Raw genomic sequence first — 56,942 nt, forward strand, 5'->3', positions numbered from 1 at the left:
GCGGACTTCGTCTTCTCCGCGATCAGGGTGGGGGGCCTGGAGGGGCGTGCGGCCGACGAGCGGGTCGCCCTCGCGGAGGGCGTCCTTGGGCAGGAGACCGTCGGCGCGGGCGGCATCGCGTACGGCCTGCGGACCGTGCCCGTGGCCGTCGACATCGCACGACGCGTGCGGCAGTTGGCCCCGGACGCGTGGGTCATCAACTTCACCAACCCCGCGGGCCTGGTCACCGAGGCCATGTCCCGGCACATCGGCGACCGCGTCATCGGCATCTGCGACTCGCCGGTGGGCCTGGGGCGCCGCGTGGCGCGCATGCTGGGCGGCAACCCCGACGAGGCGTTCATCGACTACGTCGGCCTCAACCACCTGGGCTGGCTGCGGGGCCTGCGGATCGCGGGGCGCGATGAGCTGCCGCGGCTGCTCGGCGATGCGCAGATGCTGGGCTCGTTCGAGGAGGGGCGGCTCTTCGGTGCGGAGTGGCTCCAGTCACTGGGAGCCATCCCGAACGAGTACTTGCACTATTACTACTTCAACCGCGAGGCGGTCCGTGCCTACCAGGAGGCGGAGCAGACGCGGGGAGCGTTCCTCCGCGACCAACAGGCACGGTTCTACGATGAGTTGGGGCGGGGGGAGGCGTCGGCCTCGGCGTCGGCGCTGAAGGCCTGGGACGCGACGCGTGCGGAGCGTGAGGCCACGTACATGGCCGAGAACCGGGAGGCCGCGGGTGTCGGGGAGCGTGCGGCCGAGGACCTCGAATCCGGGGGGTACGAGAAGGTCGCCCTCGCCCTGATGCGGGCGATCGCGCGCGACGAGCGGACGACGCTGATCCTCAACGTCCGCAATCGCACGACCCTTTCGGCGCTGGACGCCGACGCGGTGATCGAGGTGCCGTGCTCCGTCGATGCCAACGGAGCGCATCCCATGGCCGTCGACCCGCTGCCCGGTCATGCGACGGGGCTTGTGTGCGCGGTGAAGGCGGTGGAGCGGGAGGTGCTTACCGCCGCGGAGACCGGCTCACGCGCCACGGCGGTGAAGGCGTTCGCACTGCATCCGCTGGTGGATTCCGTGACGGTGGCGCGGCGGTTGGTGGAGGGGTACCGGGCGGTGCATCCGGGGTTGGGGTACTTGGGCTGAACCTGGCCCCTGGGCCTTGAGCGGGGCCTGGCTGCGGGGCTCCGGTGCGGGCCTGTCTGTGGGTGCGGGGCCGTGCCGGTATGTCCGTCCTCGCTATCGTCCGGTGGCCGCCGGGCTACTTCGGCCCCGGAGTGCCGCGAACCGTGCTCCGGGCGGACATACCGGCACGTCCCCTCGCGTCTCGATACCGGCTGCGGGTGCGTGGGGACTGCGGCGCGGTCCGTCTGTGGGTGCGGTGCCGCGCCGGTATGTCCGTCCTCGCTATCGTCCGGTGGCCGCCTTGGTACTTCGGGGCTGGAGTGTTGGGAACCGTGCTCCGGGCGGACATACCGGCACGTCCCCTCGCGTCTCGATGCCGACTGCAAGTGAGTGTGGGCTGGTGTCCTCCCACGAGGTTCCGGCGGCGCCCCCCCCGGAAAAAGGGGAGGACGACTCGACGTGGCGGTTGATAAATTCCGGATCATGGAACCTATCGGCGAGAAAGAGATTCGCGCGGCCTTCGTCAACTGCTCCAAGGGCGAAGCCCGCAGACTCACTCTCCCTGCGGGCTTCCCGGAGACTCCCTGGTCCGACCTGGACTTCCTCGGGTGGCGTGACCCCAAGGCCCCGGACCGCGGCTACATCGTGACCGAACGGGACGGCGAGTACGTGGGCATCGCGCTGCGCGCCTCGACCGGCGCGCGCAGGAGCCTGCTCAAGTCCAGCATCTGCTCGGTCTGCGTGACTCCGCAGTCAGGCTCGGGCATCACCCTGCTCGTGGCGCCCCTCTCCGGCCCGGCGGGCCGCCAGGGCAACTCGGTCGGCATCTACATCTGCGCGGACCTCGCCTGCTCCCTCTACGTACGAGGCAAGAAGACCACGGCACTGGCCCGCCGCTTCGAGGAGAGCCTCACTCTGGAGGAGCAGAACGCGCGCACCGTGGCGAACCTGCACGGTTTCCTCGACAAGGTCCTCGAGGGTTCGAGGTCGGCGGCCTGAACCTCAGGCCTTCCGGGGATCGACCACCTGCAGCGTGAGTGCTGCCGACGGTGCGGCGATCCCCGGCCCGCCCGCCTCGGCCCACGCGATTATCTCGTCGATCGACTCGTCGTCCATGGCGAAGCCGACCCAGACGGCTCGACCACCTCGCCTGCGCCCTTCTCGCGAGGGCTGTACGACGATGATGTTCGCCTGCCCGCAGGGTCCGAGGCACTCACTCGTACGCACCGCGAACCGCCCTGCCGACTCCGCGGCGGCGGCCCGCATCCGCGCGAGGTGCCAGTCGTGGTCCGTGCCGGGATGCTTGCGCGCGTCGCCGCAACAGCAACCCCGGCACACTACGAGTGTGCAGGGGCGGGCGGCGGCGGATCCGATGGAGATGACGGGACTCATCCGGTGATCATCTCAGCCCCGCTGTCAGTCCCACATGGCACGCTCGCTCCATCGCGTCCTGAGGGGGAGCATCCATGTCGACCAAGTGGACCGTGACCATCGACTGCGCGAAGCCGGGCGAGCTGGCCAAGTTCTGGGCGCTGGCGCTGGGTTACGCCCAGAAGCCCCCACCGGCCGGCTTCGCCAGTTGGGAAGCGTGGTTCGCGCACCATGAGGTCCCGGAGGAGGAGTGGGACGACGGCGCCTATCTGTCGGACCCGGACGGCTCGGGCCCCAGCCTCTCCTTTCTCAAGGTCCCGGAGTCGAAGGTGGTCAAGAACCGGCTCCACCTGGATGTGCAGGTGGGCGGCGGCCGTGAGACTCCCTGGGAGGTGCGGTGGCCGCGGGTCGTCGCGGCGGTCAAAAGATTGACCGCTGCCGGGGCGAGGGTCGTTCGCGAGCATGAGATGCAGGGAAAACCGGATCATGTGGAGATGGCTGACCCCGAGGGGAACGAGTTCTGCCTGCTGTGACAGCAGCTCCCGCGCACCCGAGGTCGGCATCGAGACGCGAGGGGACGTGCCGGTATGTCCGCCCGGAGCACGGTTCCCAACACTCCAGCCCCGAAGTACCAAGGCGGCCACCGGACGATAGCGAGGACGGACATACCGGCGCGGCCCCGCCCCCACAGACGGACCGCGCCGCAGGACCCGCGCACCTCCGGTCGGCGTCGAGACGCGAGGGGACGTGCCGGTATGTCCGCCCGGAGCACGGTTCCCAGCACTCCAGCCTCGAAGCACCAAGGCGGCCACCGGACGATAGCGAGGACGGACATACCGGCGCGGCCCCGCACCCACAGACGACCCAGCTCCGCAGCCCGCACAAGCCCCGCAGGGACCCCTCAGCCCCCACCCCCCACCGGCGGCACCCGAGCCGCAAGAAACCGCGTCCTCCGCCGCAGCCGGAAGCCCAGCGACTCGTACAACCGGATGGCCTCGGTGTTTCGCGCCGACGTATGCAGGAACGGAGTCTCCCCGCGGGCGCGGATCCCATCGGCCACCGCCAGGACCAGCCGCGACGCAAGACCCTCCCCCCGGAACCCCGGGTCCGTGCAGACCGCGCTGATCTCCGTCCACCCCGGCGGACGCAACCGCTCCCCGGCCATCGCGACGAGAGCGCCCCCGCGGCGTATGCCGAGGTACGTGCCGAGCTCGACGGTGCGCGGCAGGAAGGGGCCGGGCTGCGTGCGCTCGACCAGGTCCAGCATCTCCGGCACGTCAGCCGCCCCGAGCCGCACGGCCTCCGGATCGGGCGCGGCGGCAACCCCGTCGTCCACCAACTGCACGCCCTCCATGTCGAACGTCACCTCCCACCCCTCCGGCAGCGCCACCCGCACACCCGGCAGCGGCACTTCCACGCCGGCCCCCGCGAGCGCGGCGAGATCCGCCCAGTCGCCCGCCTCCGGAGCCTCGGGAAGACCGAGCCACGGCGACACGTCCAGCTGATACCGCACCACCCGCCCCCGCCGCTCGGCGAACCGGGCGTGGGGCCCGTTCAACGCGGCGTAGGCGGGGTTGTCCAAGGGGTGCGGCCCACGCGGGGGCGCCGCACGGTTCGGGGCCTCAAGGCCTGCCCCCGTCACGCGCCCACCTCGATCACGACCTTGCCGCGCGCATGCCCGCCCTCCACCGCACGGAGCGCCTCACCGGCCCGCTCCAGCGGATACGTCGCCGTCACCTGAGGCCGCAGCACCCCGTCGACGGCAAGCCGCGCCACCGCGTCCAGGACCTCACTGGTCCGCGCCCGCGCCACCGCCGCCCCGCCAAGATCGGCGACCGTCTCCTTGGCCGCGGCCGTGATCAGCTTCCCCTTGGGGTCGGGGAGAAGGGACGCCACCGCCACGAGGTCATCGCCGCCCACCAGATCGAAGACCGCGTCGACGTGGCCGCCCGGCGCGACCGCCCGCACCCGGTCCGCAAGGTTGGGCCCCGGGGGCACATGTACCGCTCCCAGGGACTCGACGAAGTCCTTCTTGCCCGCGCTCGCCGTGCCCACGACACGGACGCCGAAGTGCAGCGCCAACTGCGCCGCGGCCACGCCCACCCCACCGCCGACCCCGGTGATCAGCATCGTCGCCCCCGCGGGCAGATCCAGCTGGCGCACCCCGTCGTACGCGGTCGCCACCGCGACCGGCAGCGCGGCGGCCTCCGCGAAGGTCAGGCCCCGGGGCTTGTGCGCGGCGAGTGAGGCGGGAAGGAGGGTGTGCTCGGCGTAGCCGCCGGTGTCCGGATTGCCGAACACCGCGTCGCCGACCGCGAAGCCCTCGACGTCCGCGCCGACCGCTTCGACCACCCCGGCGACCTCGCTCCCCAGCACCTCGGGGAACTCGGCGGGCGGTGCCCCGGGCCTCCGCTTACCGGCCCGCAGCTTCCAGTCGACCGGGTTGACCCCCGCCGCCCGCACCGCGACCAGGAGCTGACCCGGGCCGGGCTCCGGTGGGCCCTGGTCGACGAAGGCCTCCACTTCAGGACCGCCGAACCGGGTGAATACGTACGCCTTGGACATGTGCTCCCTCGCTTCGTGCCATGAACCGTGCCGTGAACCGTGCCGTGAACCGTGCCGTGAACCGTGAACCGACGTGGGTGTCACCTTGGACGACCGCCGTGATCGCCTCGCTATTCCCCGTACGGCACCGCGTTCACGAGGTCGCAATGACACACAGGGACCCGGCCGTCCTCACCCCTCACCACAAAACTGAACGACCCACAAAGTTTTCCCGACGCGAGCCTTGACCTTCACCGTTCAACCAATCAAGACTCATGCCCCGTAACACCGCACTGGCGCGGATGACGTATTCAGCTCTTGGCGTCGTCGACCCAGTTCGGCATGCCCAGAGCCGCGTTCGGAGGCCATTTCGCCATGCCTGCCACCACACGTCGTGAACTTATGAAGCAACTGGGCGGCACCGCAGCCGCCTTCGCCTTCGTGGCCGCCGCCGGCCAGAGCGCCGCGGGCTCGCCCGCCGCCGCTGCCGAATCCGCCGGTACCGGAGGCACCGCCTCCCCGGGCGCGGCCGCCGCCACGCGCCGCGTCCGGGGGCTCATCGCCCGCCTCACCCTCGACGAGAAGATCAGCCTCGTCCACGGCGCCACCGACCCGCGAAGACTGGGACAGGCCGGGTACCTGCCGGGCGTCAAGCGCCTGGGCATACCGGAGCTGCGCCTGAGCGACGGCCCGGCGGGCGTGAACGTCACCAAGTCCGCGACCGGCCTCCCGCCGGTCGCCACGCTCGGCTCCTCCTTCAACCTCGAACTCGCCCGTGAGTACGGCGAAGTCATGGGCCGCGAGGGCCGCACCCTCGACATGGACGTGCTGCTCGCCCCGCAGATCGAGCTCTCCCGCACGCCCTTCTTCAGCCGCAACAAGGACCAGTCCGGCGAGGACCCCTACCTCAACGGCCTGATCGGCGCTGCCCAGGTCGAGGGCGTCCAGGCACAGGGAATGCTCGCCCAGGCCAAGCACTTCCTCGCCAACAACCAACGCCTGCACGAGTTCGACCGCGAGAAGCCGGAGAATTCCTACGACTTCGTGGTCGACGACCGCACGCTGCACGAGCTGTACCTGCCCGCCTTCGAGGCCGTCGTCCGTGCCGGTGTCGCCTCGGTCATGTCGGCGTACAACCACCTCAACGGCCAGTGGAACTCGGAGCAGAGCACCACCCTCACCGACATCCTCCGCGGCGAACTCGGCTTCAAGGGCTTCGTCACATCCGACTGGGGCGCCACCCACTCCACGGCCGCGCTCGAAGCGGGCCAGGACATGCAGATGTGGGACGGCTCCTTCTACGGAGGGCCGCTGAAGAAGGCCATCAAGGACGGCTCCATCCCCGAGGCCGCCCTGGACACCGCCGTCTCCCGCATCCTCGGCCGGTACGACGCCTTCGGCATGCTCGACGGCAGCCGCGTACCCGCCCGCAAGCGGATCGACGTCAGGGCGGGCGCCCGCATCGCCCGCGAAGTCGCCACGCAGGGCGCGGTGTTGCTTGCCAACGACGGCGGTCTTCCGCTGTCGCACGCCGCGTTGCGCGACCTCGCGCTCATCGGCCCGACCGCGGGCCAGGTCGCCACATCGGTCTCGGGCGAGCGCGCGTACGGCTTCGAAGAGCGCATGGTCAGCCCGCTCGACGCACTGCGCCGCAGCACCAAGCGGAAGATCGCGTACGAAGTCGGCGTCGATCTCACGGGTACGGCAGTCCCCGCCTCTGCGTTCCCTGATGGCCTGACCCGCAAGGGCGGCGGCAAGGACGAGGGCAAGGACGAGGGCAAGGACAAGACGGTCGACTTCGTCGGCGACAAGGCACTCCCGGTCGGTACGACGGCCGAGTGGACCGGCACCTTCGTGCCGCCCACCACGGGCGAGTACGCGCTCAAGATCCAGGGCTGGGGCGCGGCGGTCTCGCTGAGCCTCGACGGCTTGGAGCTGACGACCGCCGCGGGCGCCCGCGACAGCTTCGCGCGCAAGTGGTCATCGATCGTCCCGACCACGGACGGCCTCGACAACGGCCAGGCCGACCCCGTCCAGCTCACCGGCGGCAAGTCCTACCAGGTCGTCGTCAAGGCCACCGGCTGGGCCACGACCATCGCCGAACGCGGCCCGGTCCAGGTGCGGTTCGCCTGGGTGACCCTCGAGCAGCGCACCGCGTCCGTCGCCGCGGCGGCGAAGCTTGCCCAGCGCGTCCACACACCGGTCGTCTTCGCCTTCAACGGCTCGGGCGGATCGGTGGGCGGCAGCGGCGACTTCACCACCCTGACGCTCCCCGCCCACCAGGACGAGCTGATCACGGCGGTCGCCAGGGCCAACCCGCGTACGGTCGTCGTCCTCACCACCGGCTGCCCTGCGACGATGCCCTGGCGCCGCGAGGTCGGCACGATCCTGCACACCGGTTACGTCGGCCAGGAGGGCGGCTGGTCCACCGCCGACCTCCTCACCGGCCGCGCGAACCCGGGCGGCAAGGCCACGGTGACCTGGCCGAAGAAGGACACCGACCACCCCACCCTGGACCCGGCGCACCCCGAGCGCTACTACGGCGTCGACGGCGTTGTCACCTACAGCGAGGGCATCTTCACCGGCTACCGCGGTTTCGACAAAGCGGACATCGAGCCCCTCTTCCCCTTCGGACACGGCCTGTCCTACACGGAGTTCGGCTACCGCGATCTGTCCGTGCGCCGGGCGGGCGCGGACTACGAGGTGTCGTTCACGGTGACCAACCGGGGGCGCCGCACGGGCGCGGAGGTCCCGCAGGTGTACGTGGGCGCGCCGCGCGGCGCCGACGTCGAGATGGCCGTGAGGACGCTGGCCGCCTTCGACCGCGTCGAACTCCGCGCGGGGGAGTCACGTCGGGTCAGGGTGCGGGTCGCCGAGCGGCAGCTGTCGTACTGGGACACGGACCGTGGCCGCTGGGTGCGCCCCGAAGGTCGGCGCGCGGTGTACGTCGGGTCGTCGTCGCGCGACATCCGGCTGACGGGGGTGGCGCGCCAGGCGGCGGCAGGGAGACCCACGTCACCTTCGCGCCTGTCATGAAGCGCGGGGCTGATCCGTCAAGGAGGTGTACCCAGCGGCAACCACACAGGAGTGCACCATGGAAGCTCGGTTGAACCTCATGGCAAGCCCGGTCGCGGCCAAGGCCATGAAGCACATCGTCGCCGCGGCGAAGTCGCTCACGGAGTCGACGCTGCCGGCCGCGACGCGCGAACTGGTGATGCTCCGCGCCAGCCAGATCAACGGCTGCGCCGGCTGCATCGACATGCACACCAAGGACGCGGCGCACGCAGGGGAGACGCAGGTGCGCCTCCACCTGGTCGCCGCCTGGCGGGAGGCCAAGGTGTTCACCGAGGCCGAGCGCGCCGCGCTCGAACTGGCGGAGGAGGGCACCCGCATCGCGGACGCGGCAGGTGGTGTCGGCGACGAGGTGTGGGCCAATGCCGCCAAGCACTACGACGAGGACCAGCTCGCCGCCTTGGTGACCCTGATCGCCGTGATCAACGCCTTCAACCGCGGCAACGTCATCACCCGGCAGCCCGCGGGTGACTACGAGGTCGGCCAGTACCACTGAGGAGACGGCCTAGGGGAGCCGCTCCGCCTCGGTCGGCCCGCCCAAGCCCTTCCCGTCCACGGTGAGGGCTTGGGTGAGCCGGTCCAGGTGCGCGCGGTACAACCCGACGAAATCCAGGCGCCCTTCGGCGATGGCCCACTGCACCTGAAGCCCGTCGGAGACGGCGAGAATCTCGCGGGCGATGCTCTCCGGGTCGGTGCCGGACCTCAACTGCCCTGCGTCGAAGGAGCGTTGCAGCACCGACGCGAGGGAGTGCGCGACGCGTTCGTACCGCTCGGCGAAGTAGGCGTGTGCCGGGTGCGAGGGATCACCGGCCTCCGCCGACAGCCTGGTGTGCAGCTCGATGAGCCCCGGCTGGGTCAGGTTGTACGCCGCAAGCGCGAGCACCTCCCGGAACAGCGCGCGCACGTCGTCGCCGCCGGAATCGGGGCCCAGCCGTCCGAACGTACGGACCGTGCGCTCCTCGCGGGCTTCGAGGACCGCCATCAGGAGGCGCTGCTTCGATCCGAAGTGGTGGGTGATGACGGTGGCGGAGGTGCCCGCTTCCGCGGCGATCTTCGCCAGGGAGGAGTTCAGGTAGCCCGCCTTGGCGAAGAGCGCGAGAGCGGCGTCGATGATGGCCGCTCTGCGGGTGTCGGCGGCGGCGTACTGCCCTGACGGGCGATGGCGGGGGGTGTGCTGCTCCATGGGGGCAGATTACGTTCCCCGAGTCCGTCACCTCAGGCTTCGGTACAGCGCCCCCACCAGATGCACGCTCCGCAGATCCTCCCCCGAGGTCCCGCCGCCCATCCGGTTCATCACGTACGCGTACGAGACCCGGTTCTCCGGATCGGCGAACGCGTAGGACCCGCCCGCGCCCCCGTGCCCGAAGGCCCGCGGGTTCGGCCCGGCCTGCCCGTACAGGTTCAGCATGTAGCCGAGCCCCCACTCCCACTTCTCACCCCACGCCGTGCCCGCCGCAAGGACCAGGTCCGGCTCGTCGGGCTCGCTCTGCCGCGTCCGCAGCCGTTCCAGCGCCGCGGGGCTCAGCAACTCCCCGCCTCCCAGCGCCGCGTACACCGTCGCGAGCCCCCGGGCGGACGCGTGCCCGTTGGCCGCGGGGATCTCGGCGGACCGATAGGCCGCGCTGTTCACGTTGCCGACGGGCAGGTACTGCAGGGCGAGCGTCACGACGGCCATCGGGTGGTCGTCGATCGAGCTCACCGGCGGCGCGGGCGGAGGAGCGGAGCCGAGCGCGCCGCGCGGGCCGTCCGAAGCGAGCGGCCTCGCCATGTTCGCGCACCGGCCGTGCTCGCTCTCCGGGGTCCCGACGAAGACGTCCGCTCCCAGCGGCCCCGTGACCTCGCTCCGCAGGAACGTACCGAGCGAGACGCCCGTGATCCGCCGGACGACCTCGCCGACCAGATAGCCGTAGCTCACCGCGTGGTACCCCTGGGCCGAGCCCGGCTTCCACCACGGCGGCGCCGCGGCCAGCGCCCCGCACACCTTCTCCCAGTCGTAGAGGTCGTCCGACGTCATGGGCTCGCGCGGCGCGATCACCCCGGAGCGGTGGCTCAGCAGCCAGCGCACCGGGATGTCCGCCTTGCCCTCCTGGGCGAACTCCGGCCAGTAGCGGGCGACCGGCGCGTCCAGGTCGAGCTCGCCACGGTCGGCGAGCAGATGCGCGCACAGCGCGGTCATGCCCTTGGTCGTGGAGTACACGTTCACCAGCGAATCGCGCTCCCACGCGCGCGTGCCCGTCTTGTCCGCTTCACCGCCCCACAGATCGACGACGAACTCGCCGTCCACGGTGGCCGCGACGGACGCCCCGAGGTCGCCGCGCTCGGTGAAGTTACGCTCGAACTCCTCGCGTACGCCCTCGAATCCGGGGGCGCAGGTGCCATGGATGCGTGCCGTCATGACTCTCCTCAGAAGAGAGAGCAGCAGAAGAACAGGAAGAAGAACAGCAAGAAGAAGAGGATAGAGAAGAGCAAAAAGAAGAGGCAAGGAGGTGTTCCCACTCCTTGCCACTCTTAATTTATAGCGCACAGGGGGGCTTGCGGCAAGGCCCCGGTGATGCCGCACAATCGCAGGCCAAAGCCAGGACCTGCGGAAACGGGAGATTCACCAAGTGCCTGCGTTGCTGTCTGCGTTCGACCTTCCTGCCCACCTCGCCCCCAAGGCCGACCCGACGCTGATCGCCAGGGACGAGAAGCACTTCGCTGCCATCGCACAGAGCCTCGAGCAGACCATCGCCGACGTGTCCGACCGCCTCGACGCCCAGCGCAAGGCGCCCGGCGGCATCGGCCGTGAGGCGATGGACCGGGACCTGGAGATCCACCGCCTGACCGGTCGGCTGCGCGCCCTGAGCCGCTTCGGCCTCGACCTGTGCCTCGGGCACATCGTCACCGCCGATGACCCCGAGCCCGTGTACATCGGGCGGCTCGGCCTCACCGACAGCGAGGGGCGCCGGCTGCTGCTCGACTGGCGAGCCCCCGCCGCCGAGCCGTTCTTCGCGGCGACCCACGCCGACCCGATGGGCCTGGCGAGCCGCCGCAGGTACCGCTGGACCGACGGCCTGATCAGCGACTACTGGGACGAGGTGTTCACCGCCGACGGGCTCGAGGGCCATGCGGCCCTTGACGACCAGTCCGCGTTCATCGCCAGCCTGGGCGGCAACCGCTCGGCCCGGATGCGTGACGTGCTCGCCACCATCCAGTCCGACCAGGACGCCATCATCCGGGCGGGCTCCCGCGGTGCTCTCGTCGTCGACGGCGGCCCGGGCACGGGCAAGACCGTCGTCGCCCTGCACCGCTCCGCCTACCTCCTCTACTCCGACCCCCGCCTGGGGCACAGCCGGGGCGGCGTGCTGTTCGTCGGCCCGCACCGGCCCTACCTGAACTACGTCTCCGACGTCCTGCCCAGCCTCGGGGAGGAGGGCGTGCAGACCTGCATCCTGCAGGACCTCGTCGCCGAGGGTGCCGGGGCGCAGGCCGAGAGCGACCCGGAGGTGGCCCGCCTGAAGTCGTCCGCGGGCATGGTGAAGGCGATCGAGAAGGCCGTCAGGTTCTACGAGGAGCCGCCCACCAAGGGGATGACGGTCTCCACCGACTGGGCCGACGTCTGGCTGAGCGCCGACGACTGGGCCGAGGCGTTCGACGCGGCGGGACACGGCACCCCGCACAACGAGGCACGCGAGCAGGTCTGGGAGGAGCTCGTCGCGATCCTCCTGGACAAGCTCGACGGAGACGTTCCCGGCGAGCTCTTCGAGAGGTCGCTGCGGCACGACGAGGAGCTGGTCACCACCCTGCACCGCGCCTGGCCGCTGCTCGAAGCCGCGGACCTTGTCGGAGACCTCTGGTCGGTGCCCGCCTACCTGCGGATGTGCGCCCCCTGGCTCAGCCCGGACGAGGTGCGCAAGCTGAAGCGCAAGGAAGTCCCCCAGGCCTGGACGGTGTCCGACCTGCCGCTCCTGGACGCGGCACGGCAGCGGCTCGGCGACCCGGAGGCGGCCCGGCGCAAGCGCCGGCAGGAGGCCATCCTCGCCGCCCAGCGGGAGCAGATGGCGCAGGTCGTCGACAACCTCATCGACGCCGCCTCCGCCTCCGGCGCCGACGGTGACGACGGCGAAGGCCTGGTGACGATGTTGCGCGGTCAGGACGCCCAGGTCAGCCTGGTCGACGAGTCCGAACTGCCGCCCGCCGACCCGGACCGGCTCGCGGGACCCTTCGCGCACGTCGTGGTGGACGAGGCCCAGGAGCTGACCGACGCGGAGTGGCAGATGCTGCTCCTTCGCTGCCCGTCCCGGAGCTTCACCATCGTCGGGGACCGCGCGCAGGCCAGGCACGGCTTCACGGAGTCGTGGCAGGAACGCCTTGAGCGGGCCGGGCTCGACCGCGTGAGCGTGGAGTCCCTGAGCGTCAACTACCGGACGCCGGAAGAGGTCATGACGGAGGCCGAGCCGGTCATCCGGGCCGCGCTCCCGGACGCCAACGTGCCGACCTCCATCCGCAGCAGCGGCATCCCCGTCGTGCACGGATCCGTCGCGGACCTGGACTCGGTCCTCGACAGCTGGCTCGCCGCGCACGCCGACGGGATCGCCTGTGTCATCGGCGATCCCGCCTTCCGCGCGACGTCCCGCGTCCGGTCACTGACACCGGAGCTCGCGAAGGGGCTCGAGTTCGACCTGGTCGTCCTCATCGACCCCGAGAACTTCGGCGAGGGGATCGAAGGAGCCGTCGACCGCTATGTCGCGATGACCCGGGCGACCCAGCGACTCGTCGTCCTCACGAGCTGACGGCGTCAGGCCCGGCGGCCTCAGAGCCAGCTGCCGTAGCGCCGGATGTACTAGGCCAGCGGCGAGAACGGCAGCCACAGGCCGAAGGCCATCACCGCGCCCGTCATGAGCAGCACCGGCAGTGACGCGTGGGACTGGATGAACGGGATCTCGGTTCACATATGTCAAATACGGGACTTTAGGCCCCATAAGGTCGGGACTTGTGTCCTGCCCATCAAGGGTTGGACTTCTCTTCACATCCAGGTCACGGCCCCTTCCCTCATCCTTGCTCCCCTTGAAACACTTCACCCGCTCACGTCCCCCACACCCCACAACACGAGGTCGAATCCACTCATGCCAGAACTCAATCGACGCCGGTTCATGCAACTCGCAGGCGGCACCGCAGCCTTCGCGACGCTCTCGCAGAGCATCGCCCGCGCCGCCGCCCTGCCCGCCCAGCGTCGCTCCGGCTCCATCGAGGACGTCGAGCACGTCATCGTCCTGATGCAGGAGAACCGGTCCTTCGACCACTATTTCGGCACGATGAAGGGCGTACGCGGCTTCGGCGACCCGCGCCCCGTGACGTTGCCCAGCGGAAAACCCGTCTGGAACCAGTCGGGCGGCGGCAAGGAAGTGCTGCCTTTCCACCCGGACGCCGAGGACCTCGGCATGCAGTTCATCGCGGGTCTCGACCACGACTGGGCGGGCGGCCACAGCGCCTTCGGCAACGGCAAGTACGACAACTGGATCGCCGCCAAGTCCGAGCGGACGATGGCCTACCTGACGCGCGACGACATCCCGTTCCACTACGCACTCGCCGACGCGTTCACCGTCTGCGACGACTACCACTGTTCGTTCATCGGGGCCACCGACCCCAACCGCTACTACATGCTGACGGGCCACGTCGGCAACGACGGCAAGGGCGGCGGCCCGATCCTGGGCAACCAGGAGGCGGGCTACGACTGGACGACGTACGCCGAGCGCCTGGAGCAGGCCGGGGTCTCCTGGAAGGTCTACCAGGACATCGGCGACGGCCTGGACGCGGCCGGAAAGTGGGGCTGGATAGACGATGCGTACCGCGGGAACTACGGCGACAACTCGCTGCTCTACTTCAACAAGTACCGCAACGCCAAGCCCGGCGACCCCCTCTACGACAAGGCGCGCACCGGCACGAACGTGAAGGCGGGCGACGGCTACTTCGACCTCCTGAAGGCCGACGTGAAGGCCGACAAGCTCCCGCAGGTCTCCTACATCGCCGCGCCCGAGGCCTTCTGCGAGCACCCCAACTGGCCGGTGAACTACGGCGCCTGGTACATCGCCCAGGTCCTGGACGCGCTCACCTCCAACCCCGCCGTGTGGGCCAAGACGGCGCTGTTCATCACGTACGACGAGAACGACGGCTACTTCGACCACATCGTCCCGCCGTACGTCCCCAAGGACGCCAACCAGGGCAAGTCCACCGTCGACACGGCACTGGACTACTTCCCGGGCAACGCGCAGTACGCCGCCGGGCACTACGGCCTCGGCCAGCGCGTCCCGATGGTCGTCGTCTCGCCGTGGAGCACCGGCGGCTATGTGAACTCCGAGGTCTTCGACCACACGTCGATCATCCGGTTCATGGAGACCCGCTTCGGCGTCAAGGAGCCGAACATCTCGCCGTGGCGGCGCGCCATCTGCGGTGACCTCACCTCCGCCTTCGACTTCGGCGGCACGGACACCGACCCCGCGAAGCTGCCGGACACCGGCGCCTACGAGCCGCCGGACAACGAGCGCCACCCCGACTACGTGCCCAAGGCGCCCGCGAAGGCGAACCTGCCCAAGCAGGAGTCCGGCTCCCGGCCCGCGCGCCCGCTGCCGTACGCCCCGCTGGTGGACGGAACGGCAACGCCCGCCGACGGCAAGTTCACGCTGACCTTCAGCGGCGGTGACGCGGCGGGCGTCTGCTTCCACGTCCGTTCCGGCAACCGCACGGACGGCCCCTGGACGTACACCACCGAGGCAGGCAAGAAGATCGCCGACACCTGGAACACGGCGTACTCGAAGGGGGCGTACGACCTGTCGGTGTTCGGACCGAACGGCTTCCTGCGCGTCTTCAAGGGACCCGGCAAGACCGCGGGCCCCGAGGTCACCGCCCGCCACGACAAGGCCACCGGCAACCTCAAGCTGACCCTCACGAACGCGGGCACCGCCGACGTCAACCTCAGCGTCTCCAACGCCTACGGAGGCGCGGCTCAGACGTTCAAGGTGAAGGCGGGCGGCACCGTCGAGCACACCGTCGACCTGCGCACGAGCAAGCGCTGGTACGACGTGACGGTGAAGTCCGACGCGGACGGCACCTTCCTGCGGCGCTTCGCCGGGCACGTGGAGAACGGCCAGGCCGGGGTCAGCGACCCCGCGATCGTCTCCGCCTGACACACCCGGCGACCCCGGTCTGTCAGGGATCCCCGGAAAGGGCCGTCGTCGGACTACAGCTCCGGCGGCGGCCCCCACGCCCCCAGGTCCGGCCGCCCCCAGGGCAGTCCGGTCCGCTCGCAGGCGAGCCGCAGCTCCTCGGGGTCGGGGACGTTCAGGCTCTCCTTGCGGATGACCTGCCCCGTCGGCGACCAGACGAGGAGCGCCTCGACGCTGTCGTCGTGGTCGTCGACGCCCACGCCGCCGATCGACGGCCGTTCGTGCTGCCACTCGGCCTTCCCCTGGCCGCCGTTGGCCGCCATCCGGATGCCGTGCCCGCCCAGGACGAGCGCAGGGCGGCGCCGGTCGTACAGCAAGGCGCCGAGCGCGCCGGCCGCAGCGCCCGCGGGAACGCCCCAGGCCGCCCAGCTCAGGCCGCTGTCGAAGAGATAGCGCAGCTTGAAGGCGAGCACGCCCATCACGATGACGCCGGCGACCATACCGGTGATGTAGTACCACTTGCGGGTGCCGCCGGGCATGCCCACGGTCACTTCTGCGGCAGGGGCGGCAGGTGAGACGGGTGCGGCGGCTGCCGGGGGAGCGGGCGGCGCGTACGCGGGCGCGGCCGTCGGCGCCGAAAGCCCGGCGAACGCCGCCGACTCGTAAGCGTCCCGCTCCGGATCGCTCACCGGGTAGCCCAACGCCCTTGCCTGGTCCCGCAGTTCACTGCGGGAGATCCGCAGCGCGCCCAGCGGAGCGTGAAGAAGTTCCTCGCCCTGCGTGCCACGCAGCCGCAGCCACGGATGGCCGGACCGGGTGTGCAGCTCAAGGCCGGAGATCTCCGTGCGCGGGATGCGGATCGCGCCGCGCTCGCCCTCCCAGCCCACCTGGTCGACGCCGAGCGTGAACCGCGCCTCGGGCAGCAACTGGTGCGGCAGGAAGGCCGGGTCCACGTCGTAGGCGTTGCTGTGCTGCTGGTCCTGGATCACGCGGTAGCCGCGCGAGCGGAGCACGGCGAGCAGCTCGTCCGGCGGGACCTCGCCCGAGTAGGAGGTGCCGATCAGGGACAGGTCGTGGCCGTAGAACTGCAGGATGAGCGAGACGCTGACCTTGCCGTCGCCGGTCTCGCGGGTGAGCTCCGTGGGCACGATCCCGGCGATCGCGGACGCGGGCAGCTCCGTCGTGCCGAACCACGGGTCGCGGGCGGTGACACCCTGCGGGCTCACGGTCCAGTGCGCGGGCGGGGTGCGCAGCAGGCGGTAGAAGGAGCCCGCGGCCCACACCAGGACCACCGTGGCGAGCGAGCCGATCAGGGCCACCCGCCCCTCGACGCTGTCGTCCGACGGCACGACGACCGCGCCGAGACCGACGAGCCCCACGACGCAGAAGCCGATCCGCCGCCCCAGCTTGCGCGAGCGGACCTCCGCTTCGGGCCGGGAGAGCTCGACCGGTCCCGCTGCCCGTGCGGTCAGCGGCCCCTCGGCCGATGCCGAGAGCAGCGCCGCCTCGCGCCGTGCGAAGCCCGCCTCGCGGGCGGCCGCGTTGCCCTCCGGTTCGCCTGGCCCGTCGAAGAGCCGCAGCGGGGCGCCGAGCCGCCGGGTGGTGACCCAGAAGGGGAACATGGCGATGCCCATGTCCTCCAGGCCCATCGCGCAGAGGTTGCCGACCTTGGTCGAGCCGTAGTCGGTGGGCGCGCGCACTTCGAGGGCCATCGCGCTGAGCAGCAGGGGTCGCTCGCGCGAGAAGGAGTACGTCGTCGCCGTGGCCCGGCCCCCGCGCAGCCGCTGGAGCCCCGCGCCGCTCAACCGCCAGACGGTACGCGCCTTCAGGCGCGGCCAGGCGGCGCCGAGCAGCCAGCCGAGCAGGGCGGCGGCGAGCGGCAGCAGCGTACGGACGAGGGTGTCGTCGGCGGTGACGTACGCGAGCACGCCCGCGACGACGCCGGTCAGCGGCGGCATCCACCACGGCGCGAAGACGGACCGCGGCCTGTTCGACTCGATGAACGGCCCCGCGACCCGAGCCGCCACGTCCTGCCGCGCCGCCGACGCGCGTGCTGATTCCATTGTGCTGTCCTCCCCGTGAGTCGCATGAGCCTGCCGCCGAAAACAGGAGGCCGTCAAATCCCGCCCGCACCTAGCATGCGGAGCATGACCCACACCCATCGCATGAGCGCGGACGGCGTCCCCGACAAGCCTGTTCTCGACGGGCTCGAAGAGAAATGGTCGCGGCGATGGGACGAGACGGGCGTATACGCCTTCGACCGGTCGAGGACGCGGGACGAGATCTTCTCCATCGACACCCCGCCGCCCACGGTCAGCGGCTCCTTGCACGTCGGACACGTCTTCTCGTACACGCACACCGACACCGTCGCCCGCTATCAGCGCATGCGCGGCAAGGAAGTCTTCTATCCGATGGGCTGGGACGACAACGGCCTGCCGACCGAACGCCGCGTCCAGATCCACTTCGGTGTGCGGTGCGATCCGGCGCTGCCGTACGACCCGTCGTTCCGGCCGCCGGAGAAGCCGGGAAAGCAACAACTCCCCGTCTCCCGGCGGAACTTCATCGAACTGTGCGAACGCCTCACCATCGAGGACGAGAAGGCATTCGAGGAACTGTGGCGGATGCTCGGCCTGTCCGTCGACTGGTCGCGTACGTACCGGACGATCGGCACGGAGGCGCGCGCCACCGCGCAGCTCGCGTTCCTCAACAACCTGGCGCGCGGCGAGGCGTACGTCGCCGAGGCGCCCACCCTGTGGGACATCACGTACCGCACGGCCGTCGCGCAGGCCGAACTGGAGGACAGGGAGCGCCCAGGCGCCTACCACCGGCTCACCTTCCACGGCCCGGACGACCGGCCCGTCGCGATCGACACGACCCGGCCCGAACTGCTCCCGGCCTGCGTCGCCCTGGTCGTGCACCCCGATGACGAGCGCCACCGGCACCTGATCGGCGCGACGGTCCGCACACCGCTCTTCGGCGTCGACGTGCCCGTCGTGGCCCACCGTGCCGCGGTCCCGGAGAAGGGCACGGGGATCGCGATGATCTGCACGTTCGGTGACACGGCCGACGTCACGTGGTGGCGCGAGCTGCGGCTCGCCACGCGCCCGGTGATCGGCTGGGACGGCCGCTTCCTCACACAGCCGCCGAGTGGTGTCGAATCGCCGGCGGCCGTCGCTGCGTACGCGAAGCTGGCCGGCGCCACGGCGCACACCGCGCGGGAGCGGATCGTCGAGCTGCTGCGGGCGAGCGGTGAACTGGAGGGCGAGCCACGGCCCGTCACACACGCCGTGAAGTTCTACGAGAAGGGCGACCGGCCCCTGGAGATCGTCACCACCCGGCAGTGGTACCTGCGCAACGGCGGCCGCGACGAGCGGCTGCGGGACGAACTCATGGCGCGCGGCGGCGAGTTGGCATGGCATCCGCCGCACATGCGGGTGCGCTACGAGAACTGGGTCGGCGGACTGAACGGCGACTGGCTGGTCAGCCGTCAGCGTTTCTTCGGCGTGCCGATCCCGGTCTGGTACCCGCTGGACGGCCACGGCGAGCCGGACCACGCCCACCCGATCGTCCCGGACGCGTCCGCACTGCCCGTCGACCCGAGCGCGGAGGCGCCGCCAGGATACGAGGACGACCGGCGCGGCGCGCCGCACGGATTCACCGGCGACCCGGACGTCATGGACACCTGGGCCACCTCCTCGCTCACCCCGCAGATCGCGGGCGGGTGGCGCACGGACCCGGATCTGTTCGCGCGGGTCTTCCCCATGGACGTCCGGCCGCAGGCGCACGAGATCATCCGTACCTGGCTGTTCGCCACGGTGGTGCGTGCGCACGCCGAGCAGGGCGAACTGCCGTGGCGTCATGCCGCGATCTCCGGCTGGATCCTCGACCCCCATCGCAAGAAGATGTCGAAGAGCAAGTCGAACGCGGTCACGCCCGGGGACCTGCTCGTGCAGCACGGCTCGGACGCGGTCCGCTACTGGGCGGCGAGCGGGCGGCCCGGCACGGACACGGCGTTCGACGTCGGCCAGATGAAGGTCGGCCGCCGCCTGGCGACAAAGGTCCTGAACGTCGGCAAGTTCGTGCTGAGCCTCGGTGCGGCGGACGGACAGGCCCCGGCTCCGGTCACCGAGCCGCTGGACCTGGCGGTGCTCGCCGAACTCGCCGCGACCGTCGATGAGGCGACCGAGGCCTTCGACGACTTCGACTACGCGCGGGCGTTGGAGCGTACGGAACGGTTCTTCTGGCGCTTCTGCGACGACTACGTGGAGCTGGTCAAGGCGCGGGCGTACGGCGACCAGGGGGAGGGGGAAGGCGAGGGCGCAGGGACGGAGTCGGCGCGGGCGACGCTGCGGGCCGTCCTTGACGCGCTGCTCCGGCTGTTCGCGCCGGTCCTCCCCTTCGTGACGGAGGAAGTGTGGTCCTGGTACGCCCCGGGGTCGGTCCACCGCGCGGCGTGGCCGACCCCGGAGGCCCCCGCGGGAGCGGACGCCTCGGTCCTGGCGACGGCCTCGGAGGTCATCGCGGCGATCCGCAGGGCGAAGTCTCGGGCGCAGCTGTCCATGCGGGCCGAGGTGGCGGGCCTCGTGGTGACGGGCCCTGCCGCGAGCCTGGAGAGCTTCAGGCCCGCGGAGGCGGATGTGCGTGCCGCGGGGCGCGTCGGGGTGGTGGAGCTGAGGGAGAGCGGGGCGCGGCTGGAGGTTGAGGTTCGCTTCCGGTCGGCCGACCCGGGCTGATGGTGCCGTGACGGGGCTCGCTCTCCCCCTCGATGACTCTTAGGACCTCTCGATGACTCTTAGGACCTGGGGAACACGGTGTCGCTGGCCGCGTTGACGAACGGTGCGGCCATGCTGACGAACGCCGATGCGCCTTGCGCGAACGGCTGGAGGGGGTTGGTCGGGGCTGACTTGCCGCTGGGCTTGTGCTCGTCGGCCATGGCGGACGCACCGCCCTGCAGGGCGGCCACAACTACGAGCAGGACAACGGCACGCTGAAAGGTACGAGATCGCATGCCTGCTTAAACGACGGCTGTTGTCCCTGGTCACAGGCCTGCCGGAAGTGTGATCTAAGGGGCAGCCGCGCGGCGCGAAGTCAACGGCCCATCCACCGCCATTCCTTCGGTTGACGCGGCCGGTCCTCGGGCACGTCTCATCGCGTCACCGCACGAGGTCCCAGATGATCGTGGCTCGCCCCCAGTCCTTTCGCCGGAAGGTGAATGCCGCCATGGAATTCCGACTGTCCGAAGTGGAACTGCCGCCGCTCTATTGCCCGCTGGAATCTGCCGTTCACCCCCACGTCCGGCACATCGAAAAACGGGCCGTGGAATGGGTCGAGAGCAGTGGTATGTGCGCGTCGGAAAGGGAGAAGGCGTGGGTCGTGGCGACCCACAGTGCTGACTTCTTCGCCCGGTTCGCTCCCGTGGCCGACGACGACCGATTGCTGGCGGCGGTCCTCTGGGTGTACTGGGGCTTCGGTTTCGACGACGCACGGTGCGACAGCGGACCGCTGAGCGGGCGTCCCGCCCAGTTCAACGCCCTGGCCGGCCAGGTGCAGCGGGCGTGCGAGACCGACTCGGCGGTGGCCGACGACCGGTTCATCGGCGCCTTGCAGGACATCATGCGTCGTTTCCGCTCCTTCGCCCCGCCCACGCAGGTCCACCGGTTCGCGCAGGCGCACCGGGCGTGGCTGTCGGGGGTGTCCTGGCAGATCGGCAACCAGGCAGCGGGCCGTATGCCGGGTCTTGACGAATTCCTGGCGATGCGGCTGTTGTCGGCGGGTGGTCACCCCACGTTCGCGCTGCTGGAACTGGCCACCGGGGCTGAGGTGCCCGACCGGGATCTCCATCACCCGTCGGTGCAGGCGCTGACCGAGATGGCGATCATGGTGGCCTCGCTCGACAACGACCGGCACTCGCTGCACAAGGAACTGAGCCACGGTCAGGCCGACCAGAACATCTACACCGTCCTCATGGCCGAGCGGGGAGTCCCGCTGCAGGAGGCCGTCGACCAGGCCAACGTGCTGCGCGACCGCATCCTGCTGCGTTTCCTCCACTTGCACGACCGCGTCAGGCCGACCGCGGGCACGGACCTCGCGACGTACCTGCAGGGGCTGCGGTACGGGGTGCGCGGCAACAACGAGTGGGGGATGCGCGTCCCCCGGTATCTCAGCCTGGGGCACTGGCCGGAGGAGTTGGAGCACACGTTGCCGGCCTGGGCAGATGAGCCTTCCGATCGCCGGCCCGGCCCGGTGGAGCAAGCGCCCTGCATCGCCTGGTGGTGGGACTCGGACGTCGGCTGACTCACTGGGGTGCGGCCAGATCCACCGTCCACCACGGGCCGTTGGGGCCTGCCGCGACGCCCACGCCCGCGTGGGTGTAACGGCAGCCGAGGATGATGGCCCGGTGCGGGGGGCTTTCCATCCACCTCCTGACGGCGGCACCCGCGGTGGTGGAGCCGGAGGCGAGCGCCTCGCCGCTGAAGGCGGGGCGGTAGCCGGCGGCGCGCATCCGGTCGGCCGGGCGGCTCCCGTCTCCTCCCGTGTGGGTGAGTCGCTGGCGGTCGGCCATGTCGGCGCTGTGCGCCCGGGCGGCCCGGTTGAGGGAGCGTTGCAGCCGGACCCGTGGACATCTCGCTTCGGTGCGGCGCCGGTTGATCTCCGTTGCCACGTCGGCCGCTGGCTCCTTCTCGGCCTCGGGTCGCGGGGCGTGAGGGGAGGCAGGGGCGCGGGGCGGCTGCCGGTGGTCGGAGGCCGGACCAGGCCACTGGGGCACGGGGTAGGGCGGCGGTCCGGGATCGCGGGGACCGGCCCATGCCGACGGCGCGCAGAGAAGCAGCGCAGTGAGGAAATACATCAAGCGGAGTGCCGTCCCGCCCTTTCCGGTCATCATCTTTACTCTTCCCTCTTTCCCTTTTTCGGTGACCTTCAAGGAATACGGCATTGTCTGGCCCGGTGTCAGTCACGCACCTACTAGGTTGAAATCGCGCACTCTCCCGTATTCCCCTTTTCTTTCAGCAGGAGGACTTTCATGTCATTGCGGGTTCGTCGTCTCGCCCTCGTGTCCCTCGCCGCTCTGGCCCTGACGGCGGGTGGCGCGGCAACAGCCACCGCCTCGTCCCTGCCGCCCCAGGCCGTGACCTACCCGGCCTACCCGGGCCCCGACGGCTTCGGCGACCACGAAGACCACGACCACGACCACGAGCGGCCCCTGCACGTCGGGCCGTTCGATGTCCCGCGTGAGGGCACCGTCTCGGGCGGCTTCTCGTGGGACGTCGAGGACTAGGCGCTTCTCGGGCCGCGGCGGCCTCCTCCTGGATGTCCGGGGGGAGGCCGTTCGTCTGCGGTCGGCGGGGTCTCATCGCTTGAGGGTGGCGGCGCTCGCGACGAGCACCATGACCACGCAGGCCAGGATCAGCAGGGCGTCCCGGATGAACAGGCCGGTGACGCCGGAATGTCTGGCGGCCTCGCCGGCGGCTTGGACGGCGTACGTCATGGGCATCACCTGGGCCGCGCCCGACAACGCGCCCTGCATCTGGTCACGCGGCACGAAGAGACCGCACACCAGGAACTGCGGCAGGACTCCCGCCGGCAGGAACTGCACCGCCTGGAACTCGTTGCGGGCGAAGGCGCTCACCAGCAGTCCCAACGCCAGACCCAGCAGGGCGCCGAGCATGGCGATGACCATCAACAGGTAGGCGGGGCCCTTGATGTCCAGACCCAGCGGGCCGACGGACAGGAGAGTGGAGAGCACCGCCTGCGCCAGTGCCAGGAAGGTGAAGGCGAGGCTGTAGCCGAGCACGATGTCGAGCCGCCGTACCGGCATGGTGAGCAGTCGCTCGGCGGTGCCGGTGGTGCGTTCTCGCAGTGTGGATACGGACGCGACCAGGTACATCACGATGACCGGGAAGATGCCGAAGACCTGGGGACCCACCCGTTCGAAGGTGGCCTCCGAGTCGTGGAACATCAGCTTGAGCAGCACCATCAGCATGCAGGGGATGACAAGGAGCAGGGCGGTGCTGCCCTTGTCGCGGGAGATCTGCTGCAGGACGCGGAGGGCTGTCGCGCCGGTGATGGTGGGGGAGAACGGCAGCCGGTCCGCCAGGCGAGTGTGGTTCATGAGCGGGCGTCCGTGGCGAAGAAGGTCCGCTCCGCATCGGGCGCCGACGCCTGATCGAGCAGGCCGGAAAGGTCGGGCAACAGGCTCTGCGCGGCGGCCCGTTGCCGGGCGCGAGCCTCGGCCGCGACAGAGGCCTCCACCAAGTGCATGAACGCCTCTTCCACATCCGCACATCTGGTGTGCCCCAGCAGTGTGGCCCGGTCCGCGCTGGCCAGCAGCCGGCCGGAGCGCATCAACAGCAGCCGGTCGCAGCGGTCGGCCTCGTCCATGACATGACTGGAGATCAGCAGTGCGGTGCCTTCCGCGGCCAGCCGTTGGAACACCACCCACAACTCCCGGCGCACGATGGGGTCGAGTCCGACCGTCGGTTCGTCCATCACCAGCAGGTCGGGCTTGTTCAGGAGCGCCACGGCGAGCGAGACCCGTGAGTACTGTCCGCCCGAGAGGCGGGCGACGAGCTTGTCGGCGTAGTCCGCGAGGTCGACCTCCTTGACCACGCGGACCACCGCGTCCTCTCGACGCCAGCCCCGCATCCCCAGGGCGGCGGCGAAGTACCGCAGGTTCTCGAGGACGGTCAGGTCCGCGTAGACCGAGGGGGCCTGAGTGACGTAGCCGACGCGGGTCTTCAGCTGTTGAGCGCCTGCCGCGTGCCCAAGGACCTGGACATGGCCCGCCGTTGCCTGCTGCACGCCGACCACGGAACGCAGCAGCGTCGTCTTCCCGCAGCCGCTGGGGCCGAGCAGGCCGACGATGCATCCGCGGGGGATGGTGAAGGTGACGTTCGCCAGAACCGTCTGGCTGCCGCGGATCACTTGCAGCCCGTAGGCGGAGACGGCCGGAAGATCACCCGGGAGGCCTGGACTGGGCTCGGTCTGCTGCACAACTTCCCCGCGTTTCTTCACCACGTCCCGTTTCGGGTGCCCAGGCCGAGGCCGGGCAGATGCCACAAAACGGCCACCGCACGGACAACGGCCCGCCCGGACCAAAGTCACGCCCGCGCGTCGCTCCTCTTTCGCGGGCGGCAGGCGGTCAGGTGTCTCGGCGGATCATCGCCCAGGCGATCTCCTGCAACTGCCGGTAGGCGTCCGCCGTCGGCCGGGCGCAGGACAACGCCCGCAGCGCGGCCGACATCTGGCGGCGTGCCTCCTGTTCAGCGGCCTCCCGGCCGCCGGCCTTCTCCACCAGTTCACGCATCAGGGCGATGTCCTGCTCCCCGAGCGGATGCGACGAGCCGTACAGGGACCGCAGTTGCTCCGCGGCAGCGTCGGTTCCGGCCAGGGCCGCCGCCACGGGAAGCGACTTCTTGCGCGCCGCCAGGTCCGCTCCCACCGGCTTGCCGCTCCGCGCGGTGCGACCCCAGATGCCGAGCAGGTCGTCGGCGCACTGGAAGGCGACGCCAAGGCGGCGGCCGAACTCGCGCAGCCCGCTCACCCGTTCGCTGTCGGCGCCCGCGAGCACTCCGCCCAGGGCGCAGGCGCAGCCCATGAGTGATCCGGTCTTGCCCTCGGCCATGGCCAGGTACTGGGCCACCGACACCTTGGGCGCCTCCTCAAAGGTCACGTCGAGGCTCTGGCCCTCGACCAGTTCGAGCAGGGCCCGGACGAGTTCCTGCACCGCTGCGGTCGCGACGGGGGCGGGCGTCTCGGTGACCGCGCGCATCGCGCCGACGAGCAGGGCGTCGCCGGTCAGGACCGCCGACGGGGTGCCGAACACCGACCACGCGGCTCGCCGGTGGCGGCGCAGGGCGTCGCCGTCGATGACATCGTCGTGCAGCAGGGTGAAGTCGTGCACCAGCTCCACGGCCACGGCGCCCGGCAGGGCGCACCGTGCGCTGCCGCCGACCGCCACCGCGGAGAGCAGGGTCAGTGCCGGTCGGACCGCCTTGCCCCGGCTCGACACCGTCGGCACCGGCGCCCCCTCGGCGTCGCACCAACCGCGGTGGTAGCCGGCCACCTTCCTCTCGGCTCCGGGAAGAGCCGCCACCGCCGCCTCAAGTGCCGGAAGAAGCAGGTCGTCGACCCAGCCCAGACGGGGGAACACGGCGGCCGGGGGCGGGTCGGTGATCTGCGACATGCACGGCTCCTCAAGGCATACATGGACATACAGGGGGACGGCGCCGGCACCCACGGCCGCGCCACGTGCCCTCAGTCAATCGGTGCCGCCGAGCCCGAAAAAGGCGCAGCACTTCAGCCTTCGAAATGATCACTGAGGAGGACCAGCCTTCATACGGAACACTCAGCCGACCATCGCAAGACCGCTGTCCCCGCTGGTGAGTCCGTCGTCACAGGGTCCGCCAGGGGCTGGCGGACCGCCCCCGCCCGCGGGGTAGTGTGCCCGGGTGACAACGCATTCGAACACTCCTGCAGGCTGGTATCCGGACCCCCAGGGCGCGCCCCAGCTGCTGCGCTGGTGGGACGGTTCCCAGTGGACCCAGCACACCAGCCCGGACCAGCAGGGCGGCGCCCAGGCGCAGCAGCCCCAGCAGGTCCCGCAGCAGGCTGGGCCGGCCCAACCGGTCCAACCGGCCCAGCCGCAGCAGGCCCAGCAGCCCGCGCAGGCCCCGTACGGAGGTCAGCAGCAGGCTCAATACGGCCAGCAGCAAGGGCAGTTCGGCGGACAGCAGCAGGTCCAGCCACAGGCTCCGGGCCAGTACCAGCAGCAGGCCGACCCGGCCAAGGTGCAGCGTCAGGTCCAGCAGCAGGCAGGTGTCACGCCATCCGCCCAGGGCGGCGGCACGCTCTTCACCGAGCCGGTCCTTGTGGTGAACCAGAAGGCCAAGCTCATCGAGCTGACGAACGAGTACAGCGTGATGGACCAGGCGGGCAACGTGCTCGGCTCGGTCGTCCAGGTCGGTCAGAGCACGCTGAAGAAGGTCGCGCGCTTCGTCTCCAGCATCGACCAGTTCATGACCCACAAGCTCGAGATCCGCGACGCGTACGGCCAGCCGGTGCTCCAGCTGACCCGCCCCCGCAAGTTCATGAAGTCGCGCGTCATCGTCGAGCGCGCCGACGGCCAGCCGATCGGTGAGATCGTCCAGCAGAACATGATCGGGAAGATCAACTTCGCGATCATGGTCAACGGCCAGCAGGCCGGTGCGATCAAGGCCGAGAACTGGCGCGCCTGGAACTTCTCGATCGTCGACCACGCGGACAACGAGGTCGCCCGGATCACGAAGACCTGGGAAGGCCTCGCCAAGACGATGTTCACGACCGCGGACAACTACGTCCTGCAGATCCACTACCAGCTGCCCGAGCCGCTCCTGAGCCTCGTCGTGGCGACGGCCCTGACGGTCGACACGGCACTGAAGCAGGACTCCCGCGGCTTCGGGTGACGGTCCCGCATCTCGTACGCCATCGGCCGCGCCCCGGAATCCTGGGGCGCGGCCGACGCCGTTTCGAGAGCGCCCCAGGTCGAGCCGACCGCGTCCAAGTACCCGTGACAGGGTGGCCGAATGACAACGAACCGCGAGTACTCATCCGATCTCAGGCCGTGGCCGGACACCGCCTCGGCCCACCCGGATCTCCTTGCGGCGAAGGCGCTCGTCTACGACCCCTGCGGGTTCACCTGCTCGCGGCCGGTGCCCGAAGCCGAGGGTGCCGCTTACGCAGCGCACGAGTTCACCCTTGACGGCCTCTCCCTCCGGTTCCGCGCGGCCAGGACGACCCCCACCAAGGTCGGCCAATTCGTCACCGTCTGGAAGAGGTCCCCGGCCGGGCCCATCCAGCCCTTCGATGCCACGGACCCCGTCGACCTCTTTGTCATCAGCACCCGCGACCGTGACCAGTTCGGCCAGTTCGTCTTTCCCGTGGACGCGCTCCGCGACCACGGTGTCGTATCAGCAGACGGTTTTGGTGGGAAACGAGCCTTCCGCGTCTACCCGCCCTGGGTGATCACCACGAACGGTCAGGCCACCGGTGCGCAGGCGTGGCAGGTGGACTTCTTCCTGGACCTGCACCAGGACGGGCCTCTGGACCTGGCCCGCGCCCGAGAGCTCTACCAGCCGTAGGTCAACGGCGGGTCCGGAGACCGGTGCGCGCGCCTCGTCGCGCGGTGACCGGGTGAGGACCACCACGCCGTACGCCGCGATCGCCGCACCCCCGGCCGCCAGGAAAAGACCGGCCACGCCTCCCTGCAGCCGCTCCCCGAGCAACGTCAGGCCGATGGCGGCCGCGGCCACCGGGTTGGCCAGGGTGACGACGGCGAGCGGCGCCCCCAGGCCTCCGCGATACGCGGTCTGGGACAGGAAGAGGCCGCCCACGGCGAACGCGGCGACGAGCAGCGCCACGACGATCACCTGCGGGCTGAGCAGCGGACCCGAGCGGTCCGTGGCGGCGACCGTCACGGTCTGCGTGAGCGCGGACGCGACGCCCGAGGCGAACCCGGAAGCCGTCGCGTGACGCAGCCCCGGCCGCGTACCCGGACGGGAGAGGACACCGATCACGGCCATCGTCGCGCCCGCCACGGCCAGCGCCTCCGTCAGGGTCAGCCTGTCGTCGGGCGCGGGCCCGGAAGCCGTGAGGAGCAGGGCGCCGAGGCCGATGAGCGTGAGGCCCGTGCCGCGCCACTCCAGCGGGGTGACCCGCCGCCCCGCGAGCCGCGCGCCCAGCGGCACGGCGGCGACCAGGGTGAGCGCGCCGAGCGGCTGGACCAGGGTGAGCGGACCGTACTTCAGGGCCGCCACGTGCAGCAGCGCCGCGGACGCGTTGAGCCCGACGGACGACCACCAGGCCCCGCTGCCGAGCAGCCGCAGGAAGCCGTTGCCGGTGCCCGTGATGCGGGAGGCGAGGCGTTCCTGGGCCACGGCGGCGGAGGCGTACGCGGCGGCCGACACGAGCGAGAGCGCGACGGCGAGGAGTGTGGCGTTCACCGTCGGACCCCCGCGGCGGCCGGCTCGGGGGCGGGCGCGTGGCGGCGCACGACGAGCGAGCGCGCGGGATCCGGCAGCTTGATCACGGCGAACGCGATGCCGAGCAGCGCGGTCACCGCGATGGCGTCGAGCCAGTAGTGGTTGGCGGTCCCGACCACCACGAGCAGGGTGATCAGCGGATGCAGCAGCCACAGCCACCGCCACCGCGACGAGGTCGCGGCGATGAGGCCGACGGCGAGCATCAGCGCCCACCCGAAGTGCAGGGACGGCATCGCGGCGAACTGGTTGGCCATCGAGTCGGTCTGCGGGGTGGAGCCATAGACGGTGGGTCCGTACACCTGCCCGGTGTCCACGAGCCCTGTCGCTTCAAGGAGCCGGGGCGGCGCCAGGGGGAAGGTCAGGTGCAGCACGAGAGCCGCCGCGGTCAGGGCGGCGAGCACCCGCCGGCTCCATACGTAGTGCCGGGGCCGGCGCAGGTAGAGCCAGATCAGGAACAGCGCGGTGGCCGGGAAGTGCACGGTCGCGTAGTAGGTGTTCGCGATGTGCACCAGGGTGTCGCTGCTGAGCAGCGCGTCCTGCACGGCGCCCTCGCCCGGCAGGCGCAGGGTGCGTTCGGCGTCCCACACGTGGTGGGCGTTGCGGAAGGCCTCACCGGTGTGGCCGTTGGCCAGCTGCCTGCCGAATTTGTAGACGAGAAAGAGTCCTACGACGAGGAGGAGCTCGCGGACGAGGGGCGGTCGGGCAGATGTGTCCGGCTCCCGGACGGCTATGTCCGGTTCCCTTTCGGCAGGCTCGGTTCGGGATTCCATCCCCCGGCCCCTTTACGTGATGACTGGGTGGTGCGGGTAGTGAGCGAGGAAGCGTTTCGCTCTGTCCGGAGCGCCCCACTCATCGATACGACAGTGTACCGATACGCCAGTGTACCGATACGGACGCGTACCGGTACACTGGCGTATCGATAGGGTCGGTCGAAGCCGCCGCATCGAGGAGAAGAGTCATGACGTCGCCGGACCGGGCAGCAGACGCAGGCACAGCGGACCCCGTGGGCTCGTCGCGCCGCTCCAAGATCACGCCCGAGCGTGAGCAGGAGTTCTACGACGCCGTCCTCGACCAGCTCCGCGAGTGCGGGTACGACGCCGTGACCATGGAAGGCGTGGCCTCCACCACCCGGTGCAGCAAGTCCACGCTCTACCGCCAGTGGAAGACGAAGCCCCAGTTCGTGGCCGCCGCGCTGCGCGCCAACCGCTGTGTGCGCTTCGCGGGCATCGACACCGGCACGCTCGCCGGTGATCTGCGCGAGGCGGCGCGGGCCGCGGGGGAGTGGTCGACCCGGGACAGCATGCTGGTGCAGGCGCTGAGCCACGCGGTGCTGCAGGACGAGGATCTGCGCAGCGCGCTGCGCGAGGCGCTGGTGGAGCCGGAGACCCGGGCGCTCGACGACCTGGTCGAGCGGGGAGTGGCCCGGGGCGAGATCGCCGCGGACCATCCGGCCACGCGGTTCATCACGGCTCAGCTCATGGGCGTGGTCCGGGCCCGCCCGGTCCTCGAGGGCAAGCAAGCGGACGAGGAGTACCTGTCCGAATTTGTGGAGGCGTGCCTGCTGCCCGCACTGGGTCTGACCAGACCCACCTGATCGTGGACCGGGGCCCGGTGGATGACGGACCCCGATCTGCCTGAGCCGCGCCGCACCGTGGGGACGGGGGTGGCGTGGCCGCCCTTGGCCGGGCGGGCCGAAACCTTCGTGGTTCCGCCCGCCCGGCTCTGACGTTCCCGGCCGGGGCCGCGCGACGCCCCGTCAGACTTCCTGGCCGTTGCCGCCCCCGCCGCCCGCCGCGGCCTTGATCCCCTTGGTGATCTCGTCCATGACGGACACCTTCGGCGACTTGTCGTTGACGTCGATGCCGAAGCGGACGATGACGAGCGCCGACTTGTCGGAGGGGGAGGGGAAGGCGAGGGACTGGACGTAGCCGTCGTCGCTCTTCTCGGTGACAGCCTTCCAGCGGACGAGGTAGCCCTTCTGGCCGGCGACGGTGACGGCCTTGGACTCCAGCTCCTTGTGCGAGGTGATCTTGCCGTAGGTCTTGCCGCCGTAGGACTCCTTGGCGTTCACGGCGATGTCGGCCTTGGCAGCGGCCTCCGCCGTCTTGGCGTCGACCTTGAACGCCTCGGCGGGTCCGGAGTACGCGCCGCCGCGGCTGCAGGTCTTGGAGGCTTCGCCGGGACACGGGTAAGGGTCCACGCTCACCGATGCGCCGCCGCGCTGGCCGGTCGCGCCGGTCCAGCCGTCGGGTACGGGGAGGCTGATGCCGCTGAGCATGTCGGTGGCGTAGCCCTCCTCGGTGGGCGGCGCGGAGGGGCCGCCGGGGGGCTGGGACTGCTCGGGGTCCTGCGGGTCCTTGGGCGAGCCGGGCTTCGAGGGGGCGGAGGACGAGGGGGGCTTGGCGGCGCTTTCGCTGTCCCCGTCGTCGTCGGCGGTCAGGAAGTAGACGCCGCCGCCTATCACGGCGAGCACCACGAGGGCCACGCCCACGGCTATGCCTGTGCGAAGGCCGCGCCGAGGGGTGGTGGGCTGTCCCGGGTAGGAGGGATAGGCCAGGGGCGCGCCAGGGGCGGCACCTGTCGGGACACCAGTCGGGGCGGTGGGCGGATAGGCCGGGGGAGCCGCAGGGGCGGAATCGCCCCACCCGGCGGTGGCGGAACCCACCGCGCGGACCTGGTCCGTCCATACGTTCCCGTCCCACCAGCGCTCGGTACGGGGGCCGTCAGTCGTCTGGCCGGGGTCGGGGTACCAGCCGGGAGGGGTTACCTGGGTCATGGGCGTCAGGGTATGAGCATTCGGTGAAAGCGGGATGAGAGGGGGCCTCTAGGGCCTCTACGGAGGTCACCGTTCGGCCCCGTTCGGCCGCCGCACTCAGCACAACTCGCCCAGCTCCACTCGGCGCAACTCGCCCAGCTGCGCTCGGCACAACTCACCCAAGGGCCTCAGCCGTACTCGCCCGAGAGGGAGGCCAGTTCACCCGCCCCGCCCGTCCACCACCAACCGCACCGGCCCGCCGCCCTCGGGCGCGGGCACCCGCACCCCGGCCCGCCCCGGAGTGATCGACCCCAGCACGCTCGCATGCCGGGCCCCCGTGCTTTCCGGCACCGTCCCCGGCAGCCCGTGCGCCGTCAGGAAGCCGAGGACCGCGAAGGCGTACGCCTCCTTCGCGGCGGACGGAAGGCCGAGCTCGTCGGAGGTGCGCACCGGGACCTTGCCCCCCAACTCGGCCCGCAGGAACGCCATCAGCGTCGGATTGCGCGTGCCGCCGCCGGAGGCGATGACCTCGGAGGCGTCGACGGACCTGACGGCGTCGGCGACCGTGCGGGCGGTGAGCCGGGTGAGCGTGGCGACGACGTCCTCCGGGGTGATGGCCTCGTACCCGGAGAGCGCCGCCTGTAGATAGGGCAGGTGGAAGAGCTCCTTGCCGGTGGTCTTCGGGGCGGGCCGCGCGTAGTACGGCTCGGCCAGGAGGACCGCGAGCAGCCCCTCGTCGACCGTGCCGCGCGCGGCCATCTCGCCGTCGAGGTCGTACGTGAGCCGCTCCCGGGTCAGTTCACGCACGGCCGCGTCGATGAGGGCGTTGGCGGGGCCCGTGTCGAAGGCGGTGCCGTCCGGGGCGGTGATGTTGGCGATGCCGCCGAGGTTCAGCGCGGCGGGGGCGCCGGGCCTGCCGCGCAGCCACATCCGGTCGACGATGCTGACCAGGGGCGCGCCCTGGCCTCCCGCGGCGATGTCGCGGGGGCGGAAATCGGCGACCACCGGCAGCCCCGTCCGCTCGGCGATCCACGCGGGCTGCCCGATCTGCAGCGTGCCGTGCACCTGGCCGTCCTCCACCCAGTGGTAGACCGTCTGCCCGTGCGACGCGACCAACTCGGCGCGCCCGTCGCACAGTTCGCGGTCCGCCTCGGCCGCCGCCGCGGCGAAGGCCTGGCCGATGCGGGTGTCGAGGCGGCAGACGTCCGCCAGCGTGGTGGCGGCGGGCGGCAGCGCGGCGCCCAGAGCCGTCCGCAGCGCTTCGTCGTACCCGCGGGTGATGAGACCCAGGGGAGAGAGCAGCAGACGGTCGCCGTCGATCGTCAGGTCGGCCGCCGCGGCGTCGATGGCGTCGTACGAAGTCCCCGACATCAGCCCGATTACGCGCACGTGCTGCCCCTTTCGCTCTCCTCACGGGTGTGTTTGATCATCGCAGCGATGACGGGGCCCGTGCACTCGCACGTACGATCCAGTTCAGGCCATCCCGGCAGGGGGAGGGAGAGAGTTGTCCATGTCCACCACGGGTTCACCCGGTCTGCGTACGCGGACGCGACGCACGAACCTCACCCGAACCGACGGCACCTGGAGCGCCCTGCTCCTCGATGTGCGCGAACGACCACGACCCGGTCTATGCCCGCGAACCGCCGCAAACCGCCTGCTCCTGACCCAGGGAGCCACCGCGGTTCCGCTGCTGCTCGCCCTGGTGGATCCTGACCGCCACGGAGTCGACTTCTACCGGACCGGCCGCTACCGCCCCCTCGTCCCACCCCTGCGCGCACAGATGGCCCGTGCCTTCGGAGGCTCCCGGCAGCGCTGGGCCCACCACTTCGCGGCCCTGCTCGCCGCGTCACCCGACAGCCCTCTGCACGACGGGCGTTGGGTCCTGTCCCCGGACCCGCTGCTCCTCCGGCCGAACCACCGAGGTGTGCCGCAGGGAGAGTACTGGCGCGAGCTGCTCGTAGAGGGTGATCCCGACGGGTACATGGACTGGTTCATCCACAACGGCTCTTGGGAGATCCTTCCGCTGCGCGCCATGCCGGACGCCGACGACTCCCGGGTCAAGGCGTACCGCAAGCAGGCGAGGGACGGCACGCTGCCGCCCGTACTGCTCTGGTGGGTGAGCGGGCTCGACAGCTATCTCGTCCTGGACGGTCATGCCCGGCTGGCCGCTGCCATGGCCGAATCCGTGGAACCGGCCGTCCTGGAACTGCGACGAACCGTCCCGCAGGACGAGGTGGACACCGGCACGGAACGGGCCGTCGCGACGTACGCGGCGGAGCTCGCGAGGTTCACCGAACTGCGCGCCGCGCAGGGTCCGACCGTCCCCGACGGCGCCGAGTTCGCAGGACCGGCCCTCGCCCGCCGCCTCGACGAGCTGCGCACGGCACACCGCCCCACCTGGGCCTGGCCGCTCCCGGGCGGCCTGCGGGAGTGGCGCCGGATCGCTCGCGAGCAGGTGGGTGAGGGGGGATGGGAGCACGTGTGAGGGGGGGGCGGTGCGTGGAACTTGGGGCGACGGTTTCGCGGGCGCTCGAAGCGTAGGCCAGCCGGACCCGCGGCCTCCGGACATGTTTTGCGGGCGGCCGAGCTCGCACGTCAGCCGAGCCCCCGGCTTCCGGACAGCACCAGTCGTCGGCAGTCCCCGGGGCTGCCCCAGGCGGTGCGCAGTGCTCGCGCCTTCGTCAGCCACAGCGACAGGTCGTACTCCGCCGTGTAACCGATCGCCCCGTGGAGTTGCAGCGCCGCTCGTGCGGCGCCGTACGCGGCTTCGCTCGCCGCTGCCTTCGCCGCGGCCACGTCCGCCGTGTCCAGGGTCAACGCCGCCCCGTACAGCAGGGGCCGGGCGAACTCGAGGCCTATCAGGACGTCCGCGAGGCGGTGCTTGACCGCTTGGAAGGCGCCGATCGGCGTGCCGAACTGGGTGCGCTGCTTCACGTACGCGACCGTCTTGTCGAGCAGCGCGAGCCCGACCCCCAAGGCCTGCGCGGCCGTCGCGAGCGAGGCCCAGTCGGCCGCCCACCGGGAGGCCTCCGTCACCGACGGGCCCGAGGCAAGGAGTTCGCCGCCCGGCCTCAGGCGCGCCAGGCGCCGCACCGGGTCCAACGACCGCTCCACGCGCGCGTGCGCGGAGGCCAGGCGCAGCTCACCGTCCGTGGCGGTCAGTCGTAGTGTCGCCGCGTCCGCGTCCAGCGCGTACGGCCCCCCTTGGGGGAGGGTGAGTGTTGTTACGGCCTCCCCGGAGGCCACGGGCGGAAGGAGCCGCTTGGCGGGGGCCGCCTCGCCCAGTTCGGCGAGGCGGGTGAGCAGCGCGCCCGCCGCCACCGTCTCGACCACCGGGCCTGGCACCGCATGCCGCCCCAACTCGACAAAGGCGACGGCGACTTCGACAGGGAGCAGCCCCACCCCCTCGTACTCCACAGGGACGGCGAGCGCGAACACGCCCGCATCCGCGAGGCGTCCCCACACGACGCGCCCCGGCGCGTGGTCCCCTGTGGCCCACGCTCTCGCGGCCGCCGGAGTGTCGGCCGCCGTCAGCATCGCGTCGAGCGAGCGCGCGAACTCGCGCTGCTCGTCGTCGAGGAGGAACCTCATCAGCGGCGTCCCTTCGGCAGTCCGAGCAGCCGCTCGGCGATGATGTCGCGCTGGATCTCGTTCGTGCCCGCGTAGATCGGCCCGGCGAGCGAGAAGACGTACCCCTCCGCCCATGCGTTGCCGTCGTCCGCCAACTCGCCCTCCGCGCCCAGGAGGTCCAGCGCGGTCTCGTGCAGCGCGATGTCGTACTCGGACCAGAAGACCTTGTTCAGGCTCGACTCCGCGCCGATCGTCTCGCCCGCCGCGAAGCGCGATGCGCTGGCCCAGGTGAACAGCTGATAGGCGCGGGCCCCGATCACGGTGTCGGCCACCCGGTCGCGCAGCGCGGTGTCCGCGGGGTCGCCGTCCGCGCGCCACTGCCGCACCAGGCGGTCGGCCGCGGCGACGAAGCGGCCGGGGGAGCGCAGCGTCAGGCCCCGTTCGTTGCCCGTCGTCGACATGGCGATCCGCCAGCCCTGGCCCGGTTCGCCGATCACGTCCTCGTCCGGCACGAAGACGTCGTCCAGGAAGAGTTCGGCGAACGCGGGTTTGCCGTCCAGACGCCCGATGGGCCGGACGGTCACGCCGTCCGCGTCGAGCGGGAACATCAGGTACGTAAGCCCCCGGTGCGGCTTGGCGGGGTCGACGGCTGGCTCGCTGCGGAACAGGCCGAACGCGCGGTCGGCGAACGCGGCCCGGGACGACCAGGTCTTCTGCCCGCTGATCAGCCATCCGCCCTCCGTGCGCCGGGCGGTGGAGCGCAAAGACGCCAGGTCCGAGCCCGACTCCGGCTCGGACCAGGCCTGCGCCCAGATCACCTCGCCGCTCGCCATCGGGGGCAGTACGCGTGCGCGCTGCTCGTCGGTGCCGAAGTCGAAGAGGGTCGGCGCGAGGAGGTTGATGCCGTTCTGCGAGACACGGCCGGGGCCGCCCGCGGCGAAGTACTCCTCCTCGAACACCAGCCACTTGACGATGTCGACGCCCTGCCCGCCGTACTCCTCGGGCCAGGAGACCACCGACCAGCGGTCGACCGCGAGCACGCCCTCCCAGGCGCGGTGGGCCGCGAAACCCTCCCGGGTCTCCAGCGACGGGAGCGGCTCGGCGGGCACGTGCCCGCCGAGCCAGTCGCGCGCCCGCTGCCTGAACTCCCCTTCCCCGGCGGTGAAGTCGAGATCCATCAGTGGCCCACCTCTTCGGTCGGTTCTTCTCCGGTACTTCCCCAGCAGTCTTCCCTAACAAGTGTTTGGTAGATTACCCTGAGGTCGAGCCAGTCGTCGAGAGCGAGTCGAGAGCTAAGGGGGCCGAGCATGGACGCACCCGCGTACGTGCCGGGGCACGGTCTGCTCCTGGGCCGCACCGCCGTCATCACCGCCGCGGCCGGAGCGGGCATCGGCGGCGCCACCGCCCGGCGGTTCCTGGAGGAAGGCGCGCGCATCGTCATCGGCGACGCCCACCCGCGGCGCACGAAGGAGACGGTGGAGGCGCTGGCCGGGGAGTTCGGCGCCGACCGGGTCGACGGGACGCCGTGCGACGTCACGGACGAAGCCCAGGTGCAGGCTCTGTACGACCTGGCCGAGCAGCGCCACGGCGGCCTGGACGTCGTCGTGAACAACGCGGGACTCGGTGGCACCGCCGAGCTCACCGGAATGACCGACGAGCAGTGGGACAGAGTCATCGACGTGACGCTGAACGGCACGTTCCGCTCCACCAGAGCCGCCCTGCGCCGCATGCGGGCCGCCGACCGGGGCGGCGTGATCGTGAACAACGCCTCGGTGCTCGGCTGGCGCGCCCAGGCGGGCCAGGCGCACTACGCCGCGGCGAAGGCGGGCGTCATGGCCCTCACCCGCTGCGCCGCCGTCGAGGCCGCGCCCCACGGCATACGGATCAACGCGGTGTCGCCCAGCCTCGCCATGCACCCGCACCTCGCGAAGGTCACCTCGCCCGAGCTCCTCGAGGAGCTCACCGCCCGCGAGGCGTTCGGGCGCCATGCCGAGCCCTGGGAGATAGCCAACGTCATCGTCTTCCTGGCCAGTGAGTACTCCTCGTACATGACGGGGGAGACGGTCTCGGTCAGCAACCAGCACGCCTAGGCGGAGAATGACCGTGTGTCGAAACCGAAGCAGAGCAGCACCACGACAGAGCAGAGCAGCACCACGAAGAAGCAGGGCAGCACCACGAAGAAGAAGGCCGCTGTGAGCCCCTCGCCCGAGCGACGGCGCGAACTCCTCGCCATCGCGGCGGACGTCTTCGCGGAGCAGGGGTACAACGCGACCACGGTCCGCAAGATCGCGGACGCCGCCGGCATGCTCGCCGGCAGCCTCTACTACCACTTCGACTCCAAGGAGTCGATGCTCGAAGAGATCCTCTCCACCTTCCTCGCCGAGCTGTGGGACGGGTACGACACCGTGCTCCAGTCGCGGCTCGGCCCCCGCGAGACCCTCGAGGCGCTCGTCACCGAGTCCTTCCGGGAGATCGACCGGCACCGCTCCGCCGTCGCCATCTATCAGAAGGAGTCCAAGCACCTGGTCGCGCAGGCGCGCTTCCAGTACCTGACCGATTCGCAGCAGCGCTTCGAGAAGACGTGGCTGACGACGCTGGAGCGCGGAGTCGCGGAGCGCGTCTTCCGCGACGACCTGGACATCCGGCTCGCCTACCGCTTCGTGCGCGACACCGTCTGGGTCGCCGCGTCCTGGTACCGCCCCGGGGGAGGCCACAGCCCCGAGGAGATCGCCCGCCAGTACCTCTCGATGGTCCTGGACGGCATCGCCGTACGCACGTAGAGAGCGCGTCGTCACGCCGGCGACCGCGCACCGCCCGAGGAGCACGAGGAGTACGCAGTCATGGCCGAGGCCTACATCGTCGAAGCGGTCCGCACCCCCGTCGGCAGGCGCAAGGGCGGCCTCTCGGCCGTCCACCCCGCCGACCTGGGAGCCCATGTCCTGAAGGCACTCGTCGAGCGCACCGGAATCGACCCCGCCGCCGTCGAGGACGTCGTCTTCGGCTGCCTGGACACGGTCGGCCCGCAGGCCGGTGACATCGCCCGCACCTCCTGGCTCGCGGCCGGCCTCCCCGAAGAAGTGCCCGGCGTGACGATCGACCGGCAGTGCGGATCCTCGCAGCAGGCCGTGCACTTCGCGGCGCAGGGAGTCCTGTCCGGCACGCAGGACCTCGTCGTCGCGGGCGGCACACAGAACATGTCGATGATCCCCATCGCCTTCGCCTCCCGGCAGGCCGCCGAACCGCTCGGCCTCACCGAAGGCCCGTACGCGGGCAGCGAGGGCTGGCGCGCCCGTTACGGAGACCTGCCGGTCAACCAGTTCCACGGCGCCCAGCTGATCGCGGAGAAGTGGGGCATATCCCGCCGTGACATGGAGGAGTTCGCGCTCCGCTCGCATCAGCGGGCCGTCCGCGCGATCGACGAGGGCCGCTTCGACCGCGAACTCACCGCGTACGCGGACGTGACCACCGACGAGGGCCCGCGCCGCGACACGACCCTGGAGAAGATGGCAGGGCTCAAGCCCGTCCTGGACGAGGGCACCATCACCGCCGCCTGCTCCTCGCAGGTCTCTGACGGCGCGGCCGCCATGCTCGTCGCCAGTGAACGGGCCGTGCGGGAGCACGGGTTGACGCCCCGCGCCCGCATCCACCACCTCTCGGTGCGCGGCGAGGACCCGATCCGCATGCTGTCCGCGCCGATCCCCGCCACTGCGTACGCCCTCAAGAAGACCGGCATGAGCATCGGCGACATCGACCTCGTCGAGATCAACGAAGCGTTCGCGCCGGTCGTCCTCGCCTGGCTGAAGGAGACCGGGGCAGACCCGGAGAGGGTCAACGTCAACGGCGGCGCGATAGCCCTCGGCCACCCGCTGGGGGCGACCGGCGTCAAATTGATGACGACGCTCCTGCACGAACTGGAGCGCACAGGCGGCCGGTTCGGCCTTCAGACCATGTGCGAAGGTGGCGGCCAGGCGAACGTGACCATCATCGAGCGCCTCTGACCGCGTCCAGTTCCTGGCACGTCCCTCACTCCTTGCGGGAGTTGCTGGCCGGACCCCGCACCGCGAGGCCCTCTCCCCAGCTAGTCTCGATGTCTGTACGTCGATTGAGCGACCCCGGGAGGTAGCGCGATGACGCAGGGACGGCCCGGAGGTGGGACCGGGGCCCCGCTGTGGGAGCGTGATGCGGAACTCGCCGCGGCCGCACGGGCCGTTGACGAGCTGTGCTCCGACGCGACGACGGCGGGCGGGCTGCTCGTCTTCCAGGGCGAGGCGGGGATCGGCAAGACGGCGCTGCTGTCCGAGGTGCGCCGCATCGCGGAAGGGCGGGCCGTGGTGTGGTCCGCGCGGGGTGGCGAGACCGTCACCTCCGTCCCCTTCAACGTCGTACGCCAGTTGCTGCAGCCGGCACTCGTCGGCCTCTCTCCCGAAGAGGCACGGGAGTATCTCGGCGACTGGTACGAGATCGCAGGCCCCGCCCTCGGCATAGCCGAACCGGCCGGCCGTCAGGCCGACCCGCAGGGTGTGTGCGACGGCCTGGTCGAGGCGGTCGCGCGCCTCTCGGGGGTGCACTGGCCGCTCGTCCTGCTCATCGACGACGCGCACTGGGCCGACCAGGAGACCTTGCACTGGCTGGCCGCGTTCGCCCAGCGCCTCGACGAACTGCCCGTCCTCGTGGTGGTCGCCCACCGTCCGGACGACGCCATCGGCGAAAGTGCGCGCCACCTCGCGGCGGTCGGCAGGGCGGCCCGCCCCACGCCCCCGCTGCGCGCGCTCACCCCGGACGCGGCGGCCGGACTCACCCGCGCCACCCTCGGCGAGCACGCGGACGCGCCGTTCTGCCGCGAGGTGTGGGCGGTCACCGGCGGCAATCCGTACGAATCCGTGGAACTACTCGCCAAGGTGCAGGACAGTGATCTCGAGCCGGTGGAGGGCTCCGCCGCCGAACTGCGCGCCCTGAACCGCTCGGCCCGCGGCCGCGGACTGGTCGCCCGTCTCGAAGGACTCGGCACGGACGTCACGCGGTTCGCGTGGGCGGCGGCGATCCTCGGCACCGCCATCCCGCTCGACCTCGCCGCCTCGCTCGCCGGGATGACCCGCGAGACGGCCGAGCGGTGCGCGGAGCGGCTGCGGACCGCGCGCATCCTGCTCGGCGCCGACCAGGGCCTGGAGTTCGTCCATCCGCTGATCGCGAGCACCGTCTACCGCTCGATCCCGCCCGCCACCCGCACCGCGATGCACGGCCAGGCCGCCTGGGCCGTCACGCTGTCGGGGCGAGGCGCGGCGGCCGCCTCCCGGCACCTCCTGGAGGTCCACCCCGACGACGACCCCGAACTGGTCAAGCAGTTGCGCCAGGCGGCGGCCGAGCACCTCGCGGTCGGCGCGCCGGACGCGGCCCGCCGCTGCCTCGAACGCGCCCTGCGGGAACCGCCGCTGCCCGAGACCCACGCGCGCGTGCTCTACGAACTCGGCTGCGCCACGCTCCTCACCTCGCCCGCCACGACCATCGGCCACCTGCGCCAGGCGCTCCACACGCCGGGCCTCGACCGCAAGCTGCGTGTGGACGCGGTGTGCCGTCTCTCCCAAGCCCTGGTGCACAACGACCAGTTGGAGGAGGCCTTGCGCGTCGTGGACGCCGAGGCCGCCCGCCTCGAACCCGGCCCCGACCGGCTGCGGCTGCTGGGCGTCCACTACATGTGGGAGGGCATCTATTCGCGCGAGGAGGACGCGACGGGACGTTCGCGCCGGCTCGCCTCGCTCGCGGGACCGCTGCGGGGTCGCGACAACTCCGAACGTGCGCTGCTGATCCTGCGCGCCTTCGACGCCATGACCCGCGGGGAGAACGCAGAGGAGATCGTCGAGCTCTGCGACCGCTCCCTCGTCAACGGCCGCCTCGCGCCCGGGCTCGGCTGGACCGACACGGAGTGGGGCTTCGAGCTCCTGAAGATGCTGGGCGGCGCCTACATCTTCACCGACCGCCTCGACCGCGCCGAGAGTGTCTTCGCCGAGGGGGTCCGTGCCTACGAGGCGGCGGGCTGGAGCGGCGGCCACCTGGCCGTCGCCAAGGCCTGGTTGGGCCTGGTGTACCGCAGGCGCGGCCGTCTCGCCGAGGCGGAGGCCTCGCTGCGGGAGAGCCTTCGTCTCACCGACCGTGTCGGCAGCGGCCTCCCGATGCACTGGGACGCGGCGTGCAAGCTCATCGACACACTGCTCGCCCGGGGCAGGGCCGACGAAGCACAGGAGATCGCCGACCGCTACGGCATCGCGCCGCCCTACCCGTCCACGATCCTCCTGCCCGACATCCACTCCGTGCGGGGCCGCCTGCTGTTCGCCATGGAACAACGGCCCGAGGGCATCAGCGAGTTGGAGGTGGCGGCGAAGACGGCGAACGAACGCGGCCGCTACAACACGGTCGTCAACCCCTGGGCGTATGCCCTCGCCCGCGCACTCGCCGTGGAGGATCCGCGGCGGGCCGCCGAACTGGCCGCGGACGCACGGGTCCAGGCGGAGCTCTTCGGTACGGAGACGGCGATCGGCGAGGCGCTGCTGTGCGCGGCGTCCCTGGAGAGCGGACAGCGGGCGGTCGAGCTGTACGCACGAGCCGTCGCCTGTCTGGAGGCTTCGCCGTGCGCCTATGAGCATGCGGTCGCGCGAGTCGAGTACGGGATCGCGGCGGGGTCCGCGAGCGAGTTGGCGCGGGGCCTTGCCCTGGCCGAGTCCTGCGGGGCCGACGGTTTGGTCGCCCGGGCACGGGCTTCCTTGGAGGTGGCGGGGGTCTGAGCGGGGGCGTCCCCCCGTCGGCGCCCCCCGTCCCCGACCGAGTGCTGCCCAACCGCAAACCGGGCGGGCGCATTTCGGCCCGCCCGGCGATGAAGGACGCAACTCGGCGAAGCCGGTGATCGACGGCGCGCAAGGCCCGGCGCAGCCAGTTTCGGGGAGAGACAGGATCGGGGAAGGGCCACCGGCCTGCTCAGCTCAGCCGCAGCCGACCCACCACCTCGGCCGCCTCCACCATCACCCCCGAAACCAGCTCCTCGCACGACGGCAGATCCTCGATGACGCCCGCCACCTGCCCGGAGGCCATGACCCCCGCCTCCGGCAGCCCGTCCACCATCGCCGCCTTCAACATCATCGGCGTATTCGCGGCCAGCAGGACCTGACTCCGCGTCATCCCCTTGCCGTGCCGCATCGCAAGCCCGTCCCGGACCATCTCCCCCCACCCCATCCCGGACATCTTCCGGAACGCCGCAGCGTGCCGCACGGCCCGCGCGAGGGACGCCGTCCGCCCCGACTTCTCCAGCGAAGCGACAAAATCCGTCCGCAGCATCCGGTGCGGGAGACCGTCCACCCGAGTGGTCACCGTGACGTCCTTGACCGACGCGGCCAGATAGCGCGCCTTGACCGCGTCCGGCACCGTCGAGTCCGAGGTGAGCAGAAAGCGTGTGCCCATCGCGACCCCTGCCGCGCCATAGGCGAGCGCGGCGACGAGCCCCCGCCCGTCGAAGAAGCCGCCTGCCGCGATCACCGGAATGTCCACCGCGTCCACGACCTGCGGCAACAGCACGGTCGTGGCGACCTCGCCCGTGTGCCCGCCGCCCTCGCCGCCCTGCACGACGACCGCGTCCGCGCCCCACGCGGCGACCTTCTCGGCATGCCGACGCGCGCCGATGGACGGGATGACGACCACCCCGGCGTCCTTCAGCTCCGCGATCAGCTCCTGCGAGGGGGCCAGCGCGAAGGACGCGACCCGCACTCCCTCGTCGACGATGACCCGCACCCGGTCCCGCGCGTCGCCCGCGTCGGCGCGGAGATTGACCCCGAAGGGCTCGTCCGTACGGGACTTGACCTCCCGGATGGCCGAGCGCAGCTGGTCCACGGTCATCGTCGCGGACGCCAGGATGCCGAGGGCGCCCGCGTTCGCCGTCGCGGAGACCAGGCGGGGGCCCGCCACCCAGCCCATGCCGGTCTGCACGATCGGGTACCGGACACCGACCAGCTTGGTCAGCGCCGTCTCCATGCCCGGCGGGGCGGACGTCACGAGCGCACCTCGCGCTCGCGCAGACCACGCGGGTCCACCACGTCCCGGATCAGCCGCAGTTCCTCCGCCGTCGGCTCGCGGGTGCAGGGCACGTCGTCCGCCGCCGCGAGCGTGAAGCCGGTCGACTCACGCACCTGATCGACCGTCACACCCGGATGCAGGGACACCAGGCGCATCGCGTGGTCCGCCGCCCCGAAGTCGAAGACGCCGAGGTCCGACACGACCCGGCGCAGGTCGTGGAAGCGGGTGGCGGAAGGACCGGCCGCCGCCGCGCTGTCGTAACCGACACCGCTGATCATGTCGACCTTCTCGACGAAGACACGCGTCGAGTGCCGGGGGATCCAGTAACTCACCGGGTTGTTGAGGGTGTTGACCGGAGCTCCGCGCACCCCGAGCAGCTGGCGCTTGGGCCGCGCCCAGTCGCCGATGCAGGAAATGTTCTGGTTCCCGAAGCGGTCGATCTGGCTCGCGCCCATCATCACGTGACGCCTGCCGCCCATGACCATCGTCAGGTGCCTGCGGTACGGCAACCAGCCCTCCGTCACCGCCGACGGTGCCCCCACGGCGGGCACGTCACCGATCAGCAGCGCCTCCCCGTCCGTGAGGAGCAGATCCGGCGAGAACGTCAGCTTGGCCAGGCGGGCGGCGATCGCCGGGACCGTGCCCATCGGGGACGCGAGGATCTCCCCGGCGCCCCGCCAGGCCTCGGCGCAGGCGATCACGCAGTACTCGGCGCGAGTGACGGGGGTCGCGGAGGCCGTCTCGCGAGCGCGGGCCGCCGCCGTCGGGTCGGTCTGCGTCATCGCTGCTCCTTGTGCCAGGTCTGCACGGCCGCTTGGTAGTCCTGCTCGGTGCCGGTGAGGAAGCGCTCCTCGAATTCCTTCCAGGAGTCCGTGTCGCCCGCAGCGGTGGCGTAGGCCTTCTGGAAGGGCTCGTCCCGGCCGTAGTCCGGCACGCACGACGTGAAGTGCGCGCCCTTGGGTGTCTCGGTCACGCCCGTCACCGCGTGCCGGGAGATCAGCATCGTCTGCGGCGCCGCCCGCTCGGTGAGCTCGCTCGACTCGACGATCCGCTCGCACGACACGTACGCCGTGTCGGCGGCCTCGCAGAACAAGTCGTCGAAGTACGGGTCCGGGCCCAGATACTGGGCGTTGCCCAGGCGGTCGGCGCGGTTCAGATGAACCAGTGCCGCGTCCATCCGCAGGGCGGGCACGGCGACAAGCTCCTCCCCGTCCTCGTACGGCGAAGTGATCGTACGCAGCTGGGGGTTGACCCGCAGGACGTCCGAACCGAGGCCCGCGCGGATCGGCAGGAAGGGCAGCCGCTGGGCGCCGGCCGTCAGGCCCTGCATGAACATCGCCTCGTCCAGCTCGACCAGGTCGAAGGCCCCGCGCTCGCGCGCCGCGCGGAAGTGCGGCTCCAGGGGGATCGAGTCGAGGGTCGTGAACGCCGTGACCAGCTTGCGGATCTTGCCCGCCGCGGCGAGCAGGCCGATGTCCGGGCCGCCGTACGACACGACGGTGAGGTCCGTGATGCCGGACCGCAGCAGGGCCCGCACCAGCGCCATGGGTTTGCGGCGCGAGCCCCAGCCGCCGATGCCGAGCGTCATCCCGCTCCGCAGGCGCCCCACGATCTCGTCGGGCGTCATGGTCTTGTCCCTCATGCCCTGCCCTTCTCTTCCTTCGCTGCCTTCGCTGCCTTCTCTTCCTTGCCGGATTCCTGTCCGAAGCCCTCGCGGACGCGGTCGGCCAGGCCGCTCAAGTTCGCCTCGAAGGTGAAGCCCTGCTCGAAGCGGTAGCTGCGGTGCACGTCGACGGGGTCGATGCCGTTGATCGCGGCCTTGGCGAACCGCAGCAGCGTCCCGTCCTTCTGTGCGATCTCGCGGGCCAACTCCAGGGCTGCCTCGCGCAGTTCCGCGGGTGGAACGACACGCCACACGGAGCCGTGCGCGTGCAGCTCGGCCGCGGTGGCCGTGCGTGAGGTGTAGTACAAGGCACGCATCAGGTGCTGCGGCACCAGGCGGGCGAGATGCGTCGCGGCGCCGAGAGCGCCCCGGTCCAGCTCGGGCAGGCCGAACGTGGCGTCCTCGCTCGCCACGATCGCGTCCGCGTTGCCCACCAGGCCGATGCCACCGCCCAGGCAGAAGCCGTTCACCGCGGCCACGACCGGCACCTCGCATTCGTAGACCGCCGAAAACGCTTCGTAGCACCCGCGGTTGGCGCCTATCAGTGCGCTGTGGCCGCTGTCGCGCTGCATCTCCTTGATGTCCACGCCCGCGTTGAAACCACGGCCATCGGCGGCTAGGACGACGCAGCGCGTCTCGGGATCGCGGCCCGCCGCGCGCACCGCTGCCGCCAGGTCGAACCACCCCTGCACGGGCAGGGCGTTGACGGGCGGGAAGTCGACGGTGACGGCGGCGACGCCCTTGTCCGGGGTGGAGGTGGAGACAGACATCAGAGGATCCGCTACCTTTCAACCAGGCCCTTCAACCAAACATTTGTTAGTTAGGACGGTAGCAGCGATGACTGACACCCAACAGGTGGTGGTCGTCACCGGCGGCACCCGAGGCGTCGGCGCCGGCATCGCCCGCAGCTTCCTCGCCGCCGGTGCTCGGGTCGTCGTCTGTGCCCGCAGGCCGCCGGACCGTCCGGTCGAAGCCGCGGGTGCCACCGCCGAGTTCCGGCCCCTCGACCTGCGCGAGGCGGAGGCGGCGCACACGTTCTTCGCCGATGTGGCCGCCGACCACGGACGGTTGGACGCGCTGGTGAACAACGCGGGCGGCACACCCTTCGGGCTGCTTGCCGAGTCGGCCCCCGCCCGCCAGGCCAAGATCGTCGAACTCAACCTGCTGGCCCCGCTGTACGCGTCCTTGGCGGCGTACGAGGTCATGCGCGGCCAGGAGACCGGCGGGGGCAGCATCACCATGATCGGGAGCGTGAGCGGTTCGCGGCCGTCGCCCGGCACAGGTGCCTATGGCGCGGCCAAGGCGGGCCTGGAGAACCTCGCGCGCACGATGGCCGTCGAGTGGGCCCCGAAGGTGCGCGTGAACACCGTCGTGCTCGGCCTCGCTCGCACCGAGAGCGCCCATCTGCACTACGGCGACGAGGACGGCATCGCGCAGGTCGCCCGCACCATCCCGCTCGGCCGCCTCGCGGAGCCGTCGGACGTCGGGGACGCGTGCGTCTTCCTCGCCTCCGACGGCGCGCGCTACATCAGCGGCGCCGCACTGCACCTGCACGGGGGCGGCGAACGCCCCGCGTTCCTGGACGCCGCGTCCGTCAACCACTGAACGTGTCCGAGGAGTTCCACATGACCGAGGAGGACGCATGACCTCAGCCGACAAGCCGCGCACGGGAATCTGCGCGGGCCGCGTCGTGATCGTCACGGGTGCGGGCCGGGGCCTGGGCCGTGCGCACGCGCGCGCGTATGCCGCCGAGGGCGCCAAGGTCGTCGTCAACGACCTCGGTGTGGGGCCCGACGGCTCCGGAGCGTCCGGCGGGCCCGCGCACGACGTCGTCGAGGAGATCCGCGCCGCGGGCGGCGAAGCCGTCGCGCACGGCGGCGACATCGCCACCTCCGAGGGCGCCGCATCCCTGGTGCGGGCCGCCATCGACACGTACGGGCAGCTGGACACCCTGGTCAACAACGCGGGGTTCCTGCGGGACCGGATGCTGGTCAACCTCGAGGAGGACGACTGGGACGCGGTGATGCGCGTACATCTGAAGGGGCACTTTCTGCCGCTGAAGCACGCGGCCGCCTACTGGCGCGGCGAGGCGAAGGCGGGGCGCGCGCGGCACGCGTGCGTGGTCAACACCAGCTCCGGGGCCGGGCTTTCGGGGAGTGTCGGGCAGGGGAACTACAGCGCGGCCAAGGCCGGGATCCTCGGGCTCACCATGGTCGCCTCCGCCGAATTCGCGTCCTACGGAGTGCGGGTCAACGCGATCGCGCCCGCCGCGCGGACGCGGATGACGGAGCAGACCTTCGCGGAGACCATGGCCGCGCCCGAGGAGGGCGGCTTCGACGCGATGGCTCCGGAGAACGTGTCGCCGGTCGTGGTCTGGCTGGGGTCCGAGGCGTCCGCCGGTGTCACGGGCCGTGTCTTCGAGGCCGAAGCGGGGCGCATCACCGTCATGGAGGGCTGGCGGCCGGGGCCGACGGCCGACAAGGGGGCACGCTGGACCCCGGCGGATGCGGGCGACACGGCGCTGAAGCTGCTCGCCGGGGCGCAGGCGCCCGAGCCGGTGTACGGGGCGAGGTAGGGCGCGATGCCGCCGGACGGGCTCGCCATCATGGCCCGTCCGGCGCATGAAGGGCCGGGTAGCCGGTGGGGACAGTCAGGCCCCGGACGCCACCCGCACCGGATCGGTGCCTTCCGCACTGTGCCGCGCCGCCCAGTTCTCAAGGGACGTACGGCACGCGTGGTCCAGGTGCCGCAGCCCCGTGAGATCGAGCTCGATCGGGCGGTCCTGGGGCAGCGCCTCAAGCGCGTCCAGCATCTTGGGGAGGCGCAGGAACGTGGCGTTGCCCGACAGGTGGACGCGGATCGGGCCCGCGCCCTTGTCGACGACCTCCACATGCACGTGCGACGTCTCCCACGCGGTCTTTATGACGGCGAGGGCGAGGCCGATGAGGACGCCCTCGAACATGCTCACCGTGACGATCGCCGCGGCCGTCACGGCCAGGACGACCGCCTCACCGCGGTGTTCGCGCCACAGCTCGGCCAACTGCCGTACGGGGACGAGCTTGCAGCCCGCGTGCACGAGGACACCCGCGAGCGCCGCGACCGGGATCAGGCCGAGCGCGGCGGGCAGCAGCGCCGCGAAGAGGAGCAGCCAGACGCCGTGCAGGACGCGGGACGCCTTCGTCCGCGCGCCCGCCTGCACGTTGGCCGCGCTGCGGACGATGACGGCGGTCATCGGCAGGGCGCCGAGCAGCCCGCACACGGTGTTGCCCGCGCCCTGCGCGATCAGTTCCTTGTCGTACGACGTGCGCGGACCGTCGTGCAGCCGGTCCACCGCGGCCGCGCTGAACAGGCTCTCCGCCGACGCGATCAGGGCGAACGCGAGGACGGTGCCGATGGCGCCGAGACTCATGAGATCCCCGAAGGCGGCGGCGTCCGGCATCCGCACCGCCTCGACGAGCCCCTGCACCTCAACCGTGGCCACCGGCAGGGAGAAGAGCAGCGTGGCGCCCGTGGCGAGCGCGACGGCGGCGAGGGGCGCAGGCACCACGCGGACCTTCGCGGGGAGCCTGCGCCAGAAGACGAGCACGGCGATGGTGACCGTGCCGAGCCCGAAGGCGGTCAGCGCGCGCTCCGAGCCGATCATCCCGGTGAGCAACCCCGGCAGCCCGGCGATCTTGCCGAGGCCGCTCGCGGGGGCTTCGCGGTCCGCCATGGCGTACAACTGCCCGGCGATCAGGACGAGTCCGATGCCGGCGAGCATGCCCTCGACGACGGCCACGGAGATGGCGCGGAAGAAACGGCCGAGCCGGAGGAAGCCCATGGCCAGCTGGAGGATCCCGGCGGCGAGCACGAGGGCGCCGAGCGCGGCGATGCCGTACTCCTGGACGGCTTCGTAGACGAGGACGGTGAGTCCCGCGGCGGGACCACTGACCTGGAGGCTGCTGCCGGGCAGCAGGCCGGTGACGAGACCGCCGACGATGCCGGTGATCAGGCCGAGTTCGGCGGGTACCCCGGAGGCGACGGCCACGCCCACGCACAGGGGCAGGGCGACGAGGAAGACGACTACGGAGGCGGCGAAATCGTGCCGCGCGCCGTCGGGGGCCCTGAACAGGGATCGGGCGCGGTCGAGTACGGAGGCATGGGAAGGCTGCATGTCGGTTGACTCCTGAGCGCCGTGGGGGGCGCATCGGTGTGACGTGGACCGGTGTTCGGGTCCGGCCGGCGGAGGTGTCAGGCAGGAGGGCCTGGCGGCGTGGCCGCGCCGGAGGGGCCGATCAGCAGCGGAAGACCTGGAGGAGGGCGGGTAGTTCGCGGCCCGCGGGTCTCGACTCGTGGTGGGCGACGGCAACGGGGCGCTGCGCGCGCGTGCCGTCGTCCACGGTCGTGGTCGCGTCCGTACGGGCGTGGAGCCGGGGAGCCGTGGCGGGGGTGAGGTCACGGCAGTGCGGCCGGCCGCGGGCCCGGAAGCGCTCGGAAGTCTCTCCCGGGTGCGTGTCGTCGCCGCACTGCGCGTACGGGGCCGTGGCCGGTGGCGTACGGGACTCCGCGCCGGTCGTGGGTTCGTTGACCCCGTGCGCGAAGAACTGGACGATCACCAGGAGCACGGCGATCAGCGCCGCGGGCAGCACCCGCCCGCGCACTCCGGCTCCCGTCACAGTGGCAAAGTCCTCACGTGGCTACGTAACTCGCATGGTCACCAAGTAACTTAACCCGCCAGATGTGTCACCCAGGTGACCAGGTGGTGACATGACGCGATAGCCACCCTTCGATCAGACGTACGTGGCGCGTTTGTGCGGGCGGCGGGCGGCGGGCGGCGGCGGAAAGGTGGCGGTGCGGGCGGGGCGGACGGGGCGGGTGGGCCCCGCCCGCCGAGGTCGGTGCACGTCAGTGCACGTGCGGCCCGCCGGTCAGCAGCGGCTTGCCGCGCGGTACGAGTGCGAACGTGGCGGAGGCGCTGACCGCGGTGGCCACGGCCCACACCGTGAACGCGTCCGTGAAGCCTCCGCCGGTCCCGCCCTCGATCCCCGCGGCTGCGACCGTCGAGACCACGGCCACGCCGATGGATCCCCCCACCTCGTGGAAGGTGTTGACGACACCGGACGCGACGCCCGCCTCCTCGTGGGCGATGAAGCCCAGCGCGGTGGTGGTGGCCGCCACGAACACCGAACCGAGGCCGAGCGCGGCCAGGGACATGCCCGGCGCGACACTCGCCCACGCGTTGCCGTCCGGCCCGGCGCCGGTGAGCAGACCGGTGCCGAGCCCCGCGAGCGCGAGCCCCACGGCAGCCGTGGGCCGGGCCCCGAGCTTGCCCACGAACCGTCCGCCCAGGTGCGCGCCGACCACCGTGGCCACGGCCACCGGCAGGAACAGCACCCCGGTCCTGAGGGCGCTGTAGCCGCGTACCTCCTGGAGGAACACCGACCCCAGGAAGAACAGCGAGATCAGCAACGCCGTTGCGACCAGCATCAGATACGAGCCCGCCACCACGGGCCGGCGCCGCAGGACGGCCAGGTCGATCAGCGGTGTGCGCTGTGCCCGCTCGACGACGGCGAACGCTCCGTAGGCCACCGCCGCGGCGGCCACCGGAACCAGCGTCCGAGGGTCCGACCAGCCCGTGTCGCCCGCCGCGACCAGGCCGTAGATGAGCGAGCCCGTGCCGGCGGTGACGAGCAGCGCACCGGGGACGTCGAGTCGGGCGGGCCGGGGTGCGCGCGCGGGGACGACGGCGGGCAGGGCGAGCAGCAGGGCCGCCCCGATGGGCACGTTGACGTAGAAGATCCACTCCCAGCCCGGGCCGTCGGTCAGGACACCGCCGAGCAGGACGCCGATCGCCGCGCCCGCACCGCCGATCGCCGACCACACGCCCAGCGCACGGTGCCGGTCACGGCCGTGGAAGGTCGTGGTGACGATCGCCAGGGCGGCGGGGGAGAGCAGCGCGGCCCCGACCCCCTGCGCGGTACGGCCCGCGAGGAGCGTCGCCGGGCCCGATGCGAGGCCGGTCATGAGTGAGGCGGCGGTGAACAGGGCGAGGCCCGCGAGCAGGGTGCGGCGCGCCCCGAGGACGTCCGCGAGCCGCCCGCCGAGCAGCATCAGGCCGCCGAAGCAGAGTGTGTAGGAGGTGACGACCCAGGTCAGCGCGGTGCGGCCGAGGTCGAGGTCGGCGGCCATGCTCGGCAGCGCGACGTTCACGACGGTCACATCGAGCACCAGCATGAACTGGGCGACGCACAGCAGCGTGAGCGCCGACCAGGGGCGTGGGCCGGTGGGAGGTGGCGCGTCCGCGTGGGGCGCGGAGGCCGGGGTCGGGTGGGGATGCGTCATGGCAGGTCCTTGGAAGGAGAAGGAGAAGGGCAAGGCGAAGGGGCAGGGGCGGGGGCAGGCATCTGAACTGTACTGACTAGTTCATATGAACTCAACTGTTCAGTTCAGTTCGCTGGTAAAGTGCGGCGCATGCGAAATGAGGGAAGCGGCGAGGCAAGAAGCACGGGCCCCACGGGCCCCACGGGCCCGCGCGCGGAGCGCAAGCGCGAGGCGATCGTCCTGGCGGCCCGCTCGCTGTTCCTGCGTGAGGGCTTCGGCGTCGGCATGGACGCCATCGCGGCCGAGGCGGGCGTGTCCAAGGTGACCGTCTACAACCACTTCGGCAACAAGGAGGCGCTGTTCATCGCGGTGATCGCGGGCGCACTCGACGAACCCCTCGCCTCCTCGTCATCGGTCGCCGCACTCGACGGCCTCACCGAGGCGGACGACCTGCGCGAGGCGTTCCTGAACGCCGCCCGCGTCTGGGTCGACGCCGTCCGCACCGACCAGGAGGCGAACGCGCTGCGCCACCTGGTGGCCCGGGAGATCCACCGCTTCCCGTCGCTCGGCAAGGCCTGGGGGCAGCACGGTCCGGAGAGCCATCACCCCGCGGTCGCGGGCGCGTTGCGCGAACTCGCCGAGCGGGGACGGCTCACCATCCCGGACATGGAGGCGGCGGTCATCCAGCTCTACTCCCTGCTGGTCTTCCCGCACCTGGTCTTCGGTCTGTACGGAACCGACATCAGCGACGACCTGACGGACCGTCTGGTCGTGACGGGTGTCGACCTGTTCCTGGGGTACTACGCCGCCGCGTGACTTCGCGGCGGTGCGCCCGAATTGCGCCACTCGAAACCCTTCCGAAACCACCCCACCGCGCCGCCCACCTACACTCCGGCCCATGGCGCGGATCCTGCCCTTCCAGCCCAGGCGGCTTCCCACCGACGACGAGAGCGGGGCCGCCCTGCGGTTCCGTACCGTGCACGGCTACCGGCGCGCGTACCGCGTCGCCGGTGAGGGACCGGCGATTCTGCTGATCCACGGCATCGGCGACTCATCGGCGACGTGGTCCCCACTGATCCCCCAACTCGCCCGCACCCACATGGTCATCGCCCCCGACCTGCTCGGCCACGGCGCGTCCGAGAAGCCGCGGGCCGACTACTCGGTGGCCGCGTACGCCAACGGAGTCCGGGATCTGCTCGGCGTGCTCGGCGTCGAGCGGGTCACCCTCGTCGGGCACTCGTTCGGCGGCGGTGTCGCGATGCAGTTCGCCTACCAGTTCCCCGAGCGCGTCGACCGGCTCGTCCTGGTGAGCACGGGAGGCGTCGGCCCGCAGGTCACCCCCGTGCTGCGGGGCGTCTCGCTGCCCGGGGCCGCACTGCTGCTCTCCCTGCTCGGACTGCCCGGCGCCGACCTGCCGGTGCGGGCGGTCGTCGCGTTGCTCCGGCTGCTCGACACCGGTCTCGGGCGGGACGCGCCGGAGTTGATGGGCCTGGTCGACGCGCTGCCGGACGTGTGGGCGCGGGCCGCGTTCATCCGCACGCTGCGGTCCGTCGTCGACTGGCGCGGCCAGGTGGTCACCATGCTGGACCGCTGCTACCTCGCGCAGGGCATGCCGACGCTCCTCGTCTGGGGCGACCGGGACGGTGTCCTACCGGTCGACCACGCGTTCACCGCACACGAGGCGATGCCCGGCAGCCGCCTCGAAATCTTCCCTGGGGCCGGGCACTTCCCTTTTCACACCGATCCCGTGCGCTTCCTCTCGCTGGTCGAGGAGTTCATCGGGGCGACGGAACCGGCCAATTGGAGCATCGATCAGTGGTGGCGCCTGCTGCGGGCGGGGCGTCCCGGCGACGACGCGTACATCGACGAGATGGAGCGGCGGTACCGCGAGGCGAGCGAGCGGAGCGCCACCTAGGCGTTCACCGCCACTCCTAGGACGCTCGCCAGACCGTCATGTCCGCGGTCAGGAAGCTGAATCCGCCCTTCGGCAGCGCGGTCGACTTCACCTGGACCACGAGCAGGGCGATGTCCCCGGAGGGGTGCTTCACGCAGATCTCGCTGCCGGCCGCCACCGCGGCCAGCGGGAGGTCGTGGCTGTCGGCGCCCTTGAGGGCGATGCGGCACGAATCGAGGGTGGCTCCTGGCTTGCTGTACAGCATGGTGAACATGCTCTTGTCGCTCTCCAGCGCGCAGGTCTCCCCGCAGACGAAGCGGATGTCGCCCTTGCGGTCCTTGCGGTCGACCGGCTCCCTGAGGCTCACGGAGTTCTTCTCGTCGAACCACTCCTGGGGGTACGCGATGGCGCGTGGCGGAGTGGACGCGTTCGAGGAGGGGCGCGACGCGTCAGGCTTCTGGCCGCTCTTGTCACCCGCCCCCGAGCCCTCACCAGACCCTGAGTTCTCATCCGTTCTCGCGTTCTCGCCGGACCCTGAGGCCGCACCGGATCCCGACGTGGATCCCGACGTGGATCCTGACGTGGATCCTGACGTGGACCCCGCCCCCCGTGCGGACGCCTCCGAACCGGACTTCGAGGACGTGTCCCGGTTGCGGAGCAGGTCCGTCGCGTCCATGACCGTCCACGTCAGGCCCATCACCAGCAGCGCGCTCCCCGTCACGATGGCCGTGATGAGCGCGTTGCGTCTTCGGCGGGCCCGCCGCTCGTTCGCCCCAGTGGGCACGGTCGGTTGCGGCGGCGCGAACAACGGCAGCGTGTGTACGGGGGTGGGGTGGGGGAGCGGGGCCGGAACCCTCACCTCCGGTCCCGTGACCTCCCGCCAGACGGCCGGTCCCCCGCCTGCGTCGGCGTCCCGGCCGAGCCGCTGCCTGCACCACTCGACGATCTCCGCCGGGGTGGCCCGCTGTGCCGGATCGGCGGCCAGGCACCGGGCGAACAGCGGCCGGAGCTGCGCGGGCAGCAGGGACAGGTCGGGCTCCGAGTGCACGATCCGATACAGCACGCTGACCGAGGGCCCGTCCCCGTACAGCGGCTCGCCCAGTGCCGCGAACGCGGCTGTCTGGCCGAGCGCGAAGACATCGGTGGCCGCCGTGACCTGGCCCGCGGACGCCTGCTCGGGAGCCATGAACTGGGGCGTGCCGACGGCGCCACCCGTGGCTGTGTACGCGGACGTGGCGCCGGAGGTCAGCGAGATGCCGAAGTCGATCACGCGCGGCCCGTCGGCGGCGAGCAGCACGTTCGACGGCTTCAGGTCCCGGTGGACGATTCCCGCACCGTGGATGGCCTGCAGCGCCTCGGCGACCCCAGCCATCAGCCACAGCACCGCCGGTACCGGCAGCGGTCCGCGCCGGGCGACTGCGTCCGACAACGAGGGCCCGGGCACGTACAGCGTGGCGAGCCAGGGCGGTACGCCGTCCGCGTCGGCGTCGATCAGTTCGGCCGTGTAGGCGCCCCGGACCCGCTTGGCCGCCTTTATCTCCCGGCTGAACCGCCGCCGGAAGGCCGGATCGTCGGCCAGCTCGGGCCGTACGACCTTGATCGCGACCGGTCGGCCGCCCTGCGTGTGCGACAGATAGACGCGGCCCATGCCTCCCGCGCCGATCCGGGCGGCGAGACGGTAACCGGCCACCACGGGCGGATCGTCCGCCTGCAACGCCTGGAACACCTCAGTCGCGTCGTGCATCGCCTCTTGCCCCCCCGGTTCCCCTGAGCCCTGATCCCCTGATCCCCCTGATCAGCAGCAGCCTAAAGGGTGCCGTGACCCGCTATTCCTCCGCGAGGACCCGCTGTGCCACCGCGAACGCCGAGTTGGCCGCCGGGACACCGCAGTAGACGGCCGTCTGGAGCAGCACCGCGCCGATCTCCTCGGGCGTGAGACCGTTGCGGCGGGCCGCCCGGACATGCATGGCCAGCTCGTCGTAGTGCCCGTGCGCGACCAGGGCGGTCATGGTGATCATGCTGCGTTCACGGTGAGCGAGGGTGGGGTCGGTCCAGATCTCGCCCCAGGCGTAGCGGGAGATGAAGTCCTGGAAACGGGCCGTGAAGGGCGTCGTGCTCTCTTGCGCCCGGTCCACATGTGCGTCACCCAGGACGGCTCGCCGCACAGCCATCCCGCTCGCGGCCGCTCCCGTCAAGTGCGTGCGCAGCGCGGCGATCACGGCCTCCGGTCGCTCCGCGGGCGCCAGGTGCGAGGCGCCCGCCAGCTCCGTGAGGGATGCGCCCGGCACCGCGTCGGCGATCTCGCGTGCGTGGGCGGGCGGCGTCGCCGGGTCCTCGCGGCCCGCGACGACGAGCGTGGGCGCGGTGATCGTCGCCAGCGACTCCCTGATGTCGTACGCCGCGAGCGCGTCGCAGCACGCTGCGTACGCGCCCGGGTCGGTGTTCCGGTGGTCGTCCACCAGGCCGGGGACCGTGAACCCGGGGGTGAACCAGCGGTCCGGCGCGCTTTCGGCGAGGGCGGCGAGGCCGTCGCGGCGCACGAGCGCCGCGCGCTCCTCCCAGCGTGCGCTGCCGCCGAAGTGCGCCGACGAGCAGATCACGGCGAGGCTCTCCACGCGCTCCGGGTGGTGCGCGGCCAGGTGCAGGCCGACGGCGCCGCCGAGGGAGACACCCGCGTACGCGAAGCGGTCGATGCCGAGGGAGTCGGCGAGCGCCAGGACGAGTGCGGCCAGGTCGGCGACGGTCGCTCCCGGGCCGATCAGCTCGGCGGGGGACTTGCCGTGACCGGGCAGGTCCCAGCGTATGACCCGGTGGGTGGTGGAGAGTTCGGGCGCCACGGCGTCCCACAGCGCGGTGGACGTGCCGACGGACGAGCCGAGGAGAAGAGGGGGCGCGGTCGGTGCGCCCTCGGTGGTGTGGTGCGGCAGCTTGGCGGTCATCGTCGCTCCAGGGCTCGGTCCGTGAGGGCTCCGGCGGAGCCGGTGTAACGGGTGGGGTCGGTGAGTTCGGTGAGGTCGACGGCCGACAGGTCGGCCTCTTCGGCCAGGACCTCCGCGAGGGACCTGCCCTCGTCGCGGGTGCGGCGGGCCGCCGATGTGAGGAGCTCCTTCGCGCGGGCCCGGCCCAGGAGGGGTGTCAGCTCTGCCGTGAGGCGTTCGGAGACGATCAACCCGTGGGTGAGCGTGAGGTGTTCGCGCATCGCCTCCGGGTGGACCCGGAGGTTCTCGGTGAGTTCCGCCGCGTGGTGGCTCGCGCCGCCGACCGTGCGGAGGAGGTCGCGCAGGGCCTCCCACTCCGCGTGCCAGGCGCCCGCCGGGCGTTCGTCCTCGGCGGCCATCGACGCGTGGAGCGTCGCCGCCAGGGCGGGGACGCGGCGGGCGGCGGCCGCGACGAGGGTGGAGCGTACGGGGTTCGCCTTGTGTGGCATGGCGGAGGAGCCGCCCCCTGCTCCCTCGGAGAGTTCACCGAGCTCGGTCCGGCTGAGAGTGAGGATGTCCGTGGCCGCCTTGCCCAGGGCCCCGGCGGTGAAGGCGAGGGCGGAGGCGAGGTCGGCGACCGGCGTGCGCAGCGTGTGCCAGGGGAGAGCGGGCTCGGCCAGCCGCAGCTGGCGTGCGTAGGCCGCAACGAGGCCCTCCCCAAGCCCACCCGCCGCCGAGCCGTCCTTAGCCGCGCCCGCGTTCGCCGAGCCGGTCTTCGCCGCGCCCGCGTTCGCCGCGCCCGCGTTGGTCGAGCCGGTCTTCGCCGAGCCGGTGTTGGCCGTGTCCGCGTTCGCCGGGCCGACCTCTGCCGAGCCGGTATTGGCCGTGTCCGCTTTCGCGGGGCCGGCCTTCGCCGGGCCTGCACCTGCCGAGCCTGGATCTGCCGGGCCTGTCTCTGCCGGACTGGCCTTCGCCGAGTCCGTCTTCGCCGAGCCAGGGTCGACTGAGTCCGTCTTCGCCGAGCCAGGGGCGACCGAGTCCTCGTTCGCCGAGCCGGCGTTGGCCGAACCCGCCTTCGCCGAATCCGCCCCCGCCGGGCGGCCGCTGCCCGCGTACGCCGCGAAGGCAGCCAACGTGCCCGCAGCGCCGCCTAGTTGGACCGGAAGCGCGTCACGCACCGCCCGCGCCCTGTCCCGCGCGTCGAGGATCAGCGCGCGCCAGCCCGCCGCCTTGAGCCCGAACGTCGTCGGCACCGCGTGCTGTGTCAGGGTGCGGCCCGGCATCACCGTGTCCCGGTGTTCCGACGCGAGGCGGGCCAGCGCCGCCTCCGTGCGGGTCAGGTCCGTCAGGATCAGGTCCAGCGTGCGCCGCGCGACCAGCATCATGGCCGTGTCCATGATGTCCTGGCTCGTCGCCCCCCGATGGACGTACGGCGCCGCCTCCGCGGACACCGCGGCCGTCAGGTCCGCGACCAGCGGGATCACCGGATTGCCGCCGCCCCGCGCGCGGAGCGCGATGTCGCGTACGTCGAA

Annotated in this window: 48 protein-coding genes and 1 pseudogene (1 of these 49 only partly in view); 22 read left to right on the forward strand and 27 right to left on the reverse strand. The window is 71.5% G+C overall.

All coding sequences use genetic code 11. From position 1 onward, the window contains the following. Both ABD378_RS13155 and ABD378_RS13160 read left to right on the forward strand, forming a co-directional pair. Positions 1-1,131 (forward strand): family 4 glycosyl hydrolase (locus tag ABD378_RS13155; RefSeq protein ID WP_344520880.1); only part of this gene is annotated, 1,131 nt, incomplete at its 5' end. Positions 1,132-1,593: 462 nt separating this feature from the next. Continuing rightward, a complete protein-coding gene (locus tag ABD378_RS13160) occupies positions 1,594-2,109 on the forward strand; it encodes an FBP domain-containing protein (RefSeq protein WP_344520881.1) in 516 nt (171 codons plus the stop codon). A 3-nt stretch (positions 2,110-2,112) separates the two neighbouring features. Here ABD378_RS13160 and ABD378_RS13165 read toward each other — a convergent pair whose 3' ends face one another. Further along, positions 2,113-2,502 (reverse strand): (2Fe-2S) ferredoxin domain-containing protein, encoded by a 390-nt coding sequence (locus ABD378_RS13165; protein ID WP_344520882.1) that lies wholly within the window; start codon positions 2,500-2,502, stop codon positions 2,113-2,115. A gap of 74 nt (positions 2,503-2,576) precedes the next feature. On the opposite strand from ABD378_RS13165, the gene ABD378_RS13170 reads away from it, so the two are divergent. Then, on the forward strand, positions 2,577-3,014 hold the full coding sequence (locus ABD378_RS13170; RefSeq protein ID WP_344520883.1) for a VOC family protein: 438 nt from the start codon (positions 2,577-2,579) through the stop codon (positions 3,012-3,014). A 368-nt stretch (positions 3,015-3,382) separates the two neighbouring features. Here the strand turns inward: ABD378_RS13170 and ABD378_RS13175 are convergent, their stop codons facing one another. After that, the gene (locus tag ABD378_RS13175; protein WP_344520884.1) at positions 3,383-4,123 is read right to left on the reverse strand and encodes a GNAT family N-acetyltransferase; all 741 of its coding nucleotides are present in this window, start codon (positions 4,121-4,123) and stop codon (positions 3,383-3,385) included. Beyond that, positions 4,120-5,046, reverse strand: coding sequence for an NADP-dependent oxidoreductase (locus ABD378_RS13180; RefSeq protein ID WP_344520886.1), 927 nt, complete (start codon positions 5,044-5,046; stop codon positions 4,120-4,122). The genes ABD378_RS13175 and ABD378_RS13180 overlap by 4 nt, the downstream gene beginning before the upstream one ends. A 354-nt stretch (positions 5,047-5,400) precedes the next feature. Here ABD378_RS13180 and ABD378_RS13185 point away from each other — a divergent pair, with 354 nt between their 5' ends. Further along, positions 5,401-8,061 carry a beta-glucosidase family protein gene (locus ABD378_RS13185; RefSeq protein WP_344520887.1) on the forward strand — a complete coding sequence of 887 codons (2,661 nt, stop codon included), beginning with the start codon at positions 5,401-5,403 and terminating at the stop codon, positions 8,059-8,061. A 58-nt stretch (positions 8,062-8,119) separates the two neighbouring features. After that, positions 8,120-8,593 (forward strand): carboxymuconolactone decarboxylase family protein, encoded by a 474-nt coding sequence (locus ABD378_RS13190; protein ID WP_344520888.1) that lies wholly within the window; start codon positions 8,120-8,122, stop codon positions 8,591-8,593. A 9-nt stretch (positions 8,594-8,602) separates the two neighbouring features. Here ABD378_RS13190 and ABD378_RS13195 read toward each other — a convergent pair whose 3' ends face one another. Together ABD378_RS13195 and ABD378_RS13200 are read right to left on the reverse strand one after the other, a co-directional pair. Further along, a complete protein-coding gene (locus tag ABD378_RS13195) occupies positions 8,603-9,280 on the reverse strand; it encodes a TetR/AcrR family transcriptional regulator (RefSeq protein WP_344520889.1) in 678 nt (225 codons plus the stop codon). A 27-nt stretch (positions 9,281-9,307) separates the two neighbouring features. Then, the gene (locus ABD378_RS13200; RefSeq protein ID WP_344520890.1) at positions 9,308-10,492 is read right to left on the reverse strand and encodes a serine hydrolase domain-containing protein; all 1,185 of its coding nucleotides are present in this window, start codon (positions 10,490-10,492) and stop codon (positions 9,308-9,310) included. 211 nt (positions 10,493-10,703) lie between these two features. Here ABD378_RS13200 and helR point away from each other — a divergent pair, with 211 nt between their 5' ends. Further along, positions 10,704-12,869: an RNA polymerase recycling motor ATPase HelR gene (gene helR / locus ABD378_RS13205; protein WP_344520891.1), complete on the forward strand. Its 2,166-nt coding sequence runs from the start codon at positions 10,704-10,706 to the stop codon at positions 12,867-12,869. A gap of 333 nt (positions 12,870-13,202) precedes the next feature. Further along, positions 13,203-15,260, forward strand: coding sequence for a phosphocholine-specific phospholipase C (locus ABD378_RS13210; RefSeq protein WP_344520892.1), 2,058 nt, complete (start codon positions 13,203-13,205; stop codon positions 15,258-15,260). 53 nt (positions 15,261-15,313) lie between these two features. Here ABD378_RS13210 and ABD378_RS13215 read toward each other — a convergent pair whose 3' ends face one another. Continuing rightward, on the reverse strand, positions 15,314-17,302 hold the full coding sequence (locus ABD378_RS13215) for a hypothetical protein (RefSeq protein ID WP_344520893.1): 1,989 nt from the start codon (positions 17,300-17,302) through the stop codon (positions 15,314-15,316). An 84-nt stretch (positions 17,303-17,386) separates the two neighbouring features. Between ABD378_RS13215 and valS the strand changes: the two genes are divergently transcribed. Further along, positions 17,387-19,972 carry a valine--tRNA ligase gene (gene valS / locus ABD378_RS13220; protein WP_344520894.1) on the forward strand — a complete coding sequence of 862 codons (2,586 nt, stop codon included), beginning with the start codon at positions 17,387-17,389 and terminating at the stop codon, positions 19,970-19,972. A 59-nt stretch (positions 19,973-20,031) separates the two neighbouring features. Here the strand turns inward: valS and ABD378_RS13225 are convergent, their stop codons facing one another. Continuing rightward, positions 20,032-20,247 (reverse strand): hypothetical protein, encoded by a 216-nt coding sequence (locus tag ABD378_RS13225; protein ID WP_344520895.1) that lies wholly within the window; start codon positions 20,245-20,247, stop codon positions 20,032-20,034. A gap of 365 nt (positions 20,248-20,612) precedes the next feature. Between ABD378_RS13225 and ABD378_RS13230 the strand changes: the two genes are divergently transcribed. Continuing rightward, the gene (locus ABD378_RS13230) at positions 20,613-21,533 is read left to right on the forward strand and encodes a terpene synthase family protein (RefSeq protein ID WP_344520896.1); all 921 of its coding nucleotides are present in this window, start codon (positions 20,613-20,615) and stop codon (positions 21,531-21,533) included. Between the two features lies 1 nt (position 21,534). Here ABD378_RS13230 and ABD378_RS13235 read toward each other — a convergent pair whose 3' ends face one another. Continuing rightward, complete coding sequence (locus ABD378_RS13235; RefSeq protein ID WP_344520897.1) at positions 21,535-21,900, reverse strand: CAP domain-containing protein; 366 nt, start codon at positions 21,898-21,900, stop codon at positions 21,535-21,537. A 360-nt stretch (positions 21,901-22,260) separates the two neighbouring features. Between ABD378_RS13235 and ABD378_RS13240 the strand changes: the two genes are divergently transcribed. Next, positions 22,261-22,515 carry a hypothetical protein gene (locus ABD378_RS13240; protein ID WP_344520899.1) on the forward strand — a complete coding sequence of 85 codons (255 nt, stop codon included), beginning with the start codon at positions 22,261-22,263 and terminating at the stop codon, positions 22,513-22,515. A gap of 72 nt (positions 22,516-22,587) precedes the next feature. On the opposite strand, the gene ABD378_RS13245 is transcribed toward ABD378_RS13240, so the two are convergent. The 3 genes from ABD378_RS13245 to ABD378_RS13255 form a co-directional block, all read right to left on the reverse strand. After that, complete coding sequence (locus tag ABD378_RS13245) at positions 22,588-23,349, reverse strand: ABC transporter permease (RefSeq protein WP_344520901.1); 762 nt, start codon at positions 23,347-23,349, stop codon at positions 22,588-22,590. Further along, entirely contained in the window at positions 23,346-24,161 is an 816-nt protein-coding gene (locus ABD378_RS13250; protein ID WP_344520902.1) for an ABC transporter ATP-binding protein, read from the reverse strand. The genes ABD378_RS13245 and ABD378_RS13250 overlap by 4 nt, the downstream gene beginning before the upstream one ends. 217 nt (positions 24,162-24,378) lie before the next feature. Then, positions 24,379-25,422: a polyprenyl synthetase family protein gene (locus ABD378_RS13255; protein ID WP_344520903.1), complete on the reverse strand. Its 1,044-nt coding sequence runs from the start codon at positions 25,420-25,422 to the stop codon at positions 24,379-24,381. 265 nt (positions 25,423-25,687) lie between these two features. Between ABD378_RS13255 and ABD378_RS13260 the strand changes: the two genes are divergently transcribed. Then, positions 25,688-26,680: an LURP-one-related family protein gene (locus ABD378_RS13260; RefSeq protein WP_344520904.1), complete on the forward strand. Its 993-nt coding sequence runs from the start codon at positions 25,688-25,690 to the stop codon at positions 26,678-26,680. 120 nt (positions 26,681-26,800) lie between these two features. Then, a pseudogene (locus tag ABD378_RS13265) lies at positions 26,801-27,238 on the forward strand (MepB family protein); the annotation flags it as partial. Here the strand turns inward: ABD378_RS13265 and ABD378_RS13270 are convergent. Both ABD378_RS13270 and ABD378_RS13275 read right to left on the reverse strand, forming a co-directional pair. Further along, complete coding sequence (locus ABD378_RS13270; RefSeq protein ID WP_344520905.1) at positions 27,185-28,216, reverse strand: DMT family transporter; 1,032 nt, start codon at positions 28,214-28,216, stop codon at positions 27,185-27,187. The pseudogene ABD378_RS13265 and the gene ABD378_RS13270 overlap by 54 nt on opposite strands. Next, positions 28,213-29,025 (reverse strand): phosphatase PAP2 family protein, encoded by an 813-nt coding sequence (locus tag ABD378_RS13275; protein ID WP_344520906.1) that lies wholly within the window; start codon positions 29,023-29,025, stop codon positions 28,213-28,215. Before ABD378_RS13275 ends, ABD378_RS13270 begins: the two co-directional genes overlap by 4 nt. Positions 29,026-29,213: 188 nt before the next feature. Here ABD378_RS13275 and ABD378_RS13280 point away from each other — a divergent pair, with 188 nt between their 5' ends. Next, positions 29,214-29,849, forward strand: coding sequence for a TetR/AcrR family transcriptional regulator (locus ABD378_RS13280; RefSeq protein ID WP_344520907.1), 636 nt, complete (start codon positions 29,214-29,216; stop codon positions 29,847-29,849). Positions 29,850-30,011: 162 nt separating this feature from the next. On the opposite strand, the gene ABD378_RS13285 is transcribed toward ABD378_RS13280, so the two are convergent. Continuing rightward, positions 30,012-31,031, reverse strand: coding sequence for a DUF2510 domain-containing protein (locus ABD378_RS13285; RefSeq protein ID WP_344520908.1), 1,020 nt, complete (start codon positions 31,029-31,031; stop codon positions 30,012-30,014). Between the two features lie 198 nt (positions 31,032-31,229). Then, positions 31,230-32,399: an anhydro-N-acetylmuramic acid kinase gene (locus tag ABD378_RS13290; protein WP_344520909.1), complete on the reverse strand. Its 1,170-nt coding sequence runs from the start codon at positions 32,397-32,399 to the stop codon at positions 31,230-31,232. A 121-nt stretch (positions 32,400-32,520) separates the two neighbouring features. Here ABD378_RS13290 and ABD378_RS13295 point away from each other — a divergent pair, with 121 nt between their 5' ends. Next, on the forward strand, positions 32,521-33,495 hold the full coding sequence (locus ABD378_RS13295) for a hypothetical protein (RefSeq protein WP_344520910.1): 975 nt from the start codon (positions 32,521-32,523) through the stop codon (positions 33,493-33,495). Between the two features lie 110 nt (positions 33,496-33,605). Here ABD378_RS13295 and ABD378_RS13300 read toward each other — a convergent pair whose 3' ends face one another. Both ABD378_RS13300 and ABD378_RS13305 read right to left on the reverse strand, forming a co-directional pair. Then, positions 33,606-34,601, reverse strand: a complete 996-nt coding sequence (locus tag ABD378_RS13300) for an acyl-CoA dehydrogenase family protein (protein WP_344520911.1) — start codon at positions 34,599-34,601, stop codon at positions 33,606-33,608. Then, a complete protein-coding gene (locus ABD378_RS13305; RefSeq protein ID WP_344520913.1) occupies positions 34,601-35,758 on the reverse strand; it encodes an acyl-CoA dehydrogenase family protein in 1,158 nt (385 codons plus the stop codon). Before ABD378_RS13305 ends, ABD378_RS13300 begins: the two co-directional genes overlap by 1 nt. 129 nt (positions 35,759-35,887) lie before the next feature. Between ABD378_RS13305 and ABD378_RS13310 the strand changes: the two genes are divergently transcribed. The 4 genes from ABD378_RS13310 (at position 35,888) to ABD378_RS13325 (ending at position 41,356) form a co-directional block, all read left to right on the forward strand. Continuing rightward, positions 35,888-36,670 (forward strand): SDR family oxidoreductase, encoded by a 783-nt coding sequence (locus ABD378_RS13310; RefSeq protein WP_344520914.1) that lies wholly within the window; start codon positions 35,888-35,890, stop codon positions 36,668-36,670. Between the two features lie 102 nt (positions 36,671-36,772). Further along, positions 36,773-37,360: a TetR/AcrR family transcriptional regulator gene (locus ABD378_RS13315; protein ID WP_344520941.1), complete on the forward strand. Its 588-nt coding sequence runs from the start codon at positions 36,773-36,775 to the stop codon at positions 37,358-37,360. 60 nt (positions 37,361-37,420) lie between these two features. Then, a complete protein-coding gene (locus ABD378_RS13320; protein ID WP_344520915.1) occupies positions 37,421-38,578 on the forward strand; it encodes an acetyl-CoA C-acetyltransferase in 1,158 nt (385 codons plus the stop codon). A gap of 129 nt (positions 38,579-38,707) precedes the next feature. Next, positions 38,708-41,356 carry an ATP-binding protein gene (locus ABD378_RS13325; protein WP_344520917.1) on the forward strand — a complete coding sequence of 883 codons (2,649 nt, stop codon included), beginning with the start codon at positions 38,708-38,710 and terminating at the stop codon, positions 41,354-41,356. Between the two features lie 190 nt (positions 41,357-41,546). Here ABD378_RS13325 and ABD378_RS13330 read toward each other — a convergent pair whose 3' ends face one another. Genes ABD378_RS13330 through ABD378_RS13345 form a run of 4 tightly spaced genes read right to left on the reverse strand, consistent with a single transcriptional unit; the run spans position 41,547 to position 45,068 of the window. After that, positions 41,547-42,593 carry an NAD(P)H-dependent flavin oxidoreductase gene (locus ABD378_RS13330; protein ID WP_344520942.1) on the reverse strand — a complete coding sequence of 349 codons (1,047 nt, stop codon included), beginning with the start codon at positions 42,591-42,593 and terminating at the stop codon, positions 41,547-41,549. A 17-nt stretch (positions 42,594-42,610) separates the two neighbouring features. Beyond that, the gene (locus ABD378_RS13335) at positions 42,611-43,417 is read right to left on the reverse strand and encodes a CoA-transferase subunit beta (RefSeq protein ID WP_344520918.1); all 807 of its coding nucleotides are present in this window, start codon (positions 43,415-43,417) and stop codon (positions 42,611-42,613) included. Continuing rightward, entirely contained in the window at positions 43,414-44,277 is an 864-nt protein-coding gene (locus ABD378_RS13340; protein WP_344520919.1) for a CoA transferase subunit A, read from the reverse strand. The genes ABD378_RS13335 and ABD378_RS13340 overlap by 4 nt, the downstream gene beginning before the upstream one ends. Then, complete coding sequence (locus ABD378_RS13345; RefSeq protein ID WP_344520920.1) at positions 44,274-45,068, reverse strand: enoyl-CoA hydratase family protein; 795 nt, start codon at positions 45,066-45,068, stop codon at positions 44,274-44,276. Before ABD378_RS13345 ends, ABD378_RS13340 begins: the two co-directional genes overlap by 4 nt. Before the next feature lie 67 nt (positions 45,069-45,135). Here ABD378_RS13345 and ABD378_RS13350 point away from each other — a divergent pair, with 67 nt between their 5' ends. Together ABD378_RS13350 and ABD378_RS13355 are read left to right on the forward strand one after the other, a co-directional pair. After that, on the forward strand, positions 45,136-45,903 hold the full coding sequence (locus ABD378_RS13350) for an SDR family oxidoreductase (protein WP_344520921.1): 768 nt from the start codon (positions 45,136-45,138) through the stop codon (positions 45,901-45,903). A 37-nt stretch (positions 45,904-45,940) separates the two neighbouring features. Beyond that, positions 45,941-46,873 (forward strand): SDR family oxidoreductase, encoded by a 933-nt coding sequence (locus ABD378_RS13355; RefSeq protein ID WP_344520922.1) that lies wholly within the window; start codon positions 45,941-45,943, stop codon positions 46,871-46,873. A 75-nt stretch (positions 46,874-46,948) separates the two neighbouring features. Here ABD378_RS13355 and ABD378_RS13360 read toward each other — a convergent pair whose 3' ends face one another. The 3 genes from ABD378_RS13360 to ABD378_RS13370 all read right to left on the reverse strand — a co-directional run bounded on the left by ABD378_RS13360 (position 46,949) and on the right by ABD378_RS13370 (position 50,619). Next, on the reverse strand, positions 46,949-48,451 hold the full coding sequence (locus ABD378_RS13360; protein ID WP_344520923.1) for a SulP family inorganic anion transporter: 1,503 nt from the start codon (positions 48,449-48,451) through the stop codon (positions 46,949-46,951). Between the two features lie 121 nt (positions 48,452-48,572). Then, a complete protein-coding gene (locus ABD378_RS13365; RefSeq protein ID WP_344520924.1) occupies positions 48,573-48,953 on the reverse strand; it encodes a hypothetical protein in 381 nt (126 codons plus the stop codon). Positions 48,954-49,182: 229 nt separating this feature from the next. After that, complete coding sequence (locus ABD378_RS13370; protein WP_344520925.1) at positions 49,183-50,619, reverse strand: MFS transporter; 1,437 nt, start codon at positions 50,617-50,619, stop codon at positions 49,183-49,185. A gap of 129 nt (positions 50,620-50,748) precedes the next feature. On the opposite strand from ABD378_RS13370, the gene ABD378_RS13375 reads away from it, so the two are divergent. Together ABD378_RS13375 and ABD378_RS13380 are read left to right on the forward strand one after the other, a co-directional pair. Then, complete coding sequence (locus ABD378_RS13375; RefSeq protein WP_344520926.1) at positions 50,749-51,414, forward strand: TetR/AcrR family transcriptional regulator; 666 nt, start codon at positions 50,749-50,751, stop codon at positions 51,412-51,414. Positions 51,415-51,496: 82 nt separating this feature from the next. After that, entirely contained in the window at positions 51,497-52,513 is a 1,017-nt protein-coding gene (locus ABD378_RS13380; RefSeq protein WP_344520927.1) for an alpha/beta fold hydrolase, read from the forward strand. 16 nt (positions 52,514-52,529) lie between these two features. Here ABD378_RS13380 and ABD378_RS13385 read toward each other — a convergent pair whose 3' ends face one another. The 3 genes from ABD378_RS13385 to ABD378_RS13395 all read right to left on the reverse strand — a co-directional run. Next, complete coding sequence (locus ABD378_RS13385; RefSeq protein ID WP_344520928.1) at positions 52,530-54,236, reverse strand: serine/threonine-protein kinase; 1,707 nt, start codon at positions 54,234-54,236, stop codon at positions 52,530-52,532. An 82-nt stretch (positions 54,237-54,318) separates the two neighbouring features. Beyond that, positions 54,319-55,431, reverse strand: coding sequence for a bifunctional 3-oxoadipate enol-lactonase/4-carboxymuconolactone decarboxylase PcaDC (gene pcaDC, locus ABD378_RS13390; protein ID WP_344520929.1), 1,113 nt, complete (start codon positions 55,429-55,431; stop codon positions 54,319-54,321). Then, on the reverse strand, positions 55,428-56,942 hold the 3' portion of the coding sequence (locus ABD378_RS13395; protein ID WP_425583836.1) for a lyase family protein. 102 nt of this gene lie beyond the right edge of the window; the window shows 1,515 of its 1,617 coding nt (coding positions 103-1,617); the start codon falls outside the window, past its right edge; its stop codon occupies positions 55,428-55,430. The genes pcaDC and ABD378_RS13395 overlap by 4 nt, the downstream gene beginning before the upstream one ends.

The organism is Streptomyces rectiviolaceus, assembly GCF_039533825.1.
Classification (GTDB): domain Bacteria; phylum Actinomycetota; class Actinomycetes; order Streptomycetales; family Streptomycetaceae; genus Streptomyces; species Streptomyces rectiviolaceus.

Coding starts and splice junctions, on each gene's coding strand:
- ABD378_RS13160 (WP_344520881.1), top strand. CDS start 1,594: ATGGAACCTATCGGCGAGAAAGAGATTCGCGCGGCCTTCGTCAACTGC.
- ABD378_RS13165 (WP_344520882.1), bottom strand. CDS start 2,502: ATGAGTCCCGTCATCTCCATCGGATCCGCCGCCGCCCGCCCCTGCACA.
- ABD378_RS13170 (WP_344520883.1), top strand. CDS start 2,577: ATGTCGACCAAGTGGACCGTGACCATCGACTGCGCGAAGCCGGGCGAG.
- ABD378_RS13180 (WP_344520886.1), bottom strand. CDS start 5,046: ATGTCCAAGGCGTACGTATTCACCCGGTTCGGCGGTCCTGAAGTGGAG.
- ABD378_RS13185 (WP_344520887.1), top strand. CDS start 5,401: ATGCCTGCCACCACACGTCGTGAACTTATGAAGCAACTGGGCGGCACC.
- ABD378_RS13190 (WP_344520888.1), top strand. CDS start 8,120: ATGGAAGCTCGGTTGAACCTCATGGCAAGCCCGGTCGCGGCCAAGGCC.
- ABD378_RS13195 (WP_344520889.1), bottom strand. CDS start 9,280: ATGGAGCAGCACACCCCCCGCCATCGCCCGTCAGGGCAGTACGCCGCC.
- ABD378_RS13200 (WP_344520890.1), bottom strand. CDS start 10,492: ATGACGGCACGCATCCATGGCACCTGCGCCCCCGGATTCGAGGGCGTA.
- ABD378_RS13210 (WP_344520892.1), top strand. CDS start 13,203: ATGCCAGAACTCAATCGACGCCGGTTCATGCAACTCGCAGGCGGCACC.
- ABD378_RS13215 (WP_344520893.1), bottom strand. CDS start 17,302: ATGGAATCAGCACGCGCGTCGGCGGCGCGGCAGGACGTGGCGGCTCGG.
- valS (WP_344520894.1), top strand. CDS start 17,387: ATGACCCACACCCATCGCATGAGCGCGGACGGCGTCCCCGACAAGCCT.
- ABD378_RS13225 (WP_344520895.1), bottom strand. CDS start 20,247: ATGCGATCTCGTACCTTTCAGCGTGCCGTTGTCCTGCTCGTAGTTGTG.
- ABD378_RS13240 (WP_344520899.1), top strand. CDS start 22,261: ATGTCATTGCGGGTTCGTCGTCTCGCCCTCGTGTCCCTCGCCGCTCTG.
- ABD378_RS13245 (WP_344520901.1), bottom strand. CDS start 23,349: ATGAACCACACTCGCCTGGCGGACCGGCTGCCGTTCTCCCCCACCATC.
- ABD378_RS13255 (WP_344520903.1), bottom strand. CDS start 25,422: ATGTCGCAGATCACCGACCCGCCCCCGGCCGCCGTGTTCCCCCGTCTG.
- ABD378_RS13275 (WP_344520906.1), bottom strand. CDS start 29,025: ATGGAATCCCGAACCGAGCCTGCCGAAAGGGAACCGGACATAGCCGTC.
- ABD378_RS13280 (WP_344520907.1), top strand. CDS start 29,214: ATGACGTCGCCGGACCGGGCAGCAGACGCAGGCACAGCGGACCCCGTG.
- ABD378_RS13285 (WP_344520908.1), bottom strand. CDS start 31,031: ATGACCCAGGTAACCCCTCCCGGCTGGTACCCCGACCCCGGCCAGACG.
- ABD378_RS13295 (WP_344520910.1), top strand. CDS start 32,521: ATGTCCACCACGGGTTCACCCGGTCTGCGTACGCGGACGCGACGCACG.
- ABD378_RS13300 (WP_344520911.1), bottom strand. CDS start 34,601: ATGAGGTTCCTCCTCGACGACGAGCAGCGCGAGTTCGCGCGCTCGCTC.
- ABD378_RS13305 (WP_344520913.1), bottom strand. CDS start 35,758: ATGGATCTCGACTTCACCGCCGGGGAAGGGGAGTTCAGGCAGCGGGCG.
- ABD378_RS13310 (WP_344520914.1), top strand. CDS start 35,888: ATGGACGCACCCGCGTACGTGCCGGGGCACGGTCTGCTCCTGGGCCGC.
- ABD378_RS13320 (WP_344520915.1), top strand. CDS start 37,421: ATGGCCGAGGCCTACATCGTCGAAGCGGTCCGCACCCCCGTCGGCAGG.
- ABD378_RS13325 (WP_344520917.1), top strand. CDS start 38,708: ATGACGCAGGGACGGCCCGGAGGTGGGACCGGGGCCCCGCTGTGGGAG.
- ABD378_RS13330 (WP_344520942.1), bottom strand. CDS start 42,593: ATGGAGACGGCGCTGACCAAGCTGGTCGGTGTCCGGTACCCGATCGTG.
- ABD378_RS13335 (WP_344520918.1), bottom strand. CDS start 43,417: ATGACGCAGACCGACCCGACGGCGGCGGCCCGCGCTCGCGAGACGGCC.
- ABD378_RS13340 (WP_344520919.1), bottom strand. CDS start 44,277: ATGAGGGACAAGACCATGACGCCCGACGAGATCGTGGGGCGCCTGCGG.
- ABD378_RS13345 (WP_344520920.1), bottom strand. CDS start 45,068: ATGTCTGTCTCCACCTCCACCCCGGACAAGGGCGTCGCCGCCGTCACC.
- ABD378_RS13350 (WP_344520921.1), top strand. CDS start 45,136: ATGACTGACACCCAACAGGTGGTGGTCGTCACCGGCGGCACCCGAGGC.
- ABD378_RS13355 (WP_344520922.1), top strand. CDS start 45,941: ATGACCTCAGCCGACAAGCCGCGCACGGGAATCTGCGCGGGCCGCGTC.
- ABD378_RS13360 (WP_344520923.1), bottom strand. CDS start 48,451: ATGCAGCCTTCCCATGCCTCCGTACTCGACCGCGCCCGATCCCTGTTC.
- ABD378_RS13370 (WP_344520925.1), bottom strand. CDS start 50,619: ATGACGCATCCCCACCCGACCCCGGCCTCCGCGCCCCACGCGGACGCG.
- ABD378_RS13375 (WP_344520926.1), top strand. CDS start 50,749: ATGCGAAATGAGGGAAGCGGCGAGGCAAGAAGCACGGGCCCCACGGGC.
- ABD378_RS13380 (WP_344520927.1), top strand. CDS start 51,497: ATGGCGCGGATCCTGCCCTTCCAGCCCAGGCGGCTTCCCACCGACGAC.
- ABD378_RS13385 (WP_344520928.1), bottom strand. CDS start 54,236: ATGCACGACGCGACTGAGGTGTTCCAGGCGTTGCAGGCGGACGATCCG.
- pcaDC (WP_344520929.1), bottom strand. CDS start 55,431: ATGACCGCCAAGCTGCCGCACCACACCACCGAGGGCGCACCGACCGCG.